The 57,671-nt window shown below is 70.9% G+C and carries 52 protein-coding genes (2 of these 52 only partly in view); 21 read left to right on the top strand and 31 right to left on the bottom strand.

Annotated features, from left to right (window positions below; all coding sequences use genetic code 11):
• The 4 genes from BMZ18_RS15915 to BMZ18_RS15900 form a co-directional block, all read left to right on the top strand.
• Positions 1-196: the 3' portion of an iron-sulfur cluster assembly protein gene (locus tag BMZ18_RS15915; RefSeq protein ID WP_068102516.1), read on the top strand. It extends 530 nt beyond the left edge of the window; the window shows 196 of its 726 coding nt (coding positions 531-726); its start codon lies off the left edge, out of view; the stop codon is at positions 194-196.
• A gap of 43 nt (positions 197-239) precedes the next feature.
• The gene (locus tag BMZ18_RS15910; protein ID WP_068106108.1) at positions 240-1,265 is read left to right on the top strand and encodes an NAD(P)-dependent alcohol dehydrogenase; all 1,026 of its coding nucleotides are present in this window, start codon (positions 240-242) and stop codon (positions 1,263-1,265) included.
• A gap of 81 nt (positions 1,266-1,346) precedes the next feature.
• Positions 1,347-1,670 (top strand): putative quinol monooxygenase, encoded by a 324-nt coding sequence (locus tag BMZ18_RS15905; protein ID WP_068102514.1) that lies wholly within the window; start codon positions 1,347-1,349, stop codon positions 1,668-1,670.
• Positions 1,671-1,842: 172 nt separating this feature from the next.
• Positions 1,843-4,233, top strand: coding sequence for a thiamine pyrophosphate-binding protein (locus BMZ18_RS15900; RefSeq protein WP_244516570.1), 2,391 nt, complete (start codon positions 1,843-1,845; stop codon positions 4,231-4,233).
• A 1-nt stretch (position 4,234) separates the two neighbouring features.
• Here BMZ18_RS15900 and BMZ18_RS15895 read toward each other — a convergent pair whose 3' ends face one another.
• Positions 4,235-5,470, bottom strand: a complete 1,236-nt coding sequence (locus BMZ18_RS15895) for an MFS transporter (RefSeq protein WP_068362742.1) — start codon at positions 5,468-5,470, stop codon at positions 4,235-4,237.
• Positions 5,471-5,553: 83 nt separating this feature from the next.
• Between BMZ18_RS15895 and BMZ18_RS15890 the strand changes: the two genes are divergently transcribed.
• Positions 5,554-6,468, top strand: a complete 915-nt coding sequence (locus tag BMZ18_RS15890; protein WP_068102508.1) for a LysR family transcriptional regulator — start codon at positions 5,554-5,556, stop codon at positions 6,466-6,468.
• Here the strand turns inward: BMZ18_RS15890 and BMZ18_RS15885 are convergent.
• From BMZ18_RS15885 to BMZ18_RS15860, 6 genes are read right to left on the bottom strand one after another with little or no spacing between them, the layout of a single operon-like run.
• Positions 6,440-7,237: a TauD/TfdA dioxygenase family protein gene (locus tag BMZ18_RS15885; RefSeq protein ID WP_068362739.1), complete on the bottom strand. Its 798-nt coding sequence runs from the start codon at positions 7,235-7,237 to the stop codon at positions 6,440-6,442. The genes BMZ18_RS15890 and BMZ18_RS15885 overlap by 29 nt on opposite strands.
• Entirely contained in the window at positions 7,234-8,346 is a 1,113-nt protein-coding gene (locus BMZ18_RS15880; RefSeq protein WP_068362737.1) for a D-alanine--D-alanine ligase family protein, read from the bottom strand. Before BMZ18_RS15880 ends, BMZ18_RS15885 begins: the two co-directional genes overlap by 4 nt.
• 1 nt (position 8,347) lies before the next feature.
• The gene (locus tag BMZ18_RS15875) at positions 8,348-9,646 is read right to left on the bottom strand and encodes an ATP-grasp domain-containing protein (protein WP_068362734.1); all 1,299 of its coding nucleotides are present in this window, start codon (positions 9,644-9,646) and stop codon (positions 8,348-8,350) included.
• Complete coding sequence (locus tag BMZ18_RS15870; RefSeq protein WP_068362731.1) at positions 9,643-10,449, bottom strand: O-methyltransferase; 807 nt, start codon at positions 10,447-10,449, stop codon at positions 9,643-9,645. The genes BMZ18_RS15875 and BMZ18_RS15870 overlap by 4 nt, the downstream gene beginning before the upstream one ends.
• Complete coding sequence (locus tag BMZ18_RS15865) at positions 10,446-11,699, bottom strand: sedoheptulose 7-phosphate cyclase (RefSeq protein WP_244516569.1); 1,254 nt, start codon at positions 11,697-11,699, stop codon at positions 10,446-10,448. Before BMZ18_RS15865 ends, BMZ18_RS15870 begins: the two co-directional genes overlap by 4 nt.
• Positions 11,700-11,719: 20 nt before the next feature.
• Positions 11,720-12,391, bottom strand: a complete 672-nt coding sequence (locus BMZ18_RS15860) for an HAD family hydrolase (RefSeq protein ID WP_068362726.1) — start codon at positions 12,389-12,391, stop codon at positions 11,720-11,722.
• 232 nt (positions 12,392-12,623) lie between these two features.
• Between BMZ18_RS15860 and BMZ18_RS15855 the strand changes: the two genes are divergently transcribed.
• Both BMZ18_RS15855 and BMZ18_RS15850 read left to right on the top strand, forming a co-directional pair.
• Positions 12,624-13,226: a TetR/AcrR family transcriptional regulator gene (locus BMZ18_RS15855; RefSeq protein WP_211267478.1), complete on the top strand. Its 603-nt coding sequence runs from the start codon at positions 12,624-12,626 to the stop codon at positions 13,224-13,226.
• A 37-nt stretch (positions 13,227-13,263) separates the two neighbouring features.
• Entirely contained in the window at positions 13,264-14,541 is a 1,278-nt protein-coding gene (locus tag BMZ18_RS15850) for an NADH:flavin oxidoreductase/NADH oxidase family protein (protein ID WP_244516567.1), read from the top strand.
• A 74-nt stretch (positions 14,542-14,615) separates the two neighbouring features.
• On the opposite strand, the gene car is transcribed toward BMZ18_RS15850, so the two are convergent.
• On the bottom strand, positions 14,616-18,131 hold the full coding sequence (car, locus tag BMZ18_RS15845) for a carboxylic acid reductase (protein ID WP_068362720.1): 3,516 nt from the start codon (positions 18,129-18,131) through the stop codon (positions 14,616-14,618).
• Between the two features lie 170 nt (positions 18,132-18,301).
• Here car and BMZ18_RS15840 point away from each other — a divergent pair, with 170 nt between their 5' ends.
• The 4 genes from BMZ18_RS15840 to BMZ18_RS15825 all read left to right on the top strand — a co-directional run bounded on the left by BMZ18_RS15840 (position 18,302) and on the right by BMZ18_RS15825 (position 23,439).
• Positions 18,302-19,693: an ABC1 kinase family protein gene (locus tag BMZ18_RS15840; protein WP_068362717.1), complete on the top strand. Its 1,392-nt coding sequence runs from the start codon at positions 18,302-18,304 to the stop codon at positions 19,691-19,693.
• A gap of 95 nt (positions 19,694-19,788) precedes the next feature.
• Entirely contained in the window at positions 19,789-20,754 is a 966-nt protein-coding gene (locus BMZ18_RS15835) for an AurF N-oxygenase family protein (protein ID WP_082895005.1), read from the top strand.
• A 10-nt stretch (positions 20,755-20,764) separates the two neighbouring features.
• Complete coding sequence (locus BMZ18_RS15830) at positions 20,765-22,276, top strand: 4Fe-4S binding protein (RefSeq protein WP_068362715.1); 1,512 nt, start codon at positions 20,765-20,767, stop codon at positions 22,274-22,276.
• A 413-nt stretch (positions 22,277-22,689) separates the two neighbouring features.
• The gene (locus BMZ18_RS15825; protein ID WP_201132850.1) at positions 22,690-23,439 is read left to right on the top strand and encodes a hypothetical protein; all 750 of its coding nucleotides are present in this window, start codon (positions 22,690-22,692) and stop codon (positions 23,437-23,439) included.
• 13 nt (positions 23,440-23,452) lie between these two features.
• Here BMZ18_RS15825 and BMZ18_RS15820 read toward each other — a convergent pair whose 3' ends face one another.
• Genes BMZ18_RS15820 through BMZ18_RS15800 form a run of 5 tightly spaced genes read right to left on the bottom strand, consistent with a single transcriptional unit; the run spans position 23,453 to position 29,618 of the window.
• Positions 23,453-24,742: an MFS transporter gene (locus BMZ18_RS15820; RefSeq protein WP_244516566.1), complete on the bottom strand. Its 1,290-nt coding sequence runs from the start codon at positions 24,740-24,742 to the stop codon at positions 23,453-23,455.
• Positions 24,739-26,511 carry an ABC transporter permease subunit gene (locus BMZ18_RS15815; protein WP_068362712.1) on the bottom strand — a complete coding sequence of 591 codons (1,773 nt, stop codon included), beginning with the start codon at positions 26,509-26,511 and terminating at the stop codon, positions 24,739-24,741. Before BMZ18_RS15815 ends, BMZ18_RS15820 begins: the two co-directional genes overlap by 4 nt.
• Positions 26,508-27,995: an ABC transporter substrate-binding protein gene (locus BMZ18_RS15810; protein ID WP_068362709.1), complete on the bottom strand. Its 1,488-nt coding sequence runs from the start codon at positions 27,993-27,995 to the stop codon at positions 26,508-26,510. The genes BMZ18_RS15815 and BMZ18_RS15810 overlap by 4 nt, the downstream gene beginning before the upstream one ends.
• Positions 27,996-28,047: 52 nt before the next feature.
• Positions 28,048-28,845, bottom strand: a complete 798-nt coding sequence (locus BMZ18_RS15805; protein WP_082895004.1) for an ABC transporter ATP-binding protein — start codon at positions 28,843-28,845, stop codon at positions 28,048-28,050.
• Positions 28,842-29,618, bottom strand: coding sequence for an ATP-binding cassette domain-containing protein (locus tag BMZ18_RS15800; RefSeq protein ID WP_211267477.1), 777 nt, complete (start codon positions 29,616-29,618; stop codon positions 28,842-28,844). The genes BMZ18_RS15805 and BMZ18_RS15800 overlap by 4 nt, the downstream gene beginning before the upstream one ends.
• Positions 29,619-29,787: 169 nt before the next feature.
• Between BMZ18_RS15800 and BMZ18_RS15795 the strand changes: the two genes are divergently transcribed.
• Together BMZ18_RS15795 and BMZ18_RS15790 are read left to right on the top strand one after the other, a co-directional pair.
• A complete protein-coding gene (locus BMZ18_RS15795) occupies positions 29,788-30,069 on the top strand; it encodes a DUF1490 family protein (protein WP_068106087.1) in 282 nt (93 codons plus the stop codon).
• A gap of 1 nt (position 30,070) precedes the next feature.
• Positions 30,071-32,200, top strand: coding sequence for a heavy metal translocating P-type ATPase (locus tag BMZ18_RS15790; RefSeq protein ID WP_068362706.1), 2,130 nt, complete (start codon positions 30,071-30,073; stop codon positions 32,198-32,200).
• Position 32,201: 1 nt separating this feature from the next.
• Here the strand turns inward: BMZ18_RS15790 and BMZ18_RS15785 are convergent, their stop codons facing one another.
• From BMZ18_RS15785 to BMZ18_RS15750, 8 genes are all read right to left on the bottom strand, one after another.
• Complete coding sequence (locus tag BMZ18_RS15785) at positions 32,202-32,621, bottom strand: ChaB family protein (RefSeq protein WP_068362703.1); 420 nt, start codon at positions 32,619-32,621, stop codon at positions 32,202-32,204.
• A gap of 108 nt (positions 32,622-32,729) precedes the next feature.
• The gene (locus BMZ18_RS15780) at positions 32,730-33,590 is read right to left on the bottom strand and encodes a cyclopropane mycolic acid synthase family methyltransferase (RefSeq protein ID WP_068362700.1); all 861 of its coding nucleotides are present in this window, start codon (positions 33,588-33,590) and stop codon (positions 32,730-32,732) included.
• Between the two features lie 176 nt (positions 33,591-33,766).
• A complete protein-coding gene (locus BMZ18_RS15775) occupies positions 33,767-35,437 on the bottom strand; it encodes a RecQ family ATP-dependent DNA helicase (protein ID WP_068362698.1) in 1,671 nt (556 codons plus the stop codon).
• Positions 35,438-35,495: 58 nt separating this feature from the next.
• Positions 35,496-37,175, bottom strand: coding sequence for a phospholipase D family protein (locus BMZ18_RS15770; protein ID WP_068362696.1), 1,680 nt, complete (start codon positions 37,173-37,175; stop codon positions 35,496-35,498).
• A complete protein-coding gene (gene idi / locus BMZ18_RS15765) occupies positions 37,172-37,768 on the bottom strand; it encodes an isopentenyl-diphosphate Delta-isomerase (protein WP_068362693.1) in 597 nt (198 codons plus the stop codon). The genes BMZ18_RS15770 and idi overlap by 4 nt, the downstream gene beginning before the upstream one ends.
• Positions 37,769-37,790: 22 nt before the next feature.
• The gene (locus tag BMZ18_RS15760) at positions 37,791-39,053 is read right to left on the bottom strand and encodes a cupin domain-containing protein (RefSeq protein WP_371828511.1); all 1,263 of its coding nucleotides are present in this window, start codon (positions 39,051-39,053) and stop codon (positions 37,791-37,793) included.
• Positions 39,050-39,307 carry a BatC protein gene (locus tag BMZ18_RS15755; protein ID WP_068362691.1) on the bottom strand — a complete coding sequence of 86 codons (258 nt, stop codon included), beginning with the start codon at positions 39,305-39,307 and terminating at the stop codon, positions 39,050-39,052. The genes BMZ18_RS15760 and BMZ18_RS15755 overlap by 4 nt, the downstream gene beginning before the upstream one ends.
• A gap of 37 nt (positions 39,308-39,344) precedes the next feature.
• Positions 39,345-40,718, bottom strand: coding sequence for an APC family permease (locus BMZ18_RS15750; RefSeq protein ID WP_068102475.1), 1,374 nt, complete (start codon positions 40,716-40,718; stop codon positions 39,345-39,347).
• A 174-nt stretch (positions 40,719-40,892) separates the two neighbouring features.
• Here BMZ18_RS15750 and BMZ18_RS15745 point away from each other — a divergent pair, with 174 nt between their 5' ends.
• On the top strand, positions 40,893-41,804 hold the full coding sequence (locus BMZ18_RS15745; protein WP_068362686.1) for a manganese catalase: 912 nt from the start codon (positions 40,893-40,895) through the stop codon (positions 41,802-41,804).
• A 285-nt stretch (positions 41,805-42,089) separates the two neighbouring features.
• Here BMZ18_RS15745 and BMZ18_RS15740 read toward each other — a convergent pair whose 3' ends face one another.
• Positions 42,090-43,745 carry a catalase gene (locus BMZ18_RS15740; RefSeq protein WP_068362683.1) on the bottom strand — a complete coding sequence of 552 codons (1,656 nt, stop codon included), beginning with the start codon at positions 43,743-43,745 and terminating at the stop codon, positions 42,090-42,092.
• Positions 43,746-43,907: 162 nt separating this feature from the next.
• Between BMZ18_RS15740 and BMZ18_RS15735 the strand changes: the two genes are divergently transcribed.
• Entirely contained in the window at positions 43,908-44,417 is a 510-nt protein-coding gene (locus tag BMZ18_RS15735) for an NUDIX hydrolase (protein ID WP_068362680.1), read from the top strand.
• On the opposite strand, the gene BMZ18_RS15730 is transcribed toward BMZ18_RS15735, so the two are convergent.
• Positions 44,402-44,710, bottom strand: a complete 309-nt coding sequence (locus BMZ18_RS15730) for a hypothetical protein (RefSeq protein ID WP_139203998.1) — start codon at positions 44,708-44,710, stop codon at positions 44,402-44,404. The genes BMZ18_RS15735 and BMZ18_RS15730 overlap by 16 nt on opposite strands.
• Positions 44,711-44,897: 187 nt before the next feature.
• On the opposite strand from BMZ18_RS15730, the gene BMZ18_RS15725 reads away from it, so the two are divergent.
• Positions 44,898-45,872, top strand: a complete 975-nt coding sequence (locus BMZ18_RS15725) for a hypothetical protein (protein WP_068362676.1) — start codon at positions 44,898-44,900, stop codon at positions 45,870-45,872.
• Between the two features lie 78 nt (positions 45,873-45,950).
• Here BMZ18_RS15725 and BMZ18_RS15720 read toward each other — a convergent pair whose 3' ends face one another.
• Both BMZ18_RS15720 and nadE read right to left on the bottom strand, forming a co-directional pair.
• Positions 45,951-46,160, bottom strand: a complete 210-nt coding sequence (locus BMZ18_RS15720; RefSeq protein WP_068362672.1) for a hypothetical protein — start codon at positions 46,158-46,160, stop codon at positions 45,951-45,953.
• 196 nt (positions 46,161-46,356) lie between these two features.
• Positions 46,357-47,190 carry an NAD(+) synthase gene (nadE, locus tag BMZ18_RS15715; protein ID WP_068102462.1) on the bottom strand — a complete coding sequence of 278 codons (834 nt, stop codon included), beginning with the start codon at positions 47,188-47,190 and terminating at the stop codon, positions 46,357-46,359.
• Positions 47,191-47,316: 126 nt separating this feature from the next.
• Here nadE and BMZ18_RS15710 point away from each other — a divergent pair, with 126 nt between their 5' ends.
• Positions 47,317-47,850: a CinA family protein gene (locus BMZ18_RS15710; protein WP_068362670.1), complete on the top strand. Its 534-nt coding sequence runs from the start codon at positions 47,317-47,319 to the stop codon at positions 47,848-47,850.
• Positions 47,851-47,853: 3 nt separating this feature from the next.
• On the opposite strand, the gene BMZ18_RS15705 is transcribed toward BMZ18_RS15710, so the two are convergent.
• The 5 genes from BMZ18_RS15705 to BMZ18_RS15685 form a co-directional block, all read right to left on the bottom strand.
• Positions 47,854-49,188, bottom strand: coding sequence for a PP2C family protein-serine/threonine phosphatase (locus BMZ18_RS15705; protein ID WP_082895000.1), 1,335 nt, complete (start codon positions 49,186-49,188; stop codon positions 47,854-47,856).
• Positions 49,189-49,289: 101 nt separating this feature from the next.
• Positions 49,290-49,757, bottom strand: a complete 468-nt coding sequence (locus BMZ18_RS15700; RefSeq protein ID WP_244516565.1) for an ATP-binding protein — start codon at positions 49,755-49,757, stop codon at positions 49,290-49,292.
• A 49-nt stretch (positions 49,758-49,806) separates the two neighbouring features.
• On the bottom strand, positions 49,807-50,193 hold the full coding sequence (locus BMZ18_RS15695) for an STAS domain-containing protein (RefSeq protein WP_068362756.1): 387 nt from the start codon (positions 50,191-50,193) through the stop codon (positions 49,807-49,809).
• Positions 50,194-50,258: 65 nt separating this feature from the next.
• Positions 50,259-51,524 carry a glycosyltransferase gene (locus BMZ18_RS15690; protein ID WP_068362666.1) on the bottom strand — a complete coding sequence of 422 codons (1,266 nt, stop codon included), beginning with the start codon at positions 51,522-51,524 and terminating at the stop codon, positions 50,259-50,261.
• 233 nt (positions 51,525-51,757) lie between these two features.
• A complete protein-coding gene (locus BMZ18_RS15685) occupies positions 51,758-52,090 on the bottom strand; it encodes a DUF3140 domain-containing protein (RefSeq protein WP_068106071.1) in 333 nt (110 codons plus the stop codon).
• A 68-nt stretch (positions 52,091-52,158) separates the two neighbouring features.
• Here BMZ18_RS15685 and BMZ18_RS15680 point away from each other — a divergent pair, with 68 nt between their 5' ends.
• The gene (locus BMZ18_RS15680) at positions 52,159-52,977 is read left to right on the top strand and encodes a PIG-L family deacetylase (RefSeq protein WP_068362664.1); all 819 of its coding nucleotides are present in this window, start codon (positions 52,159-52,161) and stop codon (positions 52,975-52,977) included.
• Between the two features lie 48 nt (positions 52,978-53,025).
• Here BMZ18_RS15680 and BMZ18_RS15675 read toward each other — a convergent pair whose 3' ends face one another.
• The gene (locus tag BMZ18_RS15675) at positions 53,026-54,969 is read right to left on the bottom strand and encodes an HNH endonuclease signature motif containing protein (protein ID WP_074922287.1); all 1,944 of its coding nucleotides are present in this window, start codon (positions 54,967-54,969) and stop codon (positions 53,026-53,028) included.
• Between the two features lie 201 nt (positions 54,970-55,170).
• Here BMZ18_RS15675 and BMZ18_RS15670 point away from each other — a divergent pair, with 201 nt between their 5' ends.
• The 3 genes in view from BMZ18_RS15670 to BMZ18_RS15660 are tightly spaced (each overlapping or abutting the next) and all read left to right on the top strand, a layout consistent with a single transcriptional unit that may run on beyond the window.
• The gene (locus BMZ18_RS15670; RefSeq protein ID WP_068363146.1) at positions 55,171-56,412 is read left to right on the top strand and encodes a glycosyltransferase family 4 protein; all 1,242 of its coding nucleotides are present in this window, start codon (positions 55,171-55,173) and stop codon (positions 56,410-56,412) included.
• Positions 56,406-57,152 carry a class I SAM-dependent methyltransferase gene (locus BMZ18_RS15665; RefSeq protein ID WP_068363149.1) on the top strand — a complete coding sequence of 249 codons (747 nt, stop codon included), beginning with the start codon at positions 56,406-56,408 and terminating at the stop codon, positions 57,150-57,152. Before BMZ18_RS15670 ends, BMZ18_RS15665 begins: the two co-directional genes overlap by 7 nt.
• Positions 57,149-57,671 carry the start of a prenyltransferase/squalene oxidase repeat-containing protein gene (locus BMZ18_RS15660; protein WP_068363151.1) on the top strand. The gene runs 575 nt beyond the window's last position, so the window shows 523 of its 1,098 coding nt (coding positions 1-523); its start codon is at positions 57,149-57,151; its stop codon lies beyond the right edge, outside the window. Before BMZ18_RS15665 ends, BMZ18_RS15660 begins: the two co-directional genes overlap by 4 nt.

The raw sequence follows: 57,671 nt of genomic DNA, 5'->3' as shown, positions 1-57,671 counted from the left end.
TATCGGCCTCTCGACCCGCCCCGACGCACCGGTCATGGTCGACCACCTGGGCGCGGGCTACGTCGGCCTCGACGTTCAACTGGCTCTGCGCCGCGCGCGTTCCACCCGCATCTCGATCGAAGGGAATGCGCATTTCTGCCGTGGCCTGCTTCGGACGCGGTACGACGACCCCGACCGCACCACCATCTCGGCCTGACTCAGGCCTCACTCCCGAGAGGACACACCACACCATGAGCTCGATGCGCGCCGTACAGGTCGTGGGCTACCACGAGAAACTGCAGATGACGGAGTTGCCCGTACCCGAGCCGACGGGCCCGTTCGACGTGATCGTCCGGATCGGCGGGGCCGGTGTCTGCCGGACCGATCTGCACATCCTCGAGGGGCAGTGGGCGGAGAAATCGCAGGTGACGCTGCCGTACACCATCGGTCACGAGAACGCCGGGTGGGTACACGCGGTGGGGTCCGCGGTCACGACCGTGGCCGAGGGCGACAAAGTGATCGTGCACCCGCTCATCACCTGCGGTTTCTGCCGCGCCTGCCGATCCGGTGACGACGTCCACTGCGAGCAGAACCAGTTCCCGGGCATCGACACCCACGGCGGGTACGCGGAATATCTCAGGACGTCGGCACGCAGCGTCGTGAAGATCGACGACTCGCTCGAACCCGCCGACGTCGCCGCCCTCGCGGACGCCGGACTGACCGCGTACCACGCCGTCGCCAAGGCCTCGCGCACTCTGACTCCGCGGGACCGTGTGGTCGTGATCGGGGCCGGTGGACTGGGGCACATCGGGATTCAGGTGTTGACGGCGCTCACCCCCGCCGAGATCGTGGTGGTCGACCGGAACCCGGACGCGGTGGCGTTGGCCGAGACCATCGGCGCGCACCACGGCGTCGTGGCGGACGGCGGCCAGGTGGAGGCCGTGCGTGACCTCACCGGCGGTGTCGGCGCCGAGGTGGTGATCGACTTCGTCGGCGAGGGCGGAGCGACCGCCGAGGGTGTCGCGATGCTGCGGCAGGCGGGCGACTACTACGTCGTCGGCTACGGCGAGAACATCGACGTCCCCACCATCGACATCGTCTCGGCCGAGCTGAACATCGTCGGTAACCTGGTCGGGTCCTACAATGACCTGTGCGACCTCATGGCACTCGCTGCGCGCGGCGCGGTGGTGCTGCACACGGCGAAATACGCCCTCGACGATTTTCAGTCCGCCATCGACGATCTCGACGCCGGCCGGGTCCGCGGCCGGGCCATTCTCACACCGTGACCGACTCGGCCGAGCGTCACGCCGGCCGCGAATCCCCTTCAGTCGAGAACAGCTCGGACACCGACCCCGCAGGAGCGCCCCGTGATCTTCATCGTCGTCAAGTTCACCACCAAGCCCGACTGGACCGACCGTTGGCCGGACCACGTCGCCGAATTCACCGCGGCCACCCGCGCCGAGGAGGGCTGCCTGTGGTTCGAGTGGTCGAAGAGCCTCGAGGAGCCGAACACGTACGTGCTCGTGGAGGCCTTCCGCGATGGTGAGGCCGGGGGTGCACACGTGAACAGCGATCACTTCCGGAAGGCGACCGAGGAGTTGCCGAAGGCGCTGGCGTCGACGCCGAAGATCATCAGCGAGTCCATCGAGGCCACCGGGTGGAACGAGATGGGCGAGATGACGGTCGAGTGAGAACCGTTCCTCTTGCGCACACTGCCGTGGTTTCCCGTCGGGGGCCACGGCAGTGTGCGTCATTCTGCGCAATCGTTGCGCGCACTGTTGTTCCTACTGGCCGGTAATGATCGACTGAGGATTGCGTTCTGCGCAGGCCGTACACGATCAGGGGGTTGGGATGACGGACACGATGGACACGACGGACGCGAGCAGCGCGATCGAGGTGCGGGCGCGGCCGGGGGTGGCCTCGCCCGAGCGCGACGTGCTGCGGGACGTCGAGGACTCCGTGCTGTGGATCGCCACCGCGATGATCCACCACGCCAACCGGGTTCGTCCGAATCCCTCGGGCATGAAAGTCGGCGGCCACCAGGCGTCCAGCGCGTCGTTGGTGACCATCATGACCGAGCTGTGGTTCGAGCAGCTGCGGCCCGAGGACCGCGTGTCGGTCAAGCCCCATGCGTCGCCCGTCCTGCACGCGATCAACTACCTGCTCGGTGAGCTCGACCAGCGCTATCTGACCACGCTGCGCGAGTTCGGCGGGCTGCAGTCCTACCCGAGCCGGGCGAAGGACCCCGATCCGGTGGACTACTCCACGGGCTCGGTCGGCATCGGTGCCACCGCACCGATCTGGGGCGCCATGGCGCGGCGCTACGTCGACACCGCGTTCGGCGGACCGGACACCGTGAGCCACGACGTGCCCGCGACCGGCCGTCAGTACTCGCTGGTCGGCGACGCGGAACTGGACGAGGGCGCGGTCTGGGAAGCCATTCTCGACCCGGCCGTGGCCGAGCTGGGCGAGATCGTGTGGATCGTCGACCTCAACCGACAGTCGCTGGACCGAGTGGTGCCCAACATCGCCGCCGGGCGCCTGGAAGCGATGTTCGGGGCCGCGGGGTGGCAGGTGCTCACCGTGGCGTTCGGCGCGCTGCTCGAGGCGCTGTTCACCCGCCCCGGCGGCGACGCCCTGCGCCGCCGCATCGTCGGCATGTCCAATCCCGAGTACCAGCGTCTCCTGCGGTGCGACGCCGACGAACTGCGCTCCCGACTGCCCGGCGAGGGCGCCGACGGCGAGGCTATCTCGGCGCTGGTCGCGGACGTGGACGACGCCGAGCTGGTGCGGGCGTTCCGCAACCTCGGTGGCCACGATCTCGACGCGTTGCGGAACGCCTTCGACGCGATCGACGACACCCGCCCGACGGTGATCATCGCCTACACCATCAAGGGCCACCGCCTCCCGACCGAGGGGCACCCGCAGAACCACTCGGCGCTGCTCACCGTCGAGCAATTCGAGGATCTCGCGGCGGAGCTCGGCCGGGACCCGCAGAATCCCTGGACGCGCCCCGACGCCGACTCCGGCGCCGGGCGGCTGTGTGCCGACACCGCCGGTCGACTGCGACGGACGGCGGTATCCGCCGCGGCCCCGCCGACCGTGCCGGCGGACTTCGGTCGTACCCCGGCGGGAACGTCGACGACGCAGGCGGCGCTCGGTCGGGTGTTGCTCGACCTGACCCGCTCCGCGCCGGACGCGGCGGCGCGGGTGGTGACCGTGAGTCCCGACGTCAGCAGCACCACCAACCTCGCGGGCTGGCTCAACAAGGTGGGGGTGTGGTCGCCGCAGGAGCGCCAGGACTGGTTCGCCGACGACCCCGAGACGATCATGCACTGGCGGGAGAAGCCGACCGGTCAGCACATGGAACTCGGCATCGCCGAGACCAACCTGGTGGGGTTGATCGGTGAGCTCGGCGCCACGTGGAGCCGGTGGGGTCAGCCGCTGTTCCCCATCGGCGTGCTGTACGACCCGTTCGTCGAGCGAGCCCTCGAACCCTGGTCCTACGGCATCTACGCCGGTGGTCAGTCGATTCTGGTGGGCACGCCGTCCGGCGTCACCCTCGCCGCCGAAGGTGGTGCGCACCAGTCCATCACGACCCCGTCCGTCGGCCTGGAGCAGCCCGGGTGCGTGTCCTGGGAGCCGGCCTTCGCCGTCGACGTGGAATGGACGCTGCTCGCCTCGATGGCGCAGCTCGGCCGTCCCGACGGCACCTCGTCGTACCTCCGTCTGTCGACCCGTCCGGTCGACCAGTCGCTCGCCGCGGTGCCGACGGATCCGGCCGCCCGCGAGCGCCGACGGCGGCACGTCGTGGCGGGTGCGTATCTACTGCGCCGAGCCGAGCGCCCGGCGGTCACCCTGGTGGGCATGGGCGCCCTCATGACCGAGACGCTCGCGGCCGCGGATCGCTTGGCCGGTCTCGGCATCGACGCCGACGTCGTCTGCGTCACGAGCCCCGGTCTGCTGTTCGAGGCGGTGCAGGCCCGCCGAGGTGTGCAGGACGGATCGTCCTGGATTCTCGATCGGGTGTTCCCGGCGGAGCGCGCCGTGCCGATGGTGACCGTGCTCGACGGGCACCCGCACACGCTGGCCTTCCTCGCGACCGTCAACCGCGTCGAGTCGATCTCGCTGGGCGTCAGCCGGTTCGGTCAGGTCGGCTCGCTCGACGAGGTCTACCGCTGGCACGGCATCGACACCGATTCCGTCGTGCGCGCGGCCCTCGACCTGGTGGGCGACGAACCCGGGCGGTCCTGATTCAGGAGCGATCGGCGCGCAGCGCCACCGCCGCCCACCCTGCCGCGATCACGGCGAGGGCGGCGACGTACAGGGCCATCGGGGTCCAGCCGGCGGTTTGGAACACCAGGCCGCCGGTCCACCCGATCACCGACGAGCCGGCGTAGTAGAAGAGGTTGTAGAGCGACCCGGACTGGGCGCGGCCCACCGTGGCGCGGTGGCCCGTCCAGCCCGACGCGATGGCGTGCGCGGCGAAGAAGCCGACGGTGAACACGACGAGCCCGGTGAGGATCACCGCGAGCGAGGACGCCGCGGTGAGGGCGACACCGGCGATCATGACGGCCGTGGATCCCGCGAGCACCGCGCGTCGCCCGAGGCGACCGGCGAGTTGCCCGGCGACCCGCGAGGACACCGTGCCGGACAGGTAGGCCACGAAGAGCAGGCCGATGACCGACTGGGGAAGTCCGAACGGCGGCGCCTCGAGCCGGAACCCGAGGTAGTTGTAGACGGTGACGAATCCGCCCATGAGCAGGAACGCCTGCCCGTAGAGCGCGAGCATGCCGCGGTCGGCCAGGTTGGCGCGGATCTTGTCCCGCAGTCGGGTGTCGTCGTCGCGGGCGGGAAGCGGACGACGCGGTTGCGGCGCGAGCGCGAGGAACGCCGCCGCCGCGGCCGCCGCCATGACCGAGACGGTGAGAGTGCCGAGACGCCAGTCGGTGTGTTCGGCGATGGGTGCGGCGACCACCCGGCCGAGGAGCCCCCCGATCGTGGTGCCGGAGACGTAGGTGGCCGCGGCGACCGCGGTGTGCCGCCGATGCACCTCCTCCGAGACGTAGGCGATGGCGATGGCGGGCAGCCCGCCGAGGGCCATGCCCTCGAGGAAGCGGACGCCGAGCAGCATCGGTAACGACGGGGACAGGGGGACGATCAGGCCGAGCACGGTCGCGGCGACGACGGACAGGCTCATCGCGCGAACCCGGCCGAGGCGGTCGGCGACCACGGACCAGGGCAGCACCGAGACCGCGACCCCGACCGTCGCGAAGCCGACCGCCAGCGACGACTGCGACGGGGTGATGCCGAGATCGGACGCGATCAGCGGGAGGATGCCCTGGACCGAGTAGAGCTGGGCGAACGTGGCGATACCGGCCGCGAGCAGCGCGACCACGAGGCGTCGGTAGGCGCGCGAGCCCCGCGGGTGCCCGTCCCAGTCCTGGTCTCGATCCGCCGCGGTCGGGGGGAGCGTCGTCCGTTCGGTCACGTCAACCGACGGTAGGTATCTCGGACGCATACGTCCAATGCATGAATGTTCGGTAACCCATTCAGTCGCGTACGGTGAGGTCGATGAGGACCGAGATCGATGCACTCCTCCCGCTCGTGCGTACGGTGCTCGCCGTCGCCGAGACCGAACACGTCACCGACGCCGCCCATCTCCTCGGGGTTCCGCAACCCACCGTGAGCCGCCACCTCGCGCGCGCTGCCGCCGCGCTCGGGGTCGACCTGGTCGAACGGCGCGGCCGTGGCATCGCGCTGACGCCCGCCGGTCACGTGCTGGTGCCCTATCTCGCCCGCGCGGTCCGCGAGATCGAGACCGGCCTCGAGGCGATGGCCGACGAGGACGCGCGTGTGCGAGGGCGGGTGGCCATCGCGTTCCAGAACACCCTCGGTGAGCGGGTGGTCCCCCGCCTGATCGAGCGGTTCAGACGGGACCGTTCGGGTGTCACGGTGGAGCTGGACCAGGGTGCCCGTGATCGTTGCCTGGCCCGACTCGATAGAGGCGAGAGCGACGTCGCGTTCGTCGCGCTCGGCGACGAGCACCGTGACCGATCGACCGAGCTGTTCTCCGAACGTCTCGTCCTGGTGGTTCCCGCCGGGCACCGCCTCGCCGATCGCCCCGACGTTCCGCGCGCCGTGACCGACGTCGCGGACGAGCCGTGGGTCACGATGGCCCACGGATACGGCATTCGATCCGTGCACGAAGTCCTGTGGCGCGCTGCGGGAAGTACTCCCGCCATCGCCTTCCAGGGGCAGGACATCCACACCGTCCGGGGGCTGGTCGGTGCCGGGCTGGGCGTCAGCGTGCTTCCGCCCGAGGCCCGCCCGTCGGAACCGGTGCAGGCGCACACCGTCGATCTGCCGTTGTCGGACGCCCACGCCGAACGTCGGATCGGGATGGTCTGGTCCGACCGCGTCCTGCCGCCGCAGGCCGCCGCGTTCCGTGATCTGGTGATCAGCGAGGGGCGTGCGGTGCTGCGGTGAGGCGGCCGTCGGTGGCCATGCCCCGATGCATCGTGCGCTCGCCGACCATATCGGAGTGGTCCGCGCGGTGCATGACGCACCGGTTGTCCCACAGGACGACGTCGCCGGGCCGCCAGGAATGACGGTGCACGTTCTCGTCGGCCGTCGAGTGCTCGTAGAGCCGCGCCACGGTCTCCGCGGTCTCGTCCGCCGACAGCCCGCTGATCGCGGCGCACCGCTTCGGCGTGGACAGGAACAACGACGACCGACCCGTGATCGGATGCACCGTCACCACGGGATGCTCGGCGGACGTCTCCGCGTCGTCCGGCAGGTCGAGACCGGTGACGACGTGCGTCATCGTCCGCGTCTCGAGGTCCGCACGCAGGTCCTCCGGCAGTGTGTCCCAGGCTCGGTACTGGTTGCTGAACAGCGTCTGTCCGCCGGACTCGGGCACCGTGACCGCCCGCAGCGCCGTGTAGGCGGGCGGGTCGGCGACGTAACTGGTGTCGACGTGGAACGTCGACGTCGGGGCGGTGGTTCGGCCGGCGTTGGTGATGACGTTGAGGTCCGGGTGACCGTCGACCGGCGTCTCGCCCTGCGTGAACACCGGTGCGCCGAGACGTCGGAGGAACTCCTCGAAGTCGGTGTCGTCGATCTCCTGATCGCGGAACACCACCACGCCGTGTTCGGCCGCGAGGTGGCGGACCTCGTCGATCCGGTCGTCGGTGAGGTCCTGGATGCGGGCGTCGCTGACGTCCACCCCCACGGGGTCGAGAGCATGGGTTTTCATGACGGGGTTCCTTTCTCGGGCCGATCGGCGTGGTCGTCGGGGCGGGGCACGCGAGATCCGGTGAGCCGCTCCACCTCTCGCAATCCGTGGTCGAACAGAGTGCGGGCGTCGATGCCCGCGGCCGCGGCCATGGTGGTCACCACGCTGCCGCGGGCGTAGGAGCAGTAGAGGCCCGCCTCGAGGAACCACGGGTTGCCCTCGGGGTCGATGCGGAAGTCGAACAGGCTGTAGTAGCGACAACCGAGGGCCGCGTGGGCGCGGAGAGCGAGGTCGTGGACGCGGGCCGTCACCGGATCGTCGGTGGGCACGATCCACGCGCGGTCGACGGTCTTCGCTGCGAGGTAGAGCTCCCCGTCGTCCGAGCGCCCGAGCTTGTCCTCGCGGGTGCGGATGGGCGCCGTGGCCGCGTCGACCGCGTACTCCTCGAGCGGCAGGCACACCGGTCCCCCGTCCAGAACCACCACGCCGCAGCGTACTTCGCGGCCCAGCTCGACGTAGTCCTCCACCAGCACACGCGAGGAGAACTGCGAGGCCTCCGTCACGGCGGCGTCGAACTGCTCCGGCGTGCGCACGAGGGTGACGCCGACCGAGTTGTCGGAGTCGGCCGGTTTGACGACGGCCGGCAGCGGGGGAGTCGGCAGCGTCCCCTCGGGCTCGCCGGTGGCGGTGAGGACTCGGCCCGTGGGTACCGGGACGCCCGCGTCGGCGACGACGGCGCGTGTCCTCGCCTTGTCCGCGGTCAGGGCCATCAGGTCGGCCCCGTTGCCCAGCAACGGGATTCCGAGGAGGTCGGCCAGCGCGCGATAGGTGGTCATCCCCGGCAGGCAGAACATCTGCGGGAGGATCACGTCGACGCCCAGGGACTCGATGTGCGCCACGGCGTCGGACAGGGGCAGCGGCGTGGCGCCGTCGAGTCCCGCCATGTCCTCGGCGAAGCGCCACGTCCGGTCCGGGTCGACGGACGCGACGATCGTGCGGAACCGCGCGGGATCGTCGAGCGTGCGCAGCGCGTCGGCCGCGTAGACGCGGGAGAGGTCGGCATGGAACTCGTCCACGGCGGAGCCGACGAGATGCAGCACCGTGGTGCGGTCACGCCGGGGTGCGGCCACGTCAGTCACCGCCCTGTTCGACCAGCTTGCCGATGTTGAAGTCGATCCGGCTCCACCCGCGTCCGGAGCGCAGGTTGGCCAGCAGCAGCGACGGCACGTGCAGGTGGTGGAGGAGGAACCACGGCCACGGATCCCACCCGGTCAGTACCGCGTCCCGCCCGCGCGCGATGGTGCGGAGCCGGGAGAGACGACGCGGTTCGGTCAGCAGCCGCCAGACCTCGTGGTACAGCCAGTACGTGGGGCGGGAGGAAGGGAGCGGGGTGATCACGTCGCGTTCGGACCCGAGGTACGCTGCCGCGACGTCCGGGTGGTCGTGGAACATCGTGATCGCGGAGTGGGTGCGCGGATTGCATTCGATCGCGAACACCTCCCCGTGCCCGTTCTCGATGAAGTCGAACGAGAACTGGCCGGTGGCACCGAGTTTCGCGACGAACGTCTCCACCCAGTGGAGGATGACGGGCTTGTCGACCATGGCGTAGTTGATCTGGAACGCCGAGGATTCGCAGCACCCGTACACCTGAAGGGACCCGTTCCGCACCGTGCCGTGCGTGCAGTATTCGCGCCCGGTGACGAACTCCTGCAGGATCCACGGATCGTCCTCGGAGATGCCCAGGCCACGCGCGAAGGCGAGGTTGGCCTCGGGGGTCTCGCGGCGCAGCGGCGTCAGATCCATCCGACCGACGGGGTTGTAGGCGATCCGCTTGAGCACGAAGTCCCGGCCCGGCGGAAGGTCGATCTCGGCGATCTGCCCGGCGTCGGTGATGCGATGGGATTCCGGCACCCGTACCCCGAATTCCCGTGCGGCGTCGGCAAATCGGTTCTTGTCGTCGACTCGTCGGATCGTCTCCGGATCGGCGTGGACCACGTCCACCGACGGGCCCATGGCGGCGCCCGCCTCCGCGTCGGGCACGGACGACGCGGGGGACGACACGGGGACGAACACGTCGACGTTCTCCGCGCGTGCCACGCGGACGAGGGCGTCGACGTAGCCGGGGTCCGACGCCTCCGGGACGACGTGGAACGCGTCGACCGCACGCGAGAAGCGGTGTGCCGTCCACCGGTACTTCGCGGATTCCACCAGCACCACCCGATGTCCGGCAGCGTGGAAGGACCGGGCCAGCTGCAGCGACTTCGTCATCTTCCCGCCGTTCACCAGCACGGTGCGCGCCACCTGCGGTGACGACGGCGCGGGCGGGGTGCGACGGCCGAACACCCGTGCGCCGGCAACGATCAGCAGGTCCACCGGGGCGGTGAGGGTGAGCGCCGCGAGGACCGCGACCGTCCGGGCCGCGCCGGTCACGACGGCTGCTCTCGCACGCGGGCACGACGGATCAGGGTCACCCCGTCACGCAGCGGGATCAGGACCTGCTCGAGGCGCGGGTCGGCGGCGACGGCCTCGTTGAACGACGCGATGGCGCGGCCGTTCGGGGTGCCGGCACCGCAGTAGGGCTCGCCTTGCAGCAGCGTGTTGTCCACCGCGATCAGCCCGCCCGGTCTCAGCAGATCGGTGGTGAGGAGCAGGTCCAGGTACCGGGCGTAGCCGGGTTTGTCGGCGTCGACGAATACCAGATCGAACGACTCGCCCGCCCGAGCGGCGCGGGCCAACGTGTCGGCCGCCGGACCGACGCGGACGTCGATCCGATCGCCGACGGGCGAGGCCGCGAAGCACGCGCGCGCGAAGTCGGCGACGCTGTCGTCGACCTCGCAGGCGACCACCCGTCCGCCGCCCGGAAGCTCCTCCGCCATGGCCAGTGCGGAGTATCCGGTGAACATGCCGATCTCCAGCACGTCCCGCGCGCCGGTCATGCCGACCAGGAAGCGCAGGAACCACCCCTCGAGGTGGCCGGAGAGCATCTCCTGCTCCAGCGGGCCCTCGGACCAGACGTGGCGTCGCGTCCGCTCCTCGAGGTCGGCCAGCGCGGACGAGGGCGGGGTGGTCATCGCGTCGAGGTACGGGTCCAGGCCGGCGGCGAGGTCCCGGACCCGACGCAGACGGCCCGCCGCCTCCGCCCCCACCGCGTCGTCGTCGAGCGTCCGACAGAGGTCGGTGAGCTCGGCGGCGACGAGGGAGACGGGGGTGACGGGCCGGGGCGCGTCGGTCACGAACGCCGGACCGAACCCCGAGCGCCGGTGCCCGCGGTCGCGTCCACGGCGTCCTCGGCGGCGGTGTACATGTCCACGCCGTCGCCGTCCCGGTCGTACTCGAGGCACAGCTTCTTGTGCAGGCTGAGGGCGTCGGTGAGTTCGTCCGTCCCCAGATCGTTCAGAAAGGCGCAGGTGCCGATGGGGGCGGGCACCGCGGCCCGCAGGATCCCGTCGCGCGTCTTGAGAATCGACGCGGTGGCGTCGGTGAGCAGCTCGGGCGTCAGGTGGTCCGAGTCGAGCGCCAGGCCGATGCTGCTCATGACCCCGAGAACGCGATCGCGGTCCTGTGCCGTGATGTGGCCGCGCTGCTCGGCGATGGTGGTGGAGAGCGCCATGTCGATGTTGATGGCGTGTCCGTGGAAGAACGGCGCCGGCGGCGTCAGTTCCAGTGTGGGGCTCCACGTGTGCCCGAACGCGATGACGCGGTCGAGGTCGATCTCGTGCAGATTGGGGGCCTCGAGTTCGAGCATGGTCTCGATCGCCTGGTACGTCAGGCGGTGGGCGACGTCCCGCAGTTCCGGAGTGCCGTCCACGTGACCGAAGCGCGTACGCAGGAGCTCGGGTCCGTATTGCTCGAGCATCTCGAAGATCTCGAGGTTGCCCACCACCGAGATCTTGATGAGCTCGGCCATGCCGTTACGGACCTGGTCCTCGGGCAGGGTGGCCAGGAAACCGAAGTCCAGCAACACCTTCTGCGACGCGTGGTAGGCGCCGAGACGGTTCTTGTGCTTGCCGTAGTTGACCGCGACCTTGATGGACACGGAGGCGTCGATCAGACCGATCAGCGTGGTGGGGATGCGAATGTACGGCGTGTTGCGGCGGTAGCTGGCACAGGCGAATCCGGCGACGTCGGTGGTGAGGCCGCCGCCCACCACGAGGACCGGCTCGGTACGGACGAGCCCGAAGGAGTCGAACTCGCCGACGATGCGCTCGAACGTCTCGAGGGACTTCGCGGTCTCCGCGATGTGCACCTCGACGACGGTGAGGTCGATGCCGAAGTGATCGAAGTACGCCCGAATCCGGTCGCCGTAGTGGTCGAGCACCGACTCGTCGACCACCATCAGCACGCGGCCGTAGGGCCGGTAGCTGTCCGCCAGTTCGGTGTTCGCGGTGTCGAAGACGCCGTCGACGTACACGAGGTCGTACTCGATCTTCTCGTATCCCTCGACGTGGAAGCTGCGGTCGCTCGAGGTGACCTGTGCCTGCATGTTGCTCACTGCTGATTCTCCTAGGATCGCGCCGATGTCAGGGATTCGAGACGGGCGGGGTCCAAGGACTCGACCTTCTCGGTGGCCGAGGTGAAGGTGCCGTCGGCGGTGTTCTCGTTGGGGAAGGCGACGACGGTGATGCCGGCGGCCGTGGCGGCCGCGACGCCGCCCTCGTTGTCCTCGACGGCGACGCAGTCGTCCGCGGACTCGCCGAGACGTTCCAGCGCGACCTGGTAGCTCGCGGGGTCCGGCTTGCCCTGCGGGGCGTCGTCGGCGCTGATCACCACGTCGAAGTGCTCGCGGGCGACCGTCGGCGCCAGCGCCGAGAGCACGGCCTCGACGTTCTCGGCCGACGTCGTGGTGACGAACCCGAGCTTGGTGCCGGAGGCGCGCGCCGCCTCGACGGTCTCGGCGACGCCGGGGCGCGCGGTGGCGCCGTGCTCGGACAGGAGGCTGCGGAACTTCTCGGACTTGGTGGCGTGGACCGCCGCGGCGTCGACGCTCTCGCCGCGGGTCTCGGCGTAGTCGGCGATGCGCTGCGCGCCGCCGTTGGATCCGAGCATCGACCGGTAGTCCTCGCGCGACCAGGACCAGTCGAGGCCGTGCTGGGAGAACGCATCGTTGAACGCGGTGCGCTGGAGTTCGGACGTGTCGGCGAGCGTGGAGATGGAGCCGAACAGAATGGCGGACATCGAGGACCTTCCTTCGGTGACGCGCCGGTCCCCGGAGGACACCTGCGCGGCGGCGGCGATACGCCGCGAAACGTGGTGGGGTGGAGACGGTTCGAGCCACGGTCGGTCGATCGTGACTCACAGTACAGTACTGAACCAGCCGTTCAACTGAGAATGCCGAACAGGCGTCGTTCGGGGATTCGCGTACCTTCGTCTCTCACGAGGCGAGCAGGTGAGGGAGGTGACGAACGGCGTGGACGGATCTCCCGACGATCACAGCATCGACGGTCGGCGTCGAAATCAAACCTCCGCCGAGGACGCCCGCGTCGCACGGACCCGCGCGGACGTGTCCGCCGCCGCCCTCGAGGTCCTGACCACCGAAGGGTGGGACGCCGTCACCCACGCGACGGTCGCCCGCGTCGCCGGCTACTCCAAGACCACGCTGTACACCCACTGGCCGTCCCGCGTCGACCTCCTGGGGCTTGCCCTGGACGTGCTGGGGGAGATGCCGCACCACACGCCCACCGGCGACCTGCGCGCCGACCTGATCGGCGAGATGACGGTTTTCCGCGACGCCGTCCTCTCGCTCCGGCTCGATCGCATCCTGCTGGCCCTCGCGCACTGGGGCGCGACCGAGGACGACATCGCCCGCGTGCGGACGCGCCTCGTCGCCGACGGCGAGTCGGTGGTACGCACCGTGCTCGGACGCGTCGCCGGTGGCACCCGCCTGGACGCGGCCGTCGCCATGTTCTCGGGCGCCGTGATCTGCCCCGTGCTCATGTACGGCGAGACGCCGACGGACGAGGTCGTGGCCGCCGCCGTCGACATCGTCCTGCACGGCGTGAGCACCGACTGAGCGCATCCCGTCCGTCCCCGCCCGAAAGAGGTCGCCCGTGTCCGCCGCCCTGCCCGAGCGCGTGTCCCTGCCCGACTCGCTGACCCTGCCGTGCGGCGCGGTGCTGCCGAATCGCACGATGAAGGCGGCTCTCAGCGAATCGCTCGCGGCGACCACCGGGGCGCCCGACGAGCGGCTGGAGCGGCTCTACCGACGCTGGGGCGCGGGTGGGTACGGTCTGATCCTCACCGGCAACGTCATGGTGGATGCACGCTACCTCGGGGAACCCGGCAACGTCGCCGTCGAGGACGATCGGCATCTGGACGCCTTGCGGTCCTGGGCGGCGGTGGCCGGAGCGCACGGCACCCCCGTCTGGATGCAGATCAATCATCCCGGCCGACAGGGGAATCCGGTCACCACGGAGGGGCGCACGGTCGCGCCCTCGGCCGTCGGCCTCGACATCCCGGGCATCCCGGCTCCGCGGGCGCTGACCGACGAGGAGATCGTCGACATCGTCGAGCGCTTCGCGACGACGGCCGCGGTGGCCGAGCGCGCCGGGTTCGACGGCGTCGAGATCCACGGTGCCCACGGCTACCTCATCGGGCAGTTCCTGTCGCCGCACACCAACCGCCGCACGGACAGGTGGGGTGGCTCGATCGAGAACCGTGCGCGGTTCCTGCTCGAGGTGGTCGCCCGGGTCCGCGAGCGCGTGAGCCCGGCGTTCGCCGTGGGACTCGAACTGAACTCGGCGGACTTCCAGCGTGGAGGGTTCGAGGAGGGGGAGTCCCGCGCGGTGATCGCCATGCTGGCGACATCGGGTCTGGACCTGCTCGAGATCAGCGGAGGCAGCTACGAGTCCCCGGCGATGGTGGGCAAGGGCGTGGCGGCGTCGACGGTCGCCCGCGAGGCGTACTTCCTCGAGTACGCGGCGACGGTGCGCGAACTGGCCGGGGCCGTGCCGTTGGCGGTGACGGGCGGATTCCGCACCCGGGCGGCGATGGATGCGGCCCTCGCCTCGGGTGCCTGCGACGTCATCGGCCTCGGCCGACCCACCGCCACCGACCCCGATGCCGCACGCGGCCTGCTCGACGGCACGGTGTCGACCCTGACCAGTGCGAACACGTCGGTACCCGTACCGCGCGGCCTCGGCTCCCGCCGCGCGGTGCGCACGGTGGACGGCGTGCTCGACCTGCAGTGGCACACCGATCAGCTGCACCGCATGGGCGCCGGGCTGGACCCGGACCCGCGTCACTCGCGAGTCCGGGCCCTGGTGGGCGCCGCCCGCCGCAACGGCCTCGACGCCTTCCGCTCTCGGCGCCGCCGCTCCGTCGGCTGATCGGGCGCCGCCGCTCCGTCGGCTGATCGGGCGCCGCCGCTCCGTCGGCTGAGCGTGCCCGGCCGTCCGGCCCGTCAGGCGCGCTGCAGCGCGACGATGCCCAGCGCCTCGAGGTCCCGCACGTACTTGGCGACGAGATCCGGTCCGAGGTGCGGAATGTCGCTCCACCGCGGGGCGAGAGACTCGCGGACCGCGGCGCGGAACCGCTCGGCCGGGATCGGGGAGCCGTCGAGCGGCGGCGTCGGCTCCCGGTAGGCGTGGATCAGGGGCAGCACGGAATGCGACCGCATCGGCTCGGGCAGTGCGCTCAACGCGTCGTGGAACCGGCGGTACCACTCGTCGTGGTCGTCGATCCGGTCCACGGACACTCCCGCGTCCTCGAGCCAGTCGATCACCACGTCCCACGAGATGCCGTCGTGGTGCGGGTTGACCACGTGGTACGTCCGGAAGTCCCGACGGTCGCGGGAGCCGAGTTCCGCGATCGCGGCAGCCGTGAAGTCGACCGGTAGTCCGTCGTAGTGTGCCCGCGGCCGCTCGGCCCCCGATGCGGCGTAGAACGTCCGCGGTGCCAGTGAGCAGGCCGCGACGGACGCGAGGGTGCGGGTGAACACGTCCGGAACGTTGACCTGACCGCGCCAGCGCGGATGCGCGAGGATCATGTTCGACCGGAAGACCGTGACGGGCAGACCCACGGCGTCGAAGGTGTTGCGCAGCAACACCTCACCCGCCCACTTGGACGTGGCGTACCCGTTGGCGTAGTCACCGCCCAGCGACCGGCGGGGACTCTCGAGCCGGATGTCGCCCTCCTCGGTCAGCGCCTCGGCGCCCACCGTGACCGCGACGGTCGAGAGATAGTCGACGGGCTTGAGGTGGTGGGTCGTCGCCAGGCGAATCACCTCGGCGGTACCGCCGACGTTGGGGGAGAACATCTCTCGGTACGGCAGCGCGTGGTTGACCATGGCCGCGGGGTGCACGATGTGGTCCACGTCGTCCGCCAGTCGGTCCCACCGCTCGTCGGACAGCCCCAGGCGCGGCCGAGCGACGTCGCCGACCTCGATGTCGAGGCGGCGGTCCGCCAGGGAAGTCCACCGGTCCAACAGCTCCGGATCGACGGCGTGGTCGCCCGCCCCGACACCACGGGCATCGCCGATCGCCCCGAACGTGGCGTCGAGCCGCCGGCGGGCGTCCTCGGCCGAGCGTGCCCGCACGAGCGTCACCACCCGACCGTCGACGGCGTCCATACGTTCCAGCCAGTCGAGCAGCAGGAACCGCCCCAGGTACCCGGTCGCGCCGGTCACCAGGACGGTCCGCACGTTATCGCGGGGGCCCTCGGCTCGCCGCGCCGCGGCCGAGAAGTCCGAGCCCAGAACGCGTTCCGGCGTCAGGTCGTCGGCGAGGACCTCGTCCGGGTCGGTGCCGTGGACGCTCTCGAACGTGAGCGTCGACGCGGTGTCGCCGGACTCGGCGGTCGCCCGCGCACGGTCGACGGACTCGGCGACGGCGGCGAGGTCGGCCGTCGGGGACACCACGGCGGTCACCGGGACCTCGACGTCGAACAGGTCGCGCAGGATCGCGCCGAACGACACCGCCGACAACGAGTCCCCGCCGAGGTCGGTGAAGCGATCCGTCGCCGCCACGTCCTCCTCGGCGAGGCCGAGCTGCCCGGCCGCCGCGCGGCGCACGACGTCGACGGTGGGGGTGGTCGCCACGTCGTTCCGCAGGGCCTCGAGACGGTCTCGGCCCCCACCGTCGATCTCCCGGTAGCGCGCCTCGAGGGCGTCGGCGTACCGGGCCGAGATAGCCGGTCGCAGTTGCTTGTTGGCGCCGGACAGCAGTCCGTTCGCGGTGGTGAAGGGCTCGTCCGCGACGACGACGTCTCGGGGAACCTCGTAGGACGCGAGCCCCTCGCGGCGGGCGATCTCCTGCAGCGAGGTGATCACGTCACGCGGGGTGCGTCCGGCGGCGGGAACGACGACGGCGAGAACGTACGAGCGGGTGCCGTCACCGTGGACGTGGATCTGGTCCACCGCGTCGGAGGCGGCGTAGACGGCGTCGAGGTGGGAGAGGGCGACGAACTCGCCCTGGGCGAGCTTGACCACGTTCTTGCGGCGGTCCACGTACTGCAACCGGTCCGGGCCGATCTCGGCGAACACGTCGCCGGTGCGGTAGAAGCCGTCGTCGGTCATCACGCCGGCGGTGGCGTCGGCGCGGCGGTAGTAGCCGGGCGTCAGGGACGCGGTCCGCAGGAGCAGTTCGCCGCGCGGGTGGGGCCGGTCGGCGGTGGAGTACCCGAGTTCGGGCACGTCCTCGAGGCGGTAGTCGAGCACCGGGGGACGCATCAGCACGCCGTCGACCAGGACGTGTCCGGCCTCGGTCGAGCCGTACATGTCGTGGACCGGCACGCCGAGGACGTCGGAGACGGTCGCGACGGCGTCGGGCGTGGCGGGTGCGGTGCCCACCACGGCGGACGCGACCCGGCCGCCGAAGACACGATCGCGCAGGTCGGCGTGCACCTGCGCGCGCACCTCGTCGGCGGTGCGCCCGGTCTCGCGGGCGCGCCGGTCGACGGCAGCGTCCGCTTCGGACCGCACCAGATCGCACACCCGGGGGACCAGGAGGACGGTGGTGGGCCGGGCGAGGGCGAAGTCGTCGAGCAGGGTGGACAGATCCGACGTCGCGGCGAAGTGCACGGTGCCGCCCGCCGCCAGGGTGGAGGTGACCAGCGCGCGGCCGGCGAGGTGGCTCATCGGGAGGTAGTCGAGTGCCACCACGGGGCCGGGCCCGGCGTCGGGTGCGCCGAACGGTCCGGTGCCGTCGAGCAGGTTCGCCGCCCACTGCCGAGCGACGAGCGCGTCGGTGTGCATGGCGCCCTTGGGAGTTCCGGTGCTGCCGGAGGTGTAGACGAGGGCGGCGAGTCGGTCGGGATCGGGGGTGAGGGTCGGCAGGTCGACAGTCGGTGCGTCCTCTCCCGCGGCGCGGCCGAGAACGTCGACGAGGGGAACGACCTCGACGCCGTCGGGGACGGCGGCGCGGGCCTCGGCCAGGCGGTCGAGATCGTCGTCCACCCGGGCGTCGTGATTCATGACGACCACGGCGGCGATGTCGGATCGGGTCGCCAGCGCGGCCGCGGTGCGCAGGTGCTCGCTGTCGACGACCAGGGCCGTCGGCCCGGCCTCGGCGGCGATGTCGACCAGTCGGTCGACGCTCGCGCCGGTCTGCAGCGGCAGTGCCACCGCGCCGAGCCGCACCGTCGCCAGCTCCGCGACGACGTAGTCGCTGCTCGCGAAGCCGAGGGTGGCGAGAACACCCCCCGGCGCCACGTGGTCGACGAGGTGGCGAGCCACGGCGCCGGCGCGCGACCACAGGTCGGCGTAGGTGAGGGTCACGACGTCCGCGACCGGTTCGGTCCGGCGTCGTCCGGACACGTCGGTGACCACTCGCCGCACGCGCTCGGCCGCGGCGGGGCGGTCGGCGTACTCGGTCATGACCGTCTCGATCATGCGGTGCAGATCGGGTGCGGCGGCGGCGAGGCGCTCGGAGACGGCCGGATCCGGTGCGGCGGTGGTCACGTGCGGTGCGGTGGTGGTCATGTCTTCCCCTCCCAGAAGTCGTTACCTTTTCAAACGTATGCCCGTTCGGGCCGATCGCGCCAATGTGAGCTGCGACACGACGCGTCCGAAATGCGTTGTCTGCGTTGTCTGTCCGATCGACGGGGCGGGGACCCTCGTCTCGTGCGATCTCCCGGGCGATACTGGGCCGCGTGTCGGACAAGGTGCCCACGTCACGGGTGGTCAGAGGAGCCGAGGTGGGGCGCCTGGTCGCGGGACGGACCGCCCGAGGTGCGGTCCTGCGGGTACGCATGGCGGGGCGGACGGACGAGCTCCGTGACGCGCTGGCCGAGAAGGAGGCGGTGCGCGCGGCCGAACGCCTGGTCACGGTGCTCGGCGGGCTGCGCGGCGCCGCGATGAAGCTGGGTCAGATGCTCTCCACGCTCGATCTGGCCTTCGTGCCCGAGGAGCATCGAGACCAGTTCCAGCGACGGTTGGCCGACCTGCTCGACCGCGCGCCGAAGGTGGCGTTCGACGACGTCCGCGCCGTGATCGAGGCCGATCTCGGCGCCCCGCTGGGCGAGCTCTACGCGGAGTTCGACCCCGTCCCGATCGCGGCCGCGTCCATCGGCCAGGTGCACCGGGCGGTGCTCCCCGACGGGCGCGTGGTGGCGGTGAAGGTCAAGTACCCCGGGATCGACGCCGCGGTGCGGGCGGACCTGAAGAACCTGTCGTTCTACGTCAAGCTGCTGCCGGCGTCGATGCCGATGCTGTCCTCGAAGGCGGTGGTCGAGGAGCTGCGGCGCAATCTCGAGGCGGAACTCGACTATCCGGCCGAGGCGCGAACGCAGAGCCGGGCGGCCGACCTCTTCCGCGACCACCCGCACTTCGCGGTGCCCGACGTCGTCGCCTCCCACTGCGGGCAGGCCGTCCTCACCACGGAATTCGTGGACGCGGTGCCCTTCGAGCGCATCCGCGAACTGCCGGACGAGGAGCGGAACCGCATCGGCGAGACGATCTTCCGGTTCTACGTGGGATCGCTGCACACCCTGGGTGAGTTCTGCGGCGACCCCCACCCGGGCAACGTGCTCCTCGCCCGGGACGGTCGGGTGACGTTCGTCGACTTCGGTCTCTACATCCACATGAGTGCGTCGGACATCAGGTTCGAGCGCGATTGCCTCCGTGCCGCCGTGGAGGGGCGTGGCGACGATCTGCATCGCCTGCTGGCCGAGCGCGGCATCCTCGATCCCGCGGCCCGGGTGGAGCCGCAGGACTGTCTCGACTACGTGTCCGCGGCCGCGGAGCTCAGCCTGACCGATCGCCGGGTGACGGTCACGCCCGAGATGGCCGGAGCCTGCTTCGTCCTCGCGGTGGACCCGCGCAGTGGCAACTTCGGGGCGATGACCAAGCAGTGGCTGCCGCCCGAGCACGTGTTCTCGCGCCGGACGGACTTCCTGACCTTCGGCATTCTCGGACAGCTGCGCGCGACGGCGAACTGGGGCGCCATCGCGCGCGAGTGGCTGTACGACACCGCGCCGACGACGCCGATGGGCCGCGACATCGAGCGGTGGCGACGGTCACGGGGGAGGTCTCGACCCGGCTGACCTGCGGGTCAGCGGCGCCGGTGTCCGTGACGGCGAGTATCTGATAATGTCCGTCACATCTACAGACGACCGGTGCCGTACGGAAGGACGCGTTCATGACCAGCACGCTCGATCCCGCCACCCGAGCCGATGTCGGCCGCGTCACCGGGGCCGACCACGGCCGCGTCACCGGGGCCGACCACGGCCGCGAGCCGGAGGACGTCGCGGCCCGGTTGCTCGATTCCGCCGCCGCCCTGTCGTACGACCCCATGTCCGAGGTGGACTGGGAGGCCCCGCTGGACCCCGACCACTTCGGTCTGAACCCCGAGTGGAGCACGCTCTACGGCACCCCGCTGTGGGACGAGATGACGCACGAGCAGCGCATCACGCTGACCCGCCACGAGGTCGCGTCCATCATGAGCACGGGCATCTGGTTCGAGATGATCCTGCAGCAGATGGTGCTCCGCGATCAGTACTGCGGGAAGTACGCCGAGTCCGACTTCCAGTTCGCCCTCACCGAGATCGCCGACGAATGCCGGCACTCGCTGATGTTCGCCCGGGCGTGCCGCACCATGGGCATCGAGGCCTATGTCCCTCGCCGCGCCAGCCGTGAGCTGGGCCGCCTCTTCAAGACGATTGCCGTGTCCGAGGCCGCGTACGGCGGGATCCTCGTCGCCGAGGAAGTTCTCGACGTCATGCAGCGGGACTGGATGCGGGGCGAGAACGTCCTGCCGCTCGTGCGCACCACCAGCAAGATCCACGTGGTCGAGGAATCGCGCCACATGACCTTCGCCCGCGCGCAGATGCGCGAGCACATGGTGGGCACCTCCGCTCTGCGTCGCCGGTCGGCCGCGCTGCTCATCGCCGTCGCGGCGCGAGTCATCGTGTCCAACATGGTCAGCCGCGACGTCTACGCCGCCGCCGGGCTGGACGTCGACCGTGCCGTGCGCGCGGCCAAGGCCAACACGCACCACCACGTCATGATGCGGACCTCGAGCCAGCACCTGATGGCGTTCCTCGCCGACTGCGGACTGCTCACCACGCCGGCGGCAGCGATCTATCGCACCGTGCACATGCTCTGAGGCGTCATCCATGGCCTTCGCGATCACCCAGAACTGTTGCAACGACGCGTCCTGTCTGTCGGTGTGTCCGGTCAACTGCATTCATCCGACGCCCGACGAACCGGACTTCGGCACCACGGATCTGCTCTACATCGACCCGCGCTCGTGCATCGATTGTGGAGCCTGTGCGGATGCGTGCCCGGTCGACGCCATCACGCGGGTCAACCGTCTGACGCCGGAGCAGCAGGTGTACGCGGACCTCAACGCCGACTACTACCGGGATCGTCCCGTCGACAATGCCTGGGGCGCACCACGTTTCCCGTTGCCGAACATCGGCGACGTGACGCTGGACTCGGTGGCCGTGATCGGGACGGGTCCGGCTGCGTGCTACGCGGCCACGGCGATCCTGCGTCAGACGAACGCGCGGGTGACCTTCTACGAACGCCTCGCGGTGCCGGGCGGACTCGCCCGGTTCGGCGTGGCGCCCGACCACCTCGGCACTCGCCGCATCGGCGAACACTTCCGGCCGCTGTTCGCGCATCCGCGCGTGACGGTCCGCACCGGGGTCGAGGTCGGCGTCGGCACATCCGTCGACGCGATCCGGGCCGCGCACGACGCGGTGGTCGTCGCGGTAGGCGCCGACCGCGACCGCACACTGCCCTGGGTCGAGGCGGACGGCCCGATTCCCTTCAGTGCCCGCACCCTCGTCGGCTGGTACACCGGGCACCCGGGCGTCGCGGCGGATGCCGTCGACCTGCGCGGGGTGCGCCGTGTCGTGGTGGTCGGCAACGGCAACGTCGCACTCGACGCCGCGCGCATCCTCACCGCGGACCCGGAGTCCCTGGTGGACACCGAGATCGCGCCGCACGCCCTGGCGGCCCTGCGCGAGGCCGACGTGGCCGAGGTCGTCGTGCTCGCACGGCGCGGACCCGAGCACGCCGCGTTCACCCGACCCGAATGCCAGGCCCTGGTCTCGCGGACGGAGGTCCCCGTGTCGATCGCGGGACCCGGCGCCGCCGACGCGGTCGCGGCGCTGCCGTTCTCGGCGTCGGCCGCACCGCTCGCCGACGTGCCGGTCCTCGAGCTCGCCGATCTCGGTCGGACACTCGAATCCGTCGGCCACGGTCGTCGTATCGTCTTCGCCTTCGGAGTGGACCCCCGCGGTCTCGAGACCGGCGACGGCGGCGGCCTGTGCCTCACGGCGCAGGCGACGGACGGCACCCCGGTGACCGTCGACGCGGACCTCGTCCTGCAGGCGGCCGGATACCGCGGTGCGCCTCTGCCGGGTGTGCCGTTCGACGAGGACCGCGGCACCGTCCGGAACCAGGACGGCCGCGTGACGCGGGCAGACGGTTCCGTCGTGCCGCGGACGTACGTGGTCGGCTGGGCGAAACGCGGTGCCACCGGTGGCATCGGGGACAACAAGGCCGACGCGGAGGCGACCGTCGACGCCATGATCGCCGACTCCGTGCGCGCCGGGGCGGGATCGGTCGGCCGTGTTCGCCGCCGGCTGCCTCTGCTGCCGGTGTCCCGCCGGTCCTGACCGCTCGCCGCTGTTCCCTCGCGAACGGCGGGGCGTGCGCGAAATGCTCGTCCCGGCCGCATTTGTCGCGCCATTGCTGTGACGCCGACCACCGGCGCCGTGAACCATTCCCACGGGTCGGTACCGTTCGGCGGTCCGCTGCTCGATTGTAGTGAACGCAGTCCTTCTTTGGTGCCTCAGAACAGTCACACAGCCCGTTTTATAGGGCATAATCAGCGAGCACCCCATGACGTCGGCCCGACTTCCTGCGCGCAGCCTGGCGGGAGTTGGTGACATCTCCCTATGAATCGGCCGATCCTCCGGTCGGCGGGACAATCGGTGTGTGAACCATTCGGGCGCTGCCCGAATTGTTCGGTCGGGCGCCGATGTCGGCGATCCGGCACGTCCGTGCCCGTTGTCGCCAGGAGATCACCGTGACCGTTCTCGCCCCCCTCTCACCGCTCACCCTTCCGGCCCGCGCCACGGGGTTCGCGACCCGCGCGTCGCGGGGAGCGACCCGTCTGGAGGATCGCGCCAGCGGGACGACGCTCGTGATGAGCACGCCCGCCATGGACCGCGCCCTGTGGGAGGAGTATCTCGACGCGGCGGATGCCTCCTACTCGCGGCACGGAGTGTCGGTGGCTCTGGATGCGGCGCGCGTCCGCGACGGACGGGACACCGCGGTGTTCTTCGCGGCGGTCGACCGGTCCGGAGCGGTGGTGGCCGGCGTGCGCGGACAGGGTCCGTACCTGTCGGCGCAGCAGTCGCACGCATTGGTCGAATGGGAGGGCAACGCCGACCGCTCGAAGGTGGAGGCCTTGATCTCCGACCGCCTGCACGACGGGGTGGTCGAGATGAAGTCGGCCTTCGTCTCTGCGTCCGCCGAGTCGCCCGGTGCGCTGTCCGCCCTGCTGTCGCGCACCGCCCTGCCCACCATGGTCTTCACCGGAGCGCGCTTCGTCATGGCGACGGCAGCCGACCACGTGCTGCGTCGGTGGGAGTCGGGCGGCGGCCGCGTCGTCGACTCCATCGCACCCGCGGCCTACCCCGACGAGCGCTACCGCACCCGCATGATGTGGTGGGACCGCGACAGCCTGTACCGGGACGTCACCCCGGACGTGTGGGACCACATCGCGTCGGAGACCGAGATGCTCACCGGTCGGGACATCGTCAGGGCTGCCTGACGGTGTCGACGTGTCAGGGCTGGACGGGATCGACGCGCACCGCGACGGACCGCAGGATCGCAGCGGCCGCCAGGGGGAGAGCCGCGCCGAGGAGCCAGGGCGCGGCGTGGCCCAGTGCCGTGTCGGGTACGGCGTCGACCACCGCGCCGAGCCCCGCCGACCCCACCAGGACGCCGATCCCGCCCGCCGAGGCGAGGAATCCGTAGTACGCGCCGAGCGTGCGGTCACCCGCGAGGACGGGGACGAGGTCGCGCGCGAACGGCATGGCGATCATCTGCCCGAGGGTCAGCAGGACGACGAAGAGTGCCGGTCCGATCAAGCCGGCCCATCCGGTTGCGCCGAGGATCGCGGCCACGCCGGCGACGCCGAACGCCGCGGCCATGACGACGAACCCGGCGGGGAGGATCGCCCGCAGCGGCCGTCGACGGGCGGCTCGGGTGAGGGGCATCTGCGCCGCGACCACCAGCAGCGACGACGCCGCGAACAGCCAGCCGAGGGGGGCCTGAGAACCCCACACTTGATCGACCCGCAACGGCAGCAGCAGGTAGAGCTGGTTGTAGGCGACGAGCTGGACGCTGGTCGCGAGCGCGAACACGAGGAACAGCCGGTTCCGCGCGACGATTCGCCAGTCCTCGAACCACGACGTCGTCGACTCGGCCGGCCGGCGAGCGGGCAGCATCACCGCGTGGGTGACGGTGACGGCGACGAACACGACGGCGGCGCACAGGCACGCGATCCGGAAATCGACGAGCAGCAACAGTGATCCGATCAGCGGACCCGTGAAGGAGCCGATCTGGCCGCACACCGTGAACAAGGCGAACGCGTCCAGTCGGCTCTGTCCGCCCGCCTGCTCGCTGACCGAACCCTCCACGGCCACGGCGGATTCCACCGCGGGGGAGAACAGCGCCGCCGCGACTCCGACCAGCACGGTGGCGACCAGGACGGCGACGAGGGACTCCGCGAAGGCCAGCCCGACGAAGCCGACCACGCGAATCGTGCACCCCGTCAGGACCACCGGTCTGATGCCCACCCGGTCGGCGAGCGTGCCCCCGAGGAAGAACAGTCCCTGCTGCGAGAACGTGCGCACGCCGAGGATCACCCCGACCGTCGCCGCGCCGAGTCCGAGATCACCCGTCAGGTGCACCGACAGATACGGCAACACCATGAAGAACCCGACGTTGAACGCCAGCTGCGTGAGTACCAGCAGGCGCACGGTGGCCGACGCGGCGCGCAGATCGGCCACGGGAAGTGCACGCGCCCAGCGGGATCGACGACGCGCCGCCGGCACGGTCTCGGGGGTCACGGCGTCGCGGCGGCGGGGGTCGGCACGGCGCCCGACCCTACCGAAGCACCGCCGCGCCCGGTGATCCACCGGGCCGGACCGGACGCGAGCGACGACGCGGCGACAGCGGTGATCGACACCAGGATCAACGACACCAGCGGCGCGGCCGCGACCCAGGGGGCGCGTTCGACGGCGGCGACACCGTCCGCGAGAACGAGGCCCCAGTCCGGACTGGGCGGCGTCGGGCCGAGCCCGAGGAAACCCAGGGCCGCGAGCGCCAGTGCCACCCCCGGCAGTCTCAACAGAGCGTGCCGGACCACGGTTGGAATCACCGCGGGGAGCACGGTTCCCAGCAGAATGCGCCCGCGGCTCGCACCGAGCGAGGGCAGGACGGCCACGTAGGGGCGGGCGCGGACCTCCGCGACGAGGGCGGCCGTGTGCGCGGCGAGCGGTGCCCAGGACACCAGCAGCACCGCCAGCGCCGCGGCGGCGGCGCTCGGCCCCCAGATCGAGGCGACAAGCACCCCGGTGACGACGGGCGGCGCGGCGTTGGAGACCTCGATCGGTCCGACGAACAGGCGCGGCGCACAGCCGAGCACCAGTCCGATCACGACGGCCGCCGCGAGCACGGCCACGGACGTGCCGATCGTGCCGACGGCGCCGTGCGCGACGCGGGCCAGGACGTCCCGACCGGACGCGTCGGTGCCGAACGGGGCCGACGCCGACGGCCGGGCGTATTTCGCCGTCGACGCGGCGTAGGGGTCGCGCGACCATCCCGCGACGACGATCGCGAGGACACCGAGGGCGCCGACGACGGGGACGACGACGTGGCGTCGTCGGCGCACGAACCGAGCCGTGGGCACGGGGACGGCCGCGTCGTGGATCGATGCGCCGAGCAGCGCGCGTCGGACGACCGCGGCGGTGATGCCGAGCGCGACGCTGACGAGCAGGAGCAGCACGAGGTCGGCCTGCAGGGCGGGCAGGTCCTGCGACCGCGCGTCGCCGAGCATCGTGCGGCCGAGCCCGGGAATGGCGAAGACCTGCTCGACGGCGACGGCCCCGCCCAGCAGCGCGACGGCGACGAGGGCCACCTGCGACGTGACCGCGGCGGCGGCACGACGGAGGACGGCCCCGGCCGTGCGACGACGCGAGATCCCGGCGGCGGTCCAGGTGACCACCCAGTGCTCGGTGCAGGCGGAGGACACGGCGTCGGCCAGCAGCCGACCGATCAACCCGCCCGCCGGCAGGCCCAGGGCGAGCCCGGGGAGGATCGCCGACTGCGGTCCGGTCCACCCGTAGGGCGGCAGTGCCAGGTACAGGCTGCCGACGACCACGCCGACGGAGGCCAGCAGGAATTCCGGCGTTGCCGTCAGTGCGGCGGCGGCGAGACCGGACGATCGTCGCGGCGCTCCCGTGACACCGGCGCGCAGGGCCGGGACGACGAGCGCGGCGGCGACGAGCCCGGCGACGACGGCGGCGCACGCCATCAACGTCGCCGACACGCCGAGGGCCGCGACGGCCCCCGGCAGGACGTCGCGACCGGTGTTCCACGACGTCCCGAAGTCGCCGCGCACGACGCCGCCGAGCCACCGCAGCAGGATCGACACCGGTCCGTCGGCCAACCCCAGGTCCGCACGCACGGCGTCGAGAGCTTCCGGGGTGGGTTCCTGCTCCGCCGACCGGGCCCGCAGGATGGACAGGGCGGGATCGCGACCGGACAGCCACGGCAGGAGACCGACGACGGCGAGGAGCGCCGCGGCGGTGAGGACGCGCGAGAGCGTGGCGGTCACGACAGGGCGGTGTCGGCCGTGATCAGGGCGCGTTCGCGGGGGTCGCGAACCACTCCGGACACCCGGCTCGACTCGCCCTGGATCACGCGCTCGTGCAGCATCGGCACCGCCGCGTCCCGCTCGAGAATCAGCCGCTCCGCCTCGAGGACGGCCGACCGGCGGGCGGGACCGGGTTCGGTGGCGGCGGCGTCGGCGAGCGCGCGATCGACCGCCGGGTCGCAGAACTGGGCGATGCCGAACGAGCCGTCGCACGCGAAGTCCGAGTAGAGGTACGCGGCGGGGTCGCCGGAATCGAGGACCGTCGCGCGGGACAGCACGAAGGCGTCGAACGCGCCCGCGAGGGCGTCGGCCTCGATGAACTGGTACTCGCGCACCACCTGCTCGACGACGAAGCCCCGGGCCTCGAGGGCCTGCTGCAGCAGCACCGCCACCTCGGGCAGTTCCGCCCGGTCGGTGAAGGTGGCGAGGGTGATGCGTTGTCCCGCGGCATCTCCCGCCGGTGCGGGCGTGCGCGACGGGCGGTCGGCCGACCAGGGGATCGCGGGACCGAGCAGTCCGCGCGCGACGTCCGCACGGCCCTCGTAGACCTGATCGACGATGCGGGCGGCGTCGACGGATTCCCGTGCGGCCGCACGGAGCGCCGGGTCGGTGAAGACCCCGGTGCGATTGTTCAGGTAGAGCGTGTTGGTGCGCGGCATCGGAACCTCGTGCACCAGTGCGGGATCCACCGATGCGGCCTGCGACACGGGGACCGCTTCCACCACGTCGGCGGTACCGCCCCGCAACGCGGCCGCGCGGGCCGTGCCGTCCGGGACGAAGTCGACGTCGATGCCGGCGAGGCGGGCCGGCTCGCCCCAGTAGTCGTCGTTGCGGTCGAGGGTGGCGGTGGACGTCCCGTTCACGGCCGTGAGGACGAACGGGCCCGTGCCGTGACCGATCGGGTCCACCGGGCCGTCCCCGGTGTAGGCGGCGGGTGCGAGCACGGCCAGCTGGGGGCTCGACAACCGCTGCGGCACCAGGGGATCCGGAGTCGCCGTGGTCACCGCCACCGTGTCCTCGTCGACGACGTCGGCGGTGAGTTCGACCCCGTCGAGGATGCGCGGCTTCGGCGCCGCCGCGGTGGCCGCGCTCAGCATGGTCACCACGGCGTCGGGAGTGAGCGCCGACCCGTCGTGGAACCGCACGTCGGGACGCAGGTCGAACGACCAGGTGCGCTCGTTCATCCGGTTCCACGCGGTGGCCAGCGCGGGCTGCGCCTCACCGAGATCGTCGAGTGTGACGAGGGTTTCGGCCGTCGACCACCGGGACAGCTTGAAGGCGTCGTCGCTGAACGGGGACAGGGCCGACCGCGGTGGCTGCAGCATGGCCAGCCGCAGGCGGTCGTCGGAACCGGCCGGCGCGGCGGCCGAGAAGCAGCCGGCGAGCAGGGTTGCCGCGGCTCCGCCGGCGACGGTGGCGAGCAGGGGTCGGCGGAGCCGGACCATGGGTGTTCTCCTGAAGGTGGGGTGGTGAGCGAGCGGATCGGGAGGGTCGCGGTCAGGGCGCGGGTGCCGCGACGGCGAGGCGGGGGACTGCGGTGACGAGCGCGTGGGTGGTCGGGTGCGTCGGGGCGGTCAGCAGTTCGGTCACCGGGCCGTCGTCGACGATGCGGCCGTCCGCCATGACGAGCAGGCGGGTCGCGATTCGAGCCGCCACTGCGAGGTCGTGCGTGACCAGGAGAATCCCGGTGCCGGTGCCGGTGCCGAGGCGGTCGAGAACGGACAGCACGACGTCGCGCGTGCCGCCGTCGAGTCCGCTGACGGGTTCGTCCGCCAGGAGGTACAGCGGCCGACAGGCCACGGCGCGGGCCAGGGCCACGCGTTGCTTCTGGCCACCGGACAAGCGATCGATCCGCGCCGCGAGGATCGACGGCTCGAGGCCCACGGACTCCACCGCCTCGCGAGTCCGGGCGCGGCGGTCGGCCGGGACCTGCAACCAGCGGAGCGGCGCGGATACCGCGGCGGCCACCGTGGTGCGCGGGTCGAGGGACGCTCCGGGGTCCTGGGGCACGAACTGCACCTGGCGTCGGAACGGTCGCAGCCGGCGCGCCGATCCGGGATGGACGGGCCGACCGTCCAGCGTGACGACGCCGTCGTCCGGCGCGCGCAGCGCCAGCAACGCGCGCAGAACGGTCGACTTGCCCGATCCGGACGCGCCGACCAGGGCGACGCGCTCGCCCGGCGCGAGTCGCAGCGTCACGTCGTCGACGGCCGTCGTGGCCCCGTAGCGCACGGAAATTCGGGAGGCGACGAGCCCGTCGGCCGTCGACCCGGGGACGGCGGGACCGGGGTTCACGAGGCGAGGGCGGTGGACGACGGCAGCGACAGGGCGCGGGCCCGCTCGACGAGATCCGCCGTCACTGCGTGTGCCGGGCGGGTGAGCACGTCGCGGACGGGGGCGTCCTCGACCACGCGCCCCGCGTCGAGCACCACGACCCGGGAGCAGAGCGCCGCGGCGATCGCGAGGTCGTGGGTGACGAACACCAGACCGCGGCCGCGATCGGCGGCGGTCCGCACCGCGTCGACGACGGTACGTGCGCTGACGACGTCGAGCGCCGTGGTGGGTTCGTCGGCGACGAGCAGGGGAGCATCGGAGATCAGGGCGAGGGCGAGGCAGACGCGTTGGCGTTGGCCGCCCGACAGTTCGGCGGGCCGGCGCGGGCCGATCACGGCCGGCTCGAGGTCCACGGCGCGGAGCACGGATTCGGCTGCGGCGGTGCGGGTCTCGGCGTCCGGATGTCGTGCGCGCAGCGCCAGATCCAGATGTCGCCGCACGGTGGTCACCGGTTCCAGCGCGGCCGCGGAGTCCTGGACGACCAGGGCGGCGCGCGCCTGCGCGGGCCGACGGGCGATCGGAACGCCGGCCACGTCGGTGCCGTTCACCCGGACCGACCCGCGCACCGTGAGATCGGGGGCGAGGCATCCGGCGACGGCGGACGCGGTGAGGGACTTCCCGGATCCGGACCGTCCGACCAGGGCGACGCGCTCGCCGGCGGAGAGCGAGAACGTCACACCGGCGACGAGGGTGGTCCGGCCCGCCGCGACGGTCAGGTCGGCAACGTCCAGCACGGGGAAAGGTCCTTCCGCAGATCCGGGGGGGTGTCGGGGGCGGTCGGCCCCACACGACAGTGACAATCGTTGTCGACTGTAGGGTGTGGTCGACGCCCGCGCAAACCACGACGCGGGCCGGTACTGTCCGTCTCGCGTTGTCGAGACCGTGTACGAGGAGGCGCTTGTCATGTTGGGCCCGTTGATCGCCAAAGCGGCATCCACCGTCGTCACCGGCGTGGTGGGAGTCGCCGCCTGGAACGGCGTGAAGAAGGCCTACGACCGGGCGCCGGTGCGCGAGGCCGCGGTGCGGGTCACCGAGGTCGGGCTGCGCGGCGTCCGCCGGGCCGAGGTGCGCGCCGAGTCGGCTCGGCTCGCGGTGTCCGACGTGGTCGCCGAGGCCAAGGACCGGATGGGCGAGGAGGTGCGTCCGCCGTCGGCCGACGCGCACGGGCACGGACACGACCACTGACGTGATTCTTTCCGACGGCGGGGGGCGACTGCGCCTGCGCGCCGACTGGATCGCCGGGAGTGCGGCCGCCGCGATCGCGGTCGAGGACGCGGTCGCGGCGGCCGTCGGAGTTCGGGCGGTCCACGCCTATCCCCGCACGGCGTCGGTGGTCGTCTGGTACTCGCGCACCCGCACCGACCGCGACACCGTCGTGGCGGCGGTCGAGGCGGTCCGTGATCTGCCGGTACCCCAGATCGGTTCGCGCACACCGCGATCGGCCGACGTGGGGTCCACCGAGCTGCTGCGCATGGCAATCGGCGGCGCGGCGCTTCTCCTCCTCGGTGTCCGCCGGTACGGACTGCGTCGACCGCCGATGCTGGGTCCCGGAAGCCGTCTGGTGGCCACCGGGGTCACCATCTTCACCGGCTATCCCTTCCTGAAGGGCGCCGTGCGATCGCTGGCCGGCGAACGAGCGGCCGGGACGGACGCGCTCGTGTCCGCGGCGACCGTCGCCAGCCTGATCCTGCGCGAGAACGTCGTGGCCCTGACGGTGCTCTGGCTGCTCAACATCGGCGAGTACCTCCAGGAACTCACGCTGCGCCGCACCCGTCGTGCCATCTCCGAGCTGCTCTCCGGCACGCACGACACCGCGTGGGTCCGCCTCGCCGACGGGTCCGAGGTGTCCGTGGACATCGACACCCTCGAGGTGGGCGACGAGATCGTCGTCCACGACCACGTCGGCGTTCCCGTGGACGGCGTCGTCGTCGACGGGGACGCGGTGATCGATCAGTCCGCCATCACGGGTGAGACCCTGCCGGTGACCGCCACCGTCGGCGCCCGCGTGTCCGCGGGCTCGGTGGTGGTGCGGGGACGCCTGGTGGTCCGCGCGTCCGCCGTCGGCCGCGACACGGCCATCGGCCGCATCATCGAGCGTGTGGAGCAGGCTCAGGAGGACCGGGCTCCCATCCAGACCGTGGGCGACACCTTCTCCCGGCGCTTCGTGCCGGCGTCGTTCCTGCTCTCGGCCGTGACGCTGGTGATCACCCGCGACGTCCGGCGTGCGATGACGATGCTGTTGATCGCGTGCCCGTGTGCGGTGGGCCTGTCGACCCCCACGGCGATCAGCGCCGCGATCGGCAACGGTGCCCGACGCGGCATCCTGATCAAGGGCGGCTCGCACCTCGAACTCGCCGGCCGTATCGACGCGGTGGTCTTCGACAAGACCGGCACCGTCACCGTCGGGCGGCCCGTGGTGACCAACGTGATTGCGTTCTCGCCCGCGTGGGAGCCGGAACAGGTGCTCGCCTACGCGGCCAGCTCCGAGATCCACTCGCGACATCCGTTGGCGGAAGCCGTGATTCGCAGCACCGAGGAGCGGCGCATCGAGATCCCGCCGCACGAGGAGTGCGAGGTGCTGGTGGGGCTCGGCATGCGCACCGTGTCCGACGGACGCACGCTGCTGCTCGGCGGCCCGTCCCTTCTCGGACGGGAAGGGGTGACCGTCACCGCCGACGCCGCGCAGTGGGTCGAACGTCTGCAGAAGCGGGCGGAGACGCCGCTGCTGCTCGCGGTGGACGGCGAGCTGGTGGGCCTGATCAGCCTGCGCGACGAGGTTCGGGCGAACGCTGCCGCCGTCCTGCGTGCTCTACGCGCGGACGGCGTGCGCCGCATCGTCATGCTCACCGGCGACAACCCCCACACGGCCGCGGCCGTGGCCGCCGAGCTGGGCATCGACGACTGGCAGGCCGAGGTCATGCCCGAGGACAAGCTCGAGGTGGTGCGCCGACTGCAGGCCGAGGGCCACCTGGTCGCCGTCGTGGGCGACGGGACCAACGACGCGCCCGCGCTCGCGGCGGCCGACATCGGCATCGCCATGGGCGCCGCCGGCACCGACGTCGCCGTGGAGACGGCCGACATCGCGCTGGCCGGCGACGACCTGGAGCGCCTCCTGGACGTCCGGGCCCTCGGGCGCGCCTCGGTCGGGGTGATCCGGCAGAACTACGGGCTCGCCATCGCCGTCAACGCCGTCGGGCTGATCGTCGGGGCGGGCGGTGCACTGTCACCGGTGCTCGCGGCGGTGCTGCACAACGCGTCGTCGATTCTGGTGGTGGGCAACAGTTCCCGGATGATCGGGGCGACCCCGACCAGGTGACTCAGCGATTCCGGTCCGTCTGCCGACGGTTCTCCTTCTCGATCGCGTCGACCAACTCGTCCTTGTTCATGCGTGAGCGGCCGGTGACGTCGAGTTTCTTCGCCACGTCCTCGAGGTGCTTCTTCGAGGCGTTGGCGTCCACGCCTTCCTTGCTCTCCCCGCTGGGGTTCGGGCCGCCGCTCTTCGCCCGCTCGTCGGAGGGCCCGTAGTCGTCCTTCTCCTCCCAGTGGTCGCCCACCTTCTCGTGGGTGTGCTTCAGTGCGGCGTAGGCGACCCGGTGGGCGCGGGCTTCGTCGTCGTACTGCTCCTCGGCGGAGTCGAGCGCCTTGGCGTAGGTCCGCTGCGCCTTGTCGTCCGACTTCTGCAGTGTCGAGGGCAACTCGGATTCCTTGGCGTTGCCGTCGTCGTCGGTGGCGGGCATGGTGCGCTCCTTCGGGTCGTCTCCGTCTCCCGGAGGCCTACCCGCGCCGCGGGACGCGAAAACGGCGCGCAGCGTGAGTTGCTGCGCGCCGTTCCGGCTGGGGATCTCTTACTTCGACAGGGTGAACTGCATGACGTCGATGGTGCCGCGGCGGAACTGCTTCGCGCAGCCGCTCAGGTACTTCATGTAGCGGTCGTAGACCTCCTGGCCACCGATCTCGAGCGCCTCGTCCTTGCGGGCCTCGAGATTCTCGGTCCAGGTCTCGAGGGTTCGTGCGTAGTGCTGCTGGAGGGAGTGGACGCGATCGACGGAGAAGCCGACGGACTGCGCCCGCTCCTGAATGGTCTTCGGTCGCTCCAGTTCCCCGCCGGGAAAGATCTCGCGGATGATGAAGCGCATGAACACCGCGTCGCGCTTGTCGACGGCGACGCCCATCTCGGCGAGGTCGTCCAATCCGTAGCCGACGATGGTGTGCAGGAGCATCGTTCCGTCGTCGGGCAGCAGGCGGTACGCCTTCTCGAAGAACGGGACGTGCCGTGCGCGGCGGAAGTGTTCGAAGGCGCCGATGCTCACGATGCGGTCGACGGGCTCGTCGAATTCCTCCCAGCCCTGCAATCGCACCTCGGCCTTGCGGTCCCCGTCGAGGGCGTCGAGCCGGCTCTGCACCCGTCCGAACTGGTGCTCGCTGAGCGTCAGGCCGACCACGTCCACGTCGTACTTCTCGCGCGCACGGATGATGGTCGTGCCCCAGCCGCAGCCCACGTCGAGCAGTCGCATCCCCGGTTCGAGGCCCAACTTGCCCAGTGCCAGGTCGATCTTGGCCAGCTGAGCCTCTTCGAGCGTCATGTCGTCGCGCTCGAAGTACGCACAGCTGTAGGTCAAGGTGGGATCGAGGAACAGCGCGAAGAAGTCGTCCGAGAGGTCGTAGTGCGACTGCACGTTCTTGTAGAAGGGCTTCAGATCCGTCATGTACCGTGCCTCGCCTCACTGGTGGGGTTCGTCCGACGGCCGCCCTCCGCGCTCTCGACGGGCCCGTCTTCAGGAAACCTAGGCCAGCTGAGAGGGGCCTCGCTCGGGTACGGGCACAAAAGAACCTGCGGACGGTTCGCGTGGGTCACGACGCGCCCGGGGCCGGTTTCCTACGCTCAGGCGGGCTTCAGCAGATCGCGGTCACGGGCGACCGAGGAGGCCAGCGTGCGGTAGCCCTGCTCGTCGAAGTGCGCGGTCACGCGGTCCGGTTCCACGGAGACCACCTCGCCCTCGCCCCACTGCTCGTGACGCACCCGGTCACCGGGCGCCAGACCGAGGTCTGCGCTGCCCAAGCCGGCTGCCGCGGCCGTCCGGTCGGCGCGTCCCGACTCGCAGGAGTCGCACCGGCCGCACCGATCGTCGTCGGTCGCGTCGTCCGGTGCCGCGCCGAAGTACTCGAGCAGCATCCGTCGCCGACAGCGTCCGGCCTCGGCGTAGTGCCGCATCATCTCCACGCGCGACGTGGCGGCCGACTCCTCCGCCTCGGCAGCGGCGCGGACCCGACTCATCACGGCGCGCACGTCCGAGTCGAGGTCGACCCATCCGGCAGTCCCGTCGTCACCGCGGTTCAACCGCACGGCGCCGACGCGTTCGAGCAGGTCGAGCGCGGTGCCCGCGGACCGGGCGCTGACCGACGGCAGCGCGGTGATCGCGTCCGTCGGCAGCGGATCCGTCGCGGCGACGACGGCGCGCAGAACCGTGCGGACCACTTTCTGGTTCGGCCGGCGAACGGCGAAGAAATTCTGCAGCCCGAGATCCTCCGCGCGGTAGTGCAGGATGGCCCGGGCGGATTCTCCGTGTCGTCCGGCGCGACCGAACTCCTGGTAGTAGCGCTCCAGGGAATCCGGCGGTGCGGCGTGGACGACGAAGCGGACGTTCGGATTGTCGATGCCCATCCCGAACGCGGACGTGGCGATCACGACGTCGACGTCGCCGCTCACGAAGCGTCGGTGGACCTCGTTCCGGTCCCTGGCCGACAATCCGCCGTGGTACGCGAGCGCGCGAACGTCGTGCTGGGCGAACAGGTCCGCGTACTGCGTCGTCGCGGCGCGCGTCGCGGTGTAGACCAGGCCCGTCCCGGCGCCACGCGCGAGGTCGACCACGTCGTGGACGACGGCGCTCACCACGTCGTCGGCGTGCGCGTGATGGCGTACCGAGAGATGGATGCCGGGGCGATCGACGTCGCCCAGGACGAGCAAGGGCTCCGTCAGCCCGAGCCGCGCGACGATCTCGTCCCGGACGGGCGGCGGCGCCGTCGCCGTCAACGCGAGGATCGGAGGCCGACCCACGGCATTCGCGAACTCGGCGATGCGGAGATAGGCCGGGCGGAAGTCGTGACCCCGGGCGGCGATGCAATGGGCCTCGTCGACGACCACGGCGCCCACGGACAGGAACGTCAGACGCTCCCGCACCTCGGGCCGCGCTGCCTGCTCGGGCGTGAGGTAGAGGAGCACTCCGGTTTCGGCGTCGGCGACGCGGCGCCACGCCTTCTCCGTGCGGGAGGCCGAGAGTCCGGAGTGGATGGCGACCGCCGTCACGGCATCGGTGTCGGCCACGGCGAGAACCTGATCGTGCTGGAGCGCGATGAGGGGCGAGATCACCACGGTCACCCCGTCGAGCATCGTCGCGGCGACGCGGTACACGACGGACTTGCCGAACCCGCTGGCGAGCACCCCGAGCACGTCGCATCCGGCCAGCAGTGCCTCCACGGCGCGTCGTTGATCCGGCTTGAGGTGATCGATCCCCAGTTCCGCTGCGTGCCGATCGATGTCCCGTGCCGCGTTCATCGTCGGCTGATACCCGGTGCGGGCCCGGCGAAACGACGGAGCCGGTCCGCGATCGGCGTCAGAACCGTCGCGTGAACCGCAGTCGCCAGGGCCGTCCGTCCGGATCGACCACCACGCGGTAGAGCCACGAGAACACCCGCTGCTTCCACACCGGGGGAACCTCGATGGCGTGTCGACGCAGTCGTCCAGCCGGGCGGGGCCCACGACGACCGCCGTCGTGCCAGTCGTCGAGGGCGGACACGCTGCGGGCGACGGCGTCGAAGCAGCCGTCCGGATCGAGCAGATCGGACGTGTCGTCGATTCCCTTGCGGGAGAGGTGTTCCGCCAACAGTCCCAGTCGGAGCTCGCGGGCGAACACCCGAGCGCCGTCACCCAGCCCGCCGGGGTCGACCGGCTCCCGAGGATCGCGCTCGGTGTCGACCACCGCGGCGGTCAGCTCCGAATCATGGGTCCAGGAACGGCGATTGAAGTTGTCACTGCCGATCGCGGCCCACACGTCGTCGATCACGCACGCCTTGGAGTGCACGTAGACCGGCACGCTCTCGTCGTTCTCGATGTCGAGGACCAGGACGCGATCCGACCCCGCGCTCCGCAGGATGTCCAGTGCCGCAGCGTGACCGAGCAGTGACGGGGGAATCGTCACGGCGCTGTCGTCGTCGAGGTGGCGTGGCACCACCACGATCATGCGCAGAGTCGGCGAGCGTCGTAGTGCGCTCGCGAACACGCGAGCGACGTCGACCGACCACAGGTACTGATCCTCGATGTACACGAGGCGTTCCGCCCGGGACAGGGCCTTCGCATAGGCCCGGGCGGCGCTGCGTTCGCCGTCGGTCGCGAACGGATACGCGGGGCGACGCCGGGGATAGGTGCGCAGCAGCTGGACGGTGCAGGTTCCGGACGCGGGCGGATCGGGCAGCTCCGTCGGCAGCACCGACGGCTCGCGCCGATGCCGGCGCACCAGATCCGAGAGGACGTGCCACGGCAGGCGGGAGAGCGCAGCCGGGTCCTCCCACCGCTCGCGGAACGTGTCCTCGACGTCGCGCACGGCCGGGCCCGTGATCTCGAGCTGGATGTCGTGCCAGGCCGGGGTCTCGCCGTACTCCGGCGGGAACGGCCGCGACAGCGGGTCGCCGTGGTGCCGTGCGTCGTCCCGCCGCGCGCGTGCGAGGTCGATGCCGCCGACGAACGCGACGTTGCCGTCCGCGCGGTCCGGGGAGCGCAGCACCACCAACTTCTGGTGATGCGACCCGAACGCCAGCACCCGCTGGTCGAGGACGCACTCACCGCCGGCGTCCTCGAGCGCCACCGCCAACGACGAATTCTTGTCTCCGGTGTAGCCGAGCAGTCCGCTGTGGGAGCGCCACATCAGTCCACGGACCGCTGCACCGCGGCGAGCCGCGTCGCTCAGGGCGTCCTCGACGGTGGGCCCGGAGTCGCCGAGAACCTGCTCGGGGTCGCCACGCCAATCGGTGAACAGCACCAGATCGCCCGGACCGGCCGCGGCGAGGTGCTCGCCGAGCACCTGGAAGTACGTGGCGCCGTGCACCAGGGTGCGGCAGGCGTTGCCCTCGGTCCACGGGCGGATGCGCGTGTCGGGGTTCCCGCGTTCCTCGGCCGTCAGCAGCCAGGGGTGTGCGTCGTGGTCGAAGGTGCTGTCGGCCAGGATCGACGAGCGTCCCAGCGCGTGCGAGAGTCGGTCGATCGCCCGGAGGAGAAGACTGCCGACGCCGTCGGTCACAGCGGCCGCGCCGCGGGCGGAAGCAGCGCCGCGTCGCTCACCGGCCAGGACCGAGGGTCCGGCCCCAGCTGCTGCAACTGCCGCACCTGATCCTGACACCACGGCGAGAGTTCGCTGGTTCCGCTCGCGACGTCGTCGACGATCTCCGTCCAGGTCTGCCACCGGTGCTCGGCCACCTCGTCGGGTCGCGGGTCGACGACGGCGGCGTCGTAGCGAACCAGGAACACCGGGCAGATCTCGTGCTCCACCACCCCGTTGTCCATCACGGCGCGGTAGCGGAACCGGGGCAGCACGGGATCGGCCGCGTCGGCGTCGATACCCAGCTCGTGCGCGAGACGCCGAAGCACGGCGCGGTCGAGCGGCTCACCGGGGGCGGGATGACCGCAGCACGAGTTGGTCCACACGCCGGGCCAGGTGACCTTCTCCCACGCCCGCCGCGTGATCAGGACCCGCCCGTCGGCGTCGACCACGTAACTCGAGAACGCCAGATGCAGCGGCGTGTCCTCGTGGTGGACGGTGGCCTTCTCCTGCGTTCCGACGGCGACGCCGTCGTCGTCGACCAGGACCACCAGCTCCGGCGAGGTTGTTCTCACCCGGTCCAGAGTAGAGGTCACCTCAGCGGTCGTCGGCCCCGAGCACCAGCACGCCCTCGCGGACCAGACGACGCACCACGACCGCGCCGTCGTCCCCGTCCAGTCCGGGGAGGTCGCCGACGGTCAGGGTCTTCCCGCCGAGCAGGGCGTCCAGCGCCGGGGCGCACTCGATCGGCAGCGAGATCGTCGTCCGACGGGTGCGCACGTGCACTCGCTCGGCGTCGGTGTCCGTCCGCACGACGAGCCCCGGGCGGCGACGGACCGGCGTGGCCGCATTCAGCGCGGCCAGCGCGTCGACGGTGGCGAGCGGGCGCACCGGCGCCGGCCGGGTGACGTCGGCGAAGCGGCGCCGCACGCGCTCGGCGACGGATGCCGTGAGCGTCGGGTCGACCTCGCCCGCCGCGGCCGCGAGATCGGACAGGACGGACACCACGTGCGGGGTGACGGCCGCCGGGTCGGTCGCATCGAAGCCGAGGGGGAGCGGGGCACGGAACGTGGCGTCGTCGGCCAGTGCGGCGACGATCTGGCGCAGCAGGTCGTGCCGGGTGAGCGCGGACATGCCGACGGTGAGGTGAATCGAGGTCGCGCCCAGCGCCTGCGCGGAATGGATCCAGCCGCGCGGGACGTAGAGCGCGTCACCGGGGCGGAGCACCGTGTCGAGAGTGGGCGGTTCCGCGGCCCGCGCGGCGACCGCCTCGCGGTGATCGGTCCACGGCTGATCCGCCAGCGGGTGCTCGTGCACCGGCGGGTGCAGGATCCAGCGCTTCTCGCCGGCGATCTGCAGAACGAACACGTCGTGTACGTCGTGGTGCGGATCGAAGCCGCGGCTCGACGCCGGGGTGATGTACGAGTTGACCTGGACGGGGTGCCCGATCTCCTCGACCAGATCGCCGGAGAACCGGATGATCGACGGCCACAACCGGTGCAGCCCCTGCAACACCAGGGTGTGTCCCTCCGCGAACGCGGCGAGGACGCCGGCGGAGTCCAACTGATCGGTGACCTCGGCGCCGAACCCACCCGAGCCGGTGTACCGGGATCGATCGGTGAGGGTGCCGTCCTTGGCCATGCGAACGAACGGCGTGCGCACGCCGCGCTCGGAGATCAACTCGTCGACGGCGTCGGCCGTCAACAGGTCGTCGAAGGACCCGGGGAGGTCGGCCGCGCGGGTCAGCAGCGGTGCTCGACCCCAATGGCGGTCGGCGAAGTCGCGCCGCTCCAGGGTGGTGAGACGAGACAGCGCGGACCGGTGATCCGGTCCGCGCTGCTCGTCGTGCTGCAGGCTCAAGCCGTGCCGTCCGCACCGCCGTCGTGGCCGCCGGGGTTCGAGCCGCCGTCGGCCGGGCCCTCACCGGACGCCGCGGAGCCGTCGGCACCGCCGTCGTGGCCGCCCGGGTTCGAGCCGCCGTCGGCCGGGCCCTCGGTGGGCGAGGCCGAGCCGTCGGCGCCGCCGTCGTGGCCGCCGGGGTTCGAGCCGCCGTCGGCCGGGCCCTCGCCGCCGGCCGAGTCGGAGGTGGTGATGTCGTCGTCGTTGATTGCCATCGCACAGACCTTTCGTCGCTCGAGAAGCTTCTCGCGGCTACGAGTTGACGGTTTCGGAGTTTTCCAAACTCCGCCCGCGTGCACCGCGCAGTCCCAGGTGGATCACCGCGCCCACGGCCAGCAGGATGCCCGCGCGCAGCCAGGTGTCCGCGGTCTGCTGCGTCGCGAGGACGACACAACTGATCAGCGCCAGCACGGGGAGAACCACCGGGGTACGGAAGTGCGGGTGGTCCACCCGGTCGCGGCGCAGGACCAGAACGGCGAGGTTGGTGCTGACGAAGACCACCAACAGCAGCAACACGACGGTCTCCGCGAGCGCGGCGACGGTGCCGGTGGCGCACAGGACCATCGCGACGGCGGTGGTCGCGACGATGGCGACCCACGGCGTGCGGCGACGCGGCAGGACTCGGGCCGCGACGCTCGGCACCAGCCGCTGCCGGGCCATGCCGTACGTCAACCGACTCGCCATGATCATGGTCAGCAACGCGCCGTTGGCGACGGCGACGAGCGCGATCGAGCCGAACAGCCGGTCCGGGACCCCGACGTCCGCCGCCGACACGACGGCCAGGAGCGGGGCCGAGGTCTCGGCGAGGTCCGACGACGGCACGACCGCGCTGACCGCGAGTCCCACGGCGACGTAGACGGCGCCCGCGACGCCGAGCGAGAGGAAGAGTGCCCGCGGGTACACCCGGTGCACGTCCCGCACTTCCTCCGCCATGTTGGCGCTGGTTTCGAATCCGACGAAGGAATAGAAGGCGAGCAACGCCGCGGCCAGGACGGCCACCGCCGGGCTCGCGGTGTCCGTGAACTCCAGGGTGCGTCCGGGATCGCCGTCACCGCGCCCGACCACGATGGCCGCCAACGCGACCACGAGCATCAGCCCGCTCACCTCGACGACGGTCATCACCACGTTGGCGCGCATCGACTCCTTGATACCGCGGGCGTTGAGCAGGGCCACGACCCCGAGGAACACCAACGCCGCCGGGACGGTGGGGACGTCGAGGAAGACGCCGAGGTAGTCCCCGGCGAAGGCGAGGGACAGGCCGGCCGCGCTGGTGACACCGGCGGCGAGCATGGAGAACCCGACGAGGAAGGAGACCGCCGGGCGACGGAACGCGCGCTCGGCGAACACCGCCGCGCCACCCGCCTTCGGATACTTGGTGACCAGTTCGGCGTACGACGACGCCGTCAGCAGCGCCATCGCGAGAGCCACGAGCAGCGGCACCCAGACCGCGCCGCCGACCTCACCGGCGATCTCCCCGACGAGCGCGTAGATACCGGCACCGAGGACGTCGCCGAGGATGAAGACGAACAGCAGTTTCCCGGTGATCGCGGACTTCAGGGGAGTCGCCCCGTCGGCCGAATCAGGGGCGGTCGCAGGGGAATCGGCGTCGGGTCGGGCAGGGTTCATCCGGCGGGTGTACCCGACGATCGGGTCGTTACTCCGGCGCAGGAAACGTTGTCGTGCACCGTTTGCCCGGTTCGGCCTCGGGTAGCCGCCCCGCGTCCGAGAGGCTCGCCTGGATGGAGACCACCCGACAGGCCGAGCACGATCACACGTTCGTCCCACAGTCGGGAGACACCCATGTTTCGTCACACGGACCACCTGCAGTTCGACGTCGCGCCGGAGAAGCCGGACCCCGTCTACGCCCGCAAACTGCAGGAACTGATCGGCGGTGCCTACGGGGAGATGACCGTCACCATGCAGTACCTGTTCCAAGGCTGGAACTGCCGCATGAAGGGCAAGTACAAGGACCTCATCATGGACATCGCGACCGAGGAGATCGGTCACGTCGAGATGCTCGCGACCATGGTCGCGCGCCTGCTCGAGGGTGCGCCCGCCACCGAGTCCACGAAGAACGCGGCGATGGATCCGGTGGTCGCCGCGGTCATGGGTGGCATGGATCCGCAGCAGGCCATCGTGTCCGGCGGGGGCCCGAACCTCGCCGACAGTAACGGTGTGCCCTGGAACGGCCGCTTCATCGTCGCGAGCGGCAACCTCCTCGCCGACTTCCGCGCCAACGTCGCCGCCGAGGCCCAGGGCCGCGTGCAGACCGCGCGTCTGTGGCACATGACGGACGATCCGGGCGTGAAGGCCATGCTGAAGTTCAACCTCGCTCGCGACACCTACCACCAGAACATGTGGCTGGCCGCGATCGAGGAACTGCAGGCCGACGGTGTCGAGGGCGTCGTCGCCCCGAACGACCTGTTCGACGAGGAGTACGAGGAGCACGCGAGCACGCTCTGGCACCTGTCGGACGGCACGGAGTCCGACAAGGGGCGGTGGGCCCACGGGACCGCACCGGACGGCCGTCACGAGAACAGGTTTCTCGCCGACCCGCAGCCGCTCGGCAACGTGCAGAGCGGGCCGCCGCCGGACCCCAAGCTGTACGTGACGTACGACGGCGGTCTGGGCGAGCCGTCGAACGCCGCCCTCGGGACGGAGAAGGGCGTGATGGGCAAGATCAAGGAAACGCTCGACCCGAACGCCGGCTGACCCAGCACACGCAGCACGGACTCGGCACGAACGAAGCCCCCCGGTAGCTCGCTACCGGGGGGCTTCGCGGTGATCGGATGGTTGTGAATTCAGGTGTTCGTGTTCTCGTGGTTCAGCGCTGCGTTCCATCGCCCGTCGACGTCCGTTTCGGACTCGGCAGACGATGCGCGGCAACGGATTTCGATTCGTCGATGGGCACCACCAACCTTCGAGAAGAACCAGATGATCGGGCATCTTCGACGATAAACCCGGCCCCCGGCGTTGTCCAGAGACGGTTGTCCGGAGTTACCGGGACACGACCACGTGCTCGTTCGGGACGCAGTGGGTCATGGTGAGTCCGGTGACGTCGCGCGGGCCGTTCTTCCCGAGCTTGGACCGGCGCTCCTCCTCGACGTCCGAGAGCGTCTGCGACGCCAGGGGTGGCAGCTCGCGCACGTCGTCCGCGGTGATGCCGAGACCCTCGCCCACCCGCGCGCCGAGCTCGTCGTCGCACATCAGGAAATGCCACACCATGCGCTCCTGCACCTCGCGGGTGGCCTCGGAGATGTTGGCGGTCAGGTTGGCCACCAGATCGTCCTGTTCCCACGCATCCATGAGTTGGTATCGCTGACCGGCCTGCTCGTAGTCGTTGGTCCGCTCGAGGCGCTTGCGTGTGAGTCGGCCACGGATTTCCGGGCCCTGCTCGTCGTGCGTCGGGTACTGCGCCTCGTGCAGCCCGCCGGTGATCGACGGTTCGTAGTTGACGTGGGGGTTGGCCCCGACGTCGTCCACGGAGTACTGCATCGACCCGCCCTGCTGGTTGGTCGCGACCCGCGCCTTGGGCTGATTGACCGGGAGCTGCAGGTAGTTCGGTCCGACACGGTACCGCTGGGTGTCGGAGTAGGAGAACGTGCGTCCGACGAGCATCTTGTCGTCCGAGAAGTCGAGTCCGTCGACCAGGACACCGGTGCCGAAGGAGATCTGCTCGTTCTCGGTGAAGTGGTTGGACACGTTCCGGTCCAGCACCATGCGGCCCACCACCTTCGGCGGGAAGTCGTTCTCCGGCCACACCTTCGTGTCGTCGAGCGGGTCGAAGTTCAGCTCCTCGTGCTCGTCGTCGCTCATCAACTGCACGCGCAGCTCCCATTCCGGGAAATCGCCGCGTTCGATGTGCTCGTAGAGGTCCTTCGAGGCGTGTCCGAGGTCGGTCGCCTGGGTGGCGGCCGCGTCCTCCTCGGTGAACGACGCCACCCCGGCCTTGGGGATCCAGTGGTACTTGACCAGATGGGTCTGACCGTCGGCGTTGACCCACTTGTAGGTGTTCACGCCGAAGCCCTGCTGCGTGCGGTAGTTGGCCGGAATGCCGCGCGGGGAGAAGAGATTGACGAGCATGTGCATCGCTTCGGGGGTCTGCGACATGAAGTCGAAGATGCGCGCGGGCTCCTGCCGGAACGTCACCGGATCCGGCTTGAGCGCATGGATCACGTCGGGAAACTTGACCGCGTCGCGGATGAAGAACACGCCGAGGTTGTTCCCGACGAGGTCCCAGTTGCCGTCCTCGGTGTAGAACTTGACCGCGAAACCACGCGGATCACGCGCCGCCTCCGACGAGTCCCGCCCGCCGATGACGGTGGAGAAGCGGATCGCGAGATCGGTCCGTTTTCCCTTCTCGGAGAACAGTTTCGCGCGGGTGTACTTCGCGATGGGTTCGTCGCCCCACGTGCCCGTGGCTTCGAAGTACCCGTAGGCCACCGCGCCGCGCGCGTGGACGACGCGCTCGGGGATGCGTTCTCGGTCGAAGTGGCTGATCTTCTCGAGGAAGTGGTAGTTCTCCAGAGTCGCCGGACCGCGCGACCCCACAGTGCGCTGGTTCTGGTTGTCGTAGATCGGATGGCCCTGACGGTCGGTCAGGTGTCCACGGTCGTCGGACGGGGGCGAGCCCTGTGAGGCGACGTCGGTCATGTGAGCTCCTCGGCTGTCGTCGGTGATCGGTGCTACCGGTGCCGATCTCGTCGGGCGAGAATCGGCCCGCGCACGACCTACCCGTGAGACGACGCGGAAAACCCGGGGGGCTCGTGATCGTGCCCGCCGGAGGACACGTCGACCGGGCCTAGCATCGGCGAGGTGAAGCACAGCGCCGGCGTCCTGGTTCACCGTCTCGGCGCGGAGGGTGCGCCCGAGGTGCTGCTCGCCCACCCGGGCGGGCCGTTCTGGGCGCGCAAGGACGACGGCGCGTGGTCGGTGCCCAAGGGGGAGTTCGACCCCGCCGCCGAGAACCCGGCCGTCGCCGCCGCGCGTGAGTTCGAGGAGGAACTCGGCTCGCCCCCGCCGACCGGGCCGTGGCACGACCTGGGGACCGTCGCTCAGTCCCGTGCGAAGCACGTCACCGCGTTCGCCGTCCGCGGGGACTTCGATCCGGCGACGCTCCGGTCGAACGACGCGGAGATCGTGTGGCCCCCGCGGTCGGGGCGAACGATGGTCGTTCCGGAGATCGACCGGGTCGCGTGGTTCGACCTGGAGACGGCGCGGCGCAAGATCCTCGTGGGTCAGGTGCCGTTGCTCGACGCGTTCGCGCGACTGTCGGCCCGATCGTTCGACTCGTCACCGGTCCGGGACGATCAGGCAGCGCCCTGACCGCCCCCGCCGTTCTCGGTCGACCCGTCGTCGGAGGTCGTCTCCCCGCCACCGAACTCGTCGAGAGTCGCCTCGGCGGCGTCGGCCGTCTGTTCACCCGGCCCGTCGTCGGTGTCGTGGAGGCGATCCTGATCGGCCCCGGCCGGATCGGTGCTGTCGCTGCCGCCGCTGCCGCTGCCGACGGGACCGTCGGGGGCGTCCACGGTAGGAGCCTTCTCCGCTGCGCGCTTCGCCTCGTCGATCGTGTCCTGGACGGCGTCGAGGTCGGGGAGATCGGTGCTGTCGGTGCTCATGTCGGTCACCTCTCGTGGGGCGGTTGTGAACCGCAGGGGCCGGTGTGGCGGTGCGCCCAGCTGTCTGCTATGGCGTCGAACACACCGGGGTTTTCCCGTTCCTACCGAGAGGTAACCCCTGACCGATCGATTCGACGCCGCGCGTCGTGCGCGGCAACCGACGACACGTCAGGAGTTCGAGCAAACCATGGCACAGATCTCGATCGACACCCAGCGCGGAACCCTCGTCGCGCAGCTGCGCGCCCTGCTCCAGTTGACGAACACCGAGGTGCAGGTGGCCGAGACCCGCGTCGTCCAGGCCCGAACCGATGCGGTGCGTCGCGAGCTCGAGGAGAACGCCGCCAACGGACGTACCCGATCCGAGCGCATCGCGACCGCCATCCGCGATCTGGGGAGCACCCCGGACGTCGTCGCACCGTTGCTCGGCCGCCTCACCGCCGCGTTGAAGGCCGTGGCCGAGCAGGCGCAGCCCTTCGACGAGGCCCTGCTCGGTGACCTCGCGCTCGAGCACCAGCTTCTCGACCGCGCCCGGTACGTCAAGGCGCTGGCCACCGCGACGAACGACACCGCCGTCGTCTCGCTGGCCGACAGCCTGATCGACGCGCACTCCGCGACCGTCGACTGGCTCACGACCGTCCTGGCCGAAGACGCCCTCGGTGGCCCGGCCGCCCTGCGTCGTACGCCGATTCAGGCCGCCACCGGCGCTGCCGTGCGCTTGATCAACACGCCGGTCACGTGGTCCGCTCGCAGCGTCGACCGTGCTGTCGACACCGCCCGCGAGGTGCCCACCAAGGTGGCCGAGCTGCTCGGCCGCGGCCAGAGGGCCGGCGAGCTCACCGTGGACACGCTGGTGGCGAGCCGCGATTCGGCGCTCGAGGCCGCCGAGGAGACCACGCGAGAGGGTGGCGCGGAGGGCGTCGCCGACGCGATCCACAAGGCCCGCGCGGCCACCGGTTCGCTGTCCGCCGACGAGCTGCCCGTCGACGGCTACGACGAGCTGAACGTCTCCGCGGCCGTCGCCGCGATCAAGGACCTCGACGCACCCGCCGACGTCCGCACGGTCCTCGCCTACGAGGAGCAGCACAAGAACCGCCACAGCGTCGTCTCCGCCGCGCAGACGCGGATCGCCGCCATCGCCAAGGAGGTCGTCGGCGTCGAGTGATCGATGCCCACGACGGTTTGCGAACGACGAACGCCCCGGATCCGATCGGATCCGGGGCGTTCGTTCGTCGGCGGTCGGTCAGGCGCGAGCCGAGGGCGGACGCGGTGTACGACGACGGCGGTCACGCTGGGGGACGTACGACGTGCAGCGGGACATCACGCTCTCCCACCAGTCACGGGTCGCTCCGTCGTCCGACCAGACCACCGTCTCGACGTCGCGAGCGGTGTCGCGTCCGGACGGCGCAGGCCCCGGTTCGCGGGGCGACGGTTCTTCGATGTGCAGGGTCATGGGGTGAACTCCTGTCGACGTGCCTCGCATCCGTCGACACGGGTGAATCGGCCGCGGCTCTCGAACGAGGAGAGCTACCGAACACCCGAGTGGCGGATGACTTCGACGCCACGTTTTTCGAGCGCTCGCCACGATTGTTACCCGCATTCGGGCGTGTCGACACACGATCCGCGTCCCCTGCACAACCGGAATCGGTTCAGTGCGTCTCGCGCCACCAGGTGTCCGACGGGGTGACGGGCATCGTGCGCTTGTGCCGGGTCCTGACGTACCAGCTCTCGATCGTCGTCGCGGCGTCGTCCGGTACGTCCTCGCCCTCGAGATATGCGTCGATCTGCGCGTAGGTCACTCCGAGTGCTTCTTCGTCGGGAAGGGCGGGGCGGTCGTCCTCGAGGTCCGCCGTCGGGACCTTGCTCCATGTGCTCTCCGGCGCGCCCAGCTCACGCAGCAGCGCCGCGCCCTGCCGCTTGGTGAGACCGGTGAGGGGAACGAGGTCGACGCCGCCGTCACCGTACTTGGTGTAGAAGCCGGTGACGGCCTCCGCGGCGTGGTCGGTCCCGACCACCAGGAGGTTGCGTTCGCCGGCCAGGGCGTACTGCGCGACCATGCGCTCACGGGCCTTGATGTTGCCCCGCACGAAGTCTCGCAGCCGGTCGACGCCCAACGCGGCGGCCGCGGCGGTGCCCGCGCCGTCGGCGGAGGCCTTGATGTCGACGCGCACCGTCTCGTCGGGTCGGATGAAGTCGAGGGCGATCACGGCGTCGTCCTCGTCGGCCTGCTGCCCGTAGGGCAGACGCACCGCGAGGAATCGGACGTCGTGTCCGGCCTCGCGTGCCCGCTCGGCGGCCAGCTGACACAGCCGACCCGTGAGGGTGCTGTCCTGACCGCCGCTGATGCCGAGCACGAAGCCGGCGGTCCCGGTGGCCGCGACGTAGTCCGCGAGAAACGCCACGCGGGAGTCGATTTCGGCGGCCGGGTCGATGGAGGACCGGACGTTCAGTTCGGCGCGAATGGTGTCTCGGAGGCTGCTCATGGGGCAACGCTAGCGCCGTTCGCCGCGATTCGCCGAGGGTGTTTGCGCTCGGTCGGCCGGGGAAGCCGTGAGCCTCGGGGCTTCGATCGGCCCGCCACGTCACCGCCCGAGGAGGAAACGACCCGAATGTCGACCGAACGCATCGAGGGAGACGCCGCGCAGCCGGAGGAACGGGTCGACAGCGACGCCGACCTCGAGGACCTGTGTGCGGAGATCGCCGACCTCGCCGACCGCGCCGGCCTGCGCATCGCCACGGCCGAGTCGCTCACCGCGGGGAACATCGCCGCCAACCTCGGTCGCGCTCCCTCGTCGGGCCGCTGGTTCCGCGGCGGCGTCGTCGCCTATGCGGAGGAGGTCAAGCACGGTCTGCTGCGCGTCCCCGACGGGCCGGTGGTCAGCGAGGCATCCGCCCGCGCGATGGCGGCCGGGGTGGCTGACCTGACCGGTGCCAACCTGGCGGTCGCCGTGACGGGCGAGGCCGGGCCGGACACCGATGAAGACGTGCCGGCGGGGACGGTGTGGTTCGGCCTCGCCGACCACGGTGAGGTCACCGCCGAACGAGTAGTGTTCGACGGTGATCCGCCCGAGGTGCTCGCGGCGACCATCGAGCACTCACTTCGGCTGCTGCGCGACCACGGGCGGGAGCGCGCCCGCTGGTGACCGTCAGGCGCCGAGGGCGAGCAACGCGATGTCGTCGATCGGACGCAGTCCGGGAATGAGGTCGACGAGGTCCTCGACCACGTCGTCGACCGGACGTCCGAGACGCTGCCGCACGAAGTGGACGAGTCCCTCCTCGCCGAACATGGTGCGCCCGTCCGGACGCGCCTCGGTGATGCCGTCCGTGTAGAGCAGCAGCGTCTGCCCGGGGGCGAGCCGGAAGCTGCACGCACTGAAGTTCGCCTTCTCCAGGGCTCCGACGAACATGCCGGTACTGGAACGGATTTCGTGAACGTCCTCGGTGTCGGGATCGAGGAGCAGGGCCGGTGGGTGTCCGCCGGTGGCCAAGGTGATGCGAAAACCGCCGCGTGGGTCGGGTGTCGCGATGCCGAAGAGGACGGTGCAGAACCGCTTCTGCGTGGGGTCGAGCATGAGCACCTGGTTCAGCTCGGCGAGTCCCTCCGCGGGATCCGGCTGATGCAGTGCGGCCGCGCGCAGCGTGTACCGAACCAACGAGGTGACCGACGCGGCGCCGGCCCCGTGGCCCTGGACATCACCGAGGAAGAACGCCCAGCGACCGTCACCGAGCGCGAAGACGTCGTAGAAGTCGCCGCCCACCTGCAGCGGCGAGACCGCGTGATAGTGCGACGCGAGGGTGAGGCCGTGGATTCTGGGCAGCGACGGCGGCAACAGCGTGCGCTGCAGCACGGCGGCGTAGTCGGTGATCTGAACGGTGTCCGACTCGGCACGTGCGCGCCGGGCACGCTCGTCCCGCACCGTGGTCATCGCGGCCAGGCGCAGTTGCAGTTCGTCCACCACGACGGCGGCGAGGTCGGACAGCACATCGACGTCCGCGATGTCAGCGGGGTCGCGGGCGATGGTGTCGAAGACGTTGACGGTTCCGAGCCGATGGCCGTCCGCCGTCACGATCGGGGCGCCCGCGTAGAACCGGATGCCCGCCTCCCCGTGCACGAGCGAATTCTCCGCGGCCGGGCCGTGGCACCGAGCATCGGGAACGACGTAGACGCCGTCGTGCGCGATCGCGGAGGAGCACAACCCGTCCTCACGCGGAACGCGGTCCGGAATGCCGTCGCCGTAGCGCGCGGCGAACCAGATGTGATCCGAGTCGACGATGGTGACCGACGCGAAGGCCGTGCCCATCCATCGCGCGGCCAGACGGGCGATGCGATCGAACGCGCCGTCGGGTGGGTTTTCCAGAACGTCGTAGCGGGAGATCGCGGCGAGACGAGCAGCCTCGACCTCGGCGGCGGGATCGGGCGTCGTCGACGACCGGACCTCGAGGTCGGGAGGGTCGACGGGGGAATCGTGCAGAGCGGTCATGATGCCTCCAGGGTGGACAGAGAGCGAAAGCGAGTGCTCTCCCCGGGTCTGGAGGAGGCGGAACCCCGGTCGGTGCGAGTTCGACGTGCTGTCGTGCGACTTCAGTCTACGAGATCGCGGGAGCTTTGTGCACCCCGCACGCCGACCGCGTCGGCACGGTCCCAGCGCATGATGACCTCGGTGCCGGCGGCCGCGGAGGTGACCGTCACGTCGTCGGTCAACGTCTCGATGAGCGGCAGTCCCCGCCCGCGGAGCGGGCCGGGTTCGCTGGACGACCAGGTGCCGTGATCACGGACGGCGATCTCGAGTCGACCGGAATCGGCCGTGTGCTCTGCACGCAGGTCGAACACACCGCGGTGGGACGACGAGGTGTACGCGTGTTCGACGACGTTGGCCATGGCCTCGTACACCGCGAGGACGACGTCCGGCACCCGGTCGGGCTCGACGGCCCCGGCCGACAGCCACCGGGACAAGACGACACGGACGTCGGAGATGCGGCGCGGGTCGGCGTCGAGGTCGGTCAGTACCAGGGGTTCGGGCCCCGGCCTCGGGGTCTCGGCGTCGATCACAGCGGGAGTAGTACCCCCGGATCGCGGGTCCCTCACCTCGAAGCGGCGGTCAGGCGAAATCGGACCGACGGGCGTCGCCCGTGGCCGCGAGGGCGTCCTGCCGGGACGCATGGATCGGGAACGTCTCGTCGAGGCCCACCAGCTGCAGCGGGCGGGCGGTCGCAGCACCGGTGGCCACGACGGAGAACACGACACCGTCGGGAACGGACTGATGGGACTGGACGAGCACGGTCATGCCGGCCGAGGCCAGGAAATCGACTCCGGTGAGATCGACGACGAGCGCTTCGGTGGCCTCGTCCCGCACCGCGTCCACCGCGTCCTGCAGGATCGGCGCCGTCGCCAGGTCGAGTTCTCCGACGACCGTGAGGATTGCTGCCCCGTTCTGCAATTCGGTGTCGACACGGAACGAGTCCGTGGAGTTCTCGGCGACCGACATCGACATCCTGCCTTTCCCGGCCCGTACGTACGGGCTCTGCATTCGACCAACCATTCAAGCAGCCCTCACCGGACGGGGTCGAGTCGGCCGGTCGGGGCCACGGCGCGGTCGGCGCCCTCGGTGTCTTCGGCGCCGTCGTCGGCCGCCGGCTCCGGCAGCGCGTCCGTGTAGACGCGCTCGGTGTCCAGAGCGATGTGCTCGAGCGAGTACCGCGCCCGCGCCCGGTCCGCCGCCGACATGCCGAATCCGGTGCGCCAGCCGTCGTCGTCCAGCAGACGGCGAACGGCCTCGGCGACGGCACCCGGGCTGCGCCGCGGAACCAGGACCCCGGTGACGCCGTCGATGACCGTGTCGAGCAGACCGCCGACCGCCGAGGCGACCACCGGCGTTCCGCAGGCCATGGCCTCGATCGCGGAGATGCCGAACGGCTCGTACCCGGGGGTGAAGACCGCCAGGTCCGCGGCGCGCCAGAAGTCCGGCATACGGTCGCGAGGGATGGGGCCGATGCGCACACGATCGGCGACCCCGTGGGTGCGCGCGAGGTCGGTCAGTCGACGAGCTTCCGGATCGGACGCGACGTCGGTGTTCGCGCCCGCGGCGATGCTCAGCTCGGCGTCGGGGATCGCGGCCAGGGCGGCGATGGTCAGGTCGAATCCCTTGCGCGGCACCAGCCGTCCCGCAGCGGCGAGACGGTACCGCCGGGGCGAACGTCCGCCCGAAGCGATCGGGGCCGGGTGAAACGTGTCCAGGTCGACGCCGACCGGGATTACCGAGATCGACCGGCGCGGAACGCCGAGACGGACGAGGTCGCCGACGTCCTCCGACGCGGTGGCCACGACCCGCGACGCGGTGCGCGCGAGGAGCTTCTCCACCTTGCCGCGGGCGACGGTGTCGGGACTGCGATCACCGCGATTCCGCCGGGCCGCCTCGGCCAACGTGTGGAACGTGACCACGGTCGGTACGGGGCCGGATCGGGTGGCGATCCGCGCGGCGAAAGCGGACGTCCAGTAGTGGGCATGAACGACGTCGGGCCGCTCGAGAGCCCAGCGGCTCGCGAGCCCGTCGGCGAAATCGCCCAGGTGCGGGACGAGGGCTTCCTTCGCCAGCGGCCCCGGCGGCCCGGCGGGAACGTACGACACGCGGTAGCCACCGGCGGTGTCGACCTCGGAGGGGGCGGTGGGGTCGGCGCATCGGGTGTACACGGTCACGCTGTGACCTCGACCGGACAGCGCCGCCGCCAGCGCGTCGACGTGCGCGTTCTGACCGCCGGAGTCGATTCCGCCCAGGGGCGCCCGAGGATCGGCGTGCGCGGACACCAAGGCAACTCTCATGAGACATCCATCCCTGCTGCAGTCTCGACAACGGACAGCCGCTGGTGGATGAACGGCGAAGCACGACACCGGAGAATCGACACCCGGACGTGGTCGTGGAATTGACCGTATCCGATCTTCGGAAACATCCACAGCCGGGTCGGCTACGAATACCAAGCCGGGTCGGCTACGAATACTTCGCCCGAACCGGCGTCGGATGCCGTGCTTCGCCTACGAGAGTGGCTGGGGCGGGCCTACTTCAGCGGGTCGTGCCCCCAGTTCATCAACGAGTACCGCCACCGCGAGTTCTCGACGTCCTTCTTCGGCCCCTGGGCGCTGTGGCGGTGCACGTAGCCGACCACTTTCTTCATCTTCGCAGCGTCGTCGTCGGTGAGGTCCGCCTTCTTCGTGCCGAGGATTCGCACGATCTCCCGGCCCATGGCGTGTCCGGTGGACTCGCCGTCGGAGGAATCGCCGACGGACTTCGATTCGTCGGTGTCGAGCCACTCGTCCAGTTGCTTGGCAGTGAGATTGACCGCGTCCTTCCAGTCGTCCCAGACGTCGTCGACCGTGGTGTCGTTGCTCATGGACACGGCGTTCCCGGACGCCGGGCGGTCGAACCCTCGCCCGCCGTCTGCTGTGCTTCGATGGGGCGATGAGCACGCTGGTGTGTTTCCACGCGCATCCCGACGACGAGGTCTTCGGCACCGGGGGTGTCATGCGGTCCGCATCCGACGCCGGTCACCGGGTGGTACTGGTGACCGCCACCGACGGGGCGCTGGGCGAGGTGCCGGACGGGCTGCTGGACGAGGGCGAGACCCTGGTGCAACGACGGCAGGCCGAGGTGGCGGCCTCGGCTGCGGTGCTCGGGGTGCATCGCGTGGTGAACCTGGGCTACGCGGACTCGGGAATGGCCGGGACGGAAGGCAATACGGCTCCCGGGGCGTTCGCGACGGTGGACGTCGAGGAGGCCGCCGCGACGCTGGCCGAGGTGCTGCGCGAGGAGAACGCGACCGTGCTGACGGTGTACGACCCGAACGGTGGCTACGGGCATCCGGACCACGTACAGGTGCACCACGTCGGCACCCGGGCGGGTGCGCTCGCCGGAGTGCCGTACGTCTACGAGGCAACCATGAACCGGGACCACATGCGCATGCTGATGGAGGCCAACCCCGCCTGGAACGAGCAGCCGGACGGTGCCGAGGCAGGGCAGACGGGACAGTCGGGCCCGCGTCCGGACGTGGAGGCGTTCGGGCTGCCGGAGTCGGAACTGACCACCGCGGTGGACGTGACGGCCGTGCTCGATGCCAAGCGCGCCGCGATGCAGGTGCACGAGTCGCAGATCGGCGATTTCGGGCCCTTCCTGGCCATGGAGCGTGACGTCCTGGCCGTGGTGTTCGGCACCGAATGGTTCCGTCGCGTCACCCCACCGGCAGCCGTCGGTGCGGCCAGAGAGACGGCGTTGCCGCTCTAGCTGTACGACGGCCGACGATCGACGACGTCGCCTGAGCGCCCTGCGTTTCTAGAACGGGGGTGGGGTGTCGTCGGGTGGGATGACCCTGCGGAGTCGGTTGCGGTTTCGTTCCTGTCGTCGGCGGGCGTGTTTCTGCTCGGTGCGTGGGGCGGGTCGTCGGCGTTCGGTGAGGCCCGGCGTTGCTCGTCGCGGCGTTGGCGTGTCGGGTGGGTCGCCGAAGACGATGGTGTCGAGTCCGGGGTGGACGTCGTGGCCGGTGAACGCCGGCCCGAGGACGGTCCGTCCGTCGGGGATGGTGATGGTGCGGATCAGCCGACTCGGGTCGGCGGGGTCGGGGTACTGGTCGTCGACGAAGTCGGCGAACGTCTTCAGCAGGTGGTGGAAGCGGCATTTGGCGCCGAGTCCGGCCGCGTTGGTGCGCCCGCCCCGTTCGGGGTGGGTGTGGTCGTATTCGGTGATGTGGTCGAGGTCCCCGTCCCGGGCGGGTCGGTTGCAGCCGGGCCAGGTGCAGAACAGATCGCGCGCACGGATGTACGCATCCAGGGCTGCGGAGGGCCGGTAGGGGTTCGACGGTTGCGTCGCCGGCAGTGGGGTGTCGGTGCCGTCACCCAACGGCCGGATGATCGTGCCGGGGTCGGCGGCGAGGTCGCGGACGTGGGCGCCGGAGACGATGCCGATGCCGGCCAGGAATCCGACGCCGTCGACGAAGTCCATGCCCATGGGTTCCTCGCACCCGCGGGTGTGGTCCTCCGCATCGTCGGCGGCGTCCGCATCGCAGGTATGAGCAGGGACGGCGGCGGTCTCATCAGCGTCCGCGGAGACGTCGACGCGATCCAGTGACACCGACGGCGCCGCAACGGGTTCCGACGCGGACGGTTCCGTGGCAGCAGCGGGTTCTGTCCCGGACGTTTCAGGCGCGACCGACTCGGCCGAGGCGGAGCCCGTAGCAACGGGTTTCGACACAATCGGTTCGGCCGCGACCGACTCGGCCGAGGTCGGGCTCGCTACGGGACCGCCCTCGACCGCTGCGTGGTCCACACCCGGTCGGGGGAGGTGCTGCGGTGACCGGCAGACGCGCTCGTTCTCGGGGGCGGGGACGGGGCCGGTGAGGGTGGTGGTGTCGGTGACGAGGTGGATCACGATGCGGGGCGCGGTCGCCGCGAATGTGGTGAGGTCGATGTTCTTGTGGCGGCAGTCGGTGATGGGGCGGTCGCAGTCGCAGCCGAATCCGGTTTGGGTGATCAACGCGTAGTGCGCATCGGAGGCCCGCGCGGCCTTGGAGCGGGTGTCCTTCGGGCACACCTGCGCAGCCAACCTCGTCACGGACGCGTGGAGCGCGACGATGTCCTCCGCCGGCCGGGTGTCCGTCGCCGACGCCACACCGTCACGGCCCATCTCGACGGTGAACTCCCGATTCCGCTTCGCCTTCTCCCGCCGGGCGCGGACGGCATCGGGATCACGGCGGTCGACCATCATGTCGACCATGGCCTCCATCCGCGCCGGCGACCACGATCCGGGTCTGCGGAGGGCGCGGGCGATGTCGGCGTCCACCAACGCGGCGTAGCACTGCCCTTCGATCAGTTCGGTGCGGGAGACGATGGTGCGGATGTGGTGCGGGGTGACGACACCGTCCCGCAGGCATTCCGCCACCCTAGGGAGTCGGTCGCGGAGGGCGACGGCGTCGGTGAGCAGGGTGCGGGCGGCCCCCTGGGTGATCGACAACGTGGTGGCGATGGTGGCGGCGCAGCGGGTGTGCGCGTCGAGCTCACGCCGGTCCTCGTCCTCGAAAGGCTCCACCAACTCCGCGTGCATCGACGCAGCGAGTTGGTATTCGAACCACTTCAGGTACGCGACGCCGGCGGCGGCGTGGACGAGCCCGTCCAGCGCTTGCGAGGAGGGGAGGTCGGTGGTGGCGGGAAGACCGAGGGCGGCGTGGTCGAGCGCCGCCCACGGCACCGCCGTGTTCTGCGTCCCCACCTGCACACCCGCCATGTCGCCGACCCCCCCAGTCGCTCGTATGTTCGAGTGTACCGTCACCCACCGACACGATCCATGACACGCACGCACGAACCCGGCGACGACCGGAAAGTCCCGGAGGCCGGGGTGAGTGCGCGATCGGTCCGTGCTCGGGTGGTAGACAAGTCGCACACCGGACATGGACGTGCCGGTGCACCACGACGGTCGGGGAGGCTCGTGCGCATCGCTCTGCTGTCGTACCGGAGCAAGCCCCACGTGGGTGGTCAGGGCGTGTACGTCGCTCGGCTCGGCAAGGCGCTCGTCGATGCCGGCCACACCGTCGAGGTGTTCTCGGGGCAGCCCTACCCCGTGCTCGACCCCCGCATCACGCTGACCCGCGTGCCCAGCCTGGACCTGTATCGTGAACCGGACCCGTTCCGCACGCCGCGGCCCTCCGAGATCCGGGACTGGATCGACGTGCTCGAGGTCCTGACCATGTGGACCGCGGGCTTCCCCGAGCCCCTCACGTTCGGCCTGCGGGCGGCCCGTCTCCTCGGGAACCGTGCAGCGGATTTCGATGTCGTGCACGACAACCAGTCGCTGAGCTACGGACTGCTGCGACTCCGGCGACCCTGGGTGGCGACGATTCATCACCCGATCACCCGCGATCGAGACCTGGACCTTGCCGCCGCGTCCTGGCGGCGTCGAATCACGCTGCGGCGCTGGTACGGATTCCTCGCGATGCAGCGGCGAGTCGCGCGTCGGGTCGGACACGTGATCACGGTGTCGCGAAGCTCGGCCGACGACATCGTCGACGCGTTCGGGGTGCGAGAGAACGTGGTGTCGGTGATTCCGCTGGGGGTCGACACCACCGTGTTCCGGCCCCGCGGGGAGCGGGTACCGGGACGGATCGTCGCCGTCGCCAGCGCCGACGTCGCCCTGAAGGGCGTCCGGCACCTGCTCGAGGCCGTGGCGAAGCTGCGCACCGAACGTGACGTCACCGTCGAATTGGTGTCGACCATCGACCCGGCGGGCCCGACGCGTCGCACCATCGAGCGGCTGGGGTTGGGCGACGCGGTGACCGTCCACGCCGGCCTGACCGACGAGGAACTCGCGACCGTCCTGGCGGGGGCCGAGGTGGCGTGCGTTCCGTCCCTGTACGAGGGTTTCTCGCTGCCGACCGTCGAAGCCATGTCCTGCGGTACGCCCCTGGTGGTGAGTCGCACGGGGGCGATTCCCGAAGTGGTCGGACCGGACGGGGAGTGCGCCGACCTCGTCGAACCGGGGGACAGCGAGGCGCTCGCGGCGGCGCTGGGCGCCGCGCTGGACGACCACGACCGTCGCGTCGCCATGGGGCACCGCGGCCGCGCGAGGGCGGAATCGACGTTCTCGTGGCCGGCGGTCGCCGCCGCCACGGTGGAGGTCTATCGCGCGGCGATCGCCGCGCAGCACGAGAGGGAGCGACGCCGCACATGTTGACGATGGACTTCGACCGACTCGGCTTCGGTGTCGGTGACCGGGTGATCGACATCGGGTGCGGCCTCGGTCGGCACTCGTACGAGCTCTACCGGCGCGGCGCGCACGTCGTGGCGTTCGACCAGAACGCGGCGGAGCTCGACGAGGTGAAGGTCATGTTCGGCGCGATGGAGGCCGAAGGGCAGGTGCCCGCATCGGCCTCCGCCGAGACGGTGGTGGGAGACGCGCTCGCCCTGCCGTTCCCGGACGGTCACTTCGACGGCGTCGTCGTCTCCGAAATGCTCGAACACATTCCGAACGATCGCGCCGCCATCGCCGAGATCGCCCGCGTCGTCCGGCCGGGCGGCACCGTGGCGGTCAGCGTGCCTCGGTGGCTGCCCGAACGCATCTGCTGGGCGCTGTCCGACGAGTACCACGCGAACGAGGGCGGCCACGTCCGCATCTACCGGGCGAGCGACCTGCGCAAGGCTCTGAGCGACGCCGGCTTGGAGGTCACGCACACGCACCACGCCCACGCACTGCACGCTCCCTACTGGTGGCTCAAGTGCGCGGTGGGTGTGAACGAGAACGACAACCGACTCGTGCGCTCCTACCACTCGATGTTGGTGTGGGACATGATGAAAGCGCCCGCGGCGACGCGCTGGGCGGAGCGCCTGCTCGACCCGGTGATCGGCAAGTCGGTGGTGATCTACCTCCGCAAGCCGCCGGCCCCGCAGGCCGACGGAGACGAGGCGGCGTCGTGAGCCGGCCGACCCCCGACGTTCCCGCCGTCCCCGGGGTGCTCACGGCCGAGCAGTGTCGTGACACCGCCGAATCCATTGCCGCAGTCCAGCTCCGGTCGGGTGTCATCCCCTGGTCGCCCGCGGGCCACGAGGACCCGTGGGACCACGTGGAGGCGGCGATGGCGCTGTCGGCGGCCGGTTTCACCGAGGAAGCCGACGCCGCCTACGAGTGGTGTCGGCGCACGCAGCGCGAGGACGGGTCCTGGCCGCTGCAGACCCGCGCCGGCGTCGTGGAGGACGCGGGCTCGGACACCAACTTCTGCGCGTACGTCGCGGTCGGAGTGTGGCATCACTTCCTGGTGACGGGCGACGACGCGTTCGCGCTCGCGCTGTGGCCCACCGTGCAGCGGGCCGTCGACTTCGTGCTGTCGCTCCAGACCGACCGGGGGGAGATCGGCTGGGCGGCCGGGCCCAACGGACCGAACGTCGACGCCCTGCTCACCGGCAACGCCAGCATCCACCACAGTCTGCGCTGCGCTC

This window comes from Rhodococcoides kroppenstedtii, from assembly GCF_900111805.1.
Classification (GTDB): Bacteria; Actinomycetota; Actinomycetes; order Mycobacteriales; family Mycobacteriaceae; genus Rhodococcoides; species Rhodococcoides kroppenstedtii.
The sequence above is the reverse complement of the archived record's forward strand: the minus strand, read 5'-3'. Positions and strand labels throughout refer to the sequence as shown.

Coding starts and splice junctions, on each gene's coding strand:
- BMZ18_RS15910 (WP_068106108.1), top strand. CDS start 240: ATGCGCGCCGTACAGGTCGTGGGCTACCACGAGAAACTGCAGATGACG.
- BMZ18_RS15900 (WP_244516570.1), top strand. CDS start 1,843: ATGGACACGACGGACGCGAGCAGCGCGATCGAGGTGCGGGCGCGGCCG.
- BMZ18_RS15890 (WP_068102508.1), top strand. CDS start 5,554: ATGAGGACCGAGATCGATGCACTCCTCCCGCTCGTGCGTACGGTGCTC.
- BMZ18_RS15885 (WP_068362739.1), bottom strand. CDS start 7,237: ATGAAAACCCATGCTCTCGACCCCGTGGGGGTGGACGTCAGCGACGCC.
- BMZ18_RS15865 (WP_244516569.1), bottom strand. CDS start 11,699: ATGCAGGCACAGGTCACCTCGAGCGACCGCAGCTTCCACGTCGAGGGA.
- BMZ18_RS15860 (WP_068362726.1), bottom strand. CDS start 12,391: ATGTCCGCCATTCTGTTCGGCTCCATCTCCACGCTCGCCGACACGTCC.
- car (WP_068362720.1), bottom strand. CDS start 18,131: ATGACCACCACCGCACCGCACGTGACCACCGCCGCACCGGATCCGGCC.
- BMZ18_RS15835 (WP_082895005.1), top strand. CDS start 19,789: ATGACCAGCACGCTCGATCCCGCCACCCGAGCCGATGTCGGCCGCGTC.
- BMZ18_RS15830 (WP_068362715.1), top strand. CDS start 20,765: ATGGCCTTCGCGATCACCCAGAACTGTTGCAACGACGCGTCCTGTCTG.
- BMZ18_RS15810 (WP_068362709.1), bottom strand. CDS start 27,995: ATGGTCCGGCTCCGCCGACCCCTGCTCGCCACCGTCGCCGGCGGAGCC.
- BMZ18_RS15795 (WP_068106087.1), top strand. CDS start 29,788: ATGTTGGGCCCGTTGATCGCCAAAGCGGCATCCACCGTCGTCACCGGC.
- BMZ18_RS15785 (WP_068362703.1), bottom strand. CDS start 32,621: ATGCCCGCCACCGACGACGACGGCAACGCCAAGGAATCCGAGTTGCCC.
- BMZ18_RS15780 (WP_068362700.1), bottom strand. CDS start 33,590: ATGACGGATCTGAAGCCCTTCTACAAGAACGTGCAGTCGCACTACGAC.
- BMZ18_RS15775 (WP_068362698.1), bottom strand. CDS start 35,437: ATGAACGCGGCACGGGACATCGATCGGCACGCAGCGGAACTGGGGATC.
- BMZ18_RS15755 (WP_068362691.1), bottom strand. CDS start 39,307: ATGGCAATCAACGACGACGACATCACCACCTCCGACTCGGCCGGCGGC.
- BMZ18_RS15750 (WP_068102475.1), bottom strand. CDS start 40,718: ATGAACCCTGCCCGACCCGACGCCGATTCCCCTGCGACCGCCCCTGAT.
- BMZ18_RS15745 (WP_068362686.1), top strand. CDS start 40,893: ATGTTTCGTCACACGGACCACCTGCAGTTCGACGTCGCGCCGGAGAAG.
- BMZ18_RS15740 (WP_068362683.1), bottom strand. CDS start 43,745: ATGACCGACGTCGCCTCACAGGGCTCGCCCCCGTCCGACGACCGTGGA.
- BMZ18_RS15730 (WP_139203998.1), bottom strand. CDS start 44,710: ATGAGCACCGACAGCACCGATCTCCCCGACCTCGACGCCGTCCAGGAC.
- BMZ18_RS15725 (WP_068362676.1), top strand. CDS start 44,898: ATGGCACAGATCTCGATCGACACCCAGCGCGGAACCCTCGTCGCGCAG.
- BMZ18_RS15720 (WP_068362672.1), bottom strand. CDS start 46,160: ATGACCCTGCACATCGAAGAACCGTCGCCCCGCGAACCGGGGCCTGCG.
- nadE (WP_068102462.1), bottom strand. CDS start 47,190: ATGAGCAGCCTCCGAGACACCATTCGCGCCGAACTGAACGTCCGGTCC.
- BMZ18_RS15710 (WP_068362670.1), top strand. CDS start 47,317: ATGTCGACCGAACGCATCGAGGGAGACGCCGCGCAGCCGGAGGAACGG.
- BMZ18_RS15705 (WP_082895000.1), bottom strand. CDS start 49,188: ATGACCGCTCTGCACGATTCCCCCGTCGACCCTCCCGACCTCGAGGTC.
- BMZ18_RS15695 (WP_068362756.1), bottom strand. CDS start 50,193: ATGTCGGTCGCCGAGAACTCCACGGACTCGTTCCGTGTCGACACCGAA.
- BMZ18_RS15690 (WP_068362666.1), bottom strand. CDS start 51,524: ATGAGAGTTGCCTTGGTGTCCGCGCACGCCGATCCTCGGGCGCCCCTG.
- BMZ18_RS15685 (WP_068106071.1), bottom strand. CDS start 52,090: ATGAGCAACGACACCACGGTCGACGACGTCTGGGACGACTGGAAGGAC.
- BMZ18_RS15680 (WP_068362664.1), top strand. CDS start 52,159: ATGAGCACGCTGGTGTGTTTCCACGCGCATCCCGACGACGAGGTCTTC.
- BMZ18_RS15675 (WP_074922287.1), bottom strand. CDS start 54,969: ATGGCGGGTGTGCAGGTGGGGACGCAGAACACGGCGGTGCCGTGGGCG.
- BMZ18_RS15665 (WP_068363149.1), top strand. CDS start 56,406: ATGTTGACGATGGACTTCGACCGACTCGGCTTCGGTGTCGGTGACCGG.